The organism is Flavobacterium davisii (assembly GCF_019565505.1).
Taxonomy (GTDB): Bacteria; Bacteroidota; Bacteroidia; order Flavobacteriales; family Flavobacteriaceae; genus Flavobacterium; species Flavobacterium davisii.
In genome coordinates this window covers 3130172-3187842 of record NZ_CP067378.1, presented here as the reverse complement: position 1 = coordinate 3187842, position 57671 = coordinate 3130172, and the positions used below count along the sequence as shown (strand labels likewise).

The 57671-nt window shown below is 29.4% G+C and carries 52 protein-coding genes, 14 pseudogenes and 1 riboswitch (2 of these 67 running past the window's edge); of the genes and pseudogenes, 29 read left to right on the top strand and 37 right to left on the bottom strand.

Going from position 1 to position 57671, the window contains the following annotated elements; translation table 11 throughout:
- From JJC05_RS15135 to JJC05_RS18565, 5 genes and pseudogenes are all read right to left on the bottom strand, one after another.
- Positions 1–115 (bottom strand): annotated as a pseudogene (locus JJC05_RS15135) (histidine kinase); it reaches 1219 nt to the left of the window's first position.
- 21 nt (positions 116–136) lie between these two features.
- Positions 137–538, bottom strand: coding sequence for a hypothetical protein (locus tag JJC05_RS17725; protein WP_258929297.1), 402 nt, complete (start codon positions 536–538; stop codon positions 137–139).
- A 32-nt stretch (positions 539–570) separates the two neighbouring features.
- Entirely contained in the window at positions 571–759 is a 189-nt protein-coding gene (locus tag JJC05_RS17720; RefSeq protein WP_258929296.1) for a hypothetical protein, read from the bottom strand.
- 161 nt (positions 760–920) lie between these two features.
- Positions 921–2018 carry a TonB-dependent receptor plug domain-containing protein gene (locus JJC05_RS18570; RefSeq protein ID WP_309597360.1) on the bottom strand — a complete coding sequence of 366 codons (1098 nt, stop codon included), beginning with the start codon at positions 2016–2018 and terminating at the stop codon, positions 921–923.
- Positions 2019–2026: 8 nt separating this feature from the next.
- A complete protein-coding gene (locus tag JJC05_RS18565; RefSeq protein WP_309597359.1) occupies positions 2027–3073 on the bottom strand; it encodes a carboxypeptidase-like regulatory domain-containing protein in 1047 nt (348 codons plus the stop codon).
- A gap of 340 nt (positions 3074–3413) precedes the next feature.
- On the opposite strand from JJC05_RS18565, the gene JJC05_RS18560 reads away from it, so the two are divergent.
- Positions 3414–3632: a hypothetical protein gene (locus tag JJC05_RS18560; RefSeq protein WP_309597358.1), complete on the top strand. Its 219-nt coding sequence runs from the start codon at positions 3414–3416 to the stop codon at positions 3630–3632.
- Positions 3633–3840: 208 nt separating this feature from the next.
- On the top strand, positions 3841–4131 hold the full coding sequence (locus JJC05_RS18555) for an ion channel (protein ID WP_309597357.1): 291 nt from the start codon (positions 3841–3843) through the stop codon (positions 4129–4131).
- Between the two features lie 114 nt (positions 4132–4245).
- Here JJC05_RS18555 and JJC05_RS19170 read toward each other — a convergent pair whose 3' ends face one another.
- The 4 genes and pseudogenes from JJC05_RS19170 to prfB all read right to left on the bottom strand — a co-directional run bounded on the left by JJC05_RS19170 (position 4246) and on the right by prfB (position 7062).
- Complete coding sequence (locus tag JJC05_RS19170) at positions 4246–4329, bottom strand: hypothetical protein (RefSeq protein WP_258929734.1); 84 nt, start codon at positions 4327–4329, stop codon at positions 4246–4248.
- A gap of 35 nt (positions 4330–4364) precedes the next feature.
- Positions 4365–5045, bottom strand: coding sequence for a pyrroline-5-carboxylate reductase family protein (locus JJC05_RS15115; protein ID WP_258929295.1), 681 nt, complete (start codon positions 5043–5045; stop codon positions 4365–4367).
- Positions 5046–5105: 60 nt separating this feature from the next.
- Positions 5106–5726: an L-threonylcarbamoyladenylate synthase gene (locus JJC05_RS15110; protein WP_235877755.1), complete on the bottom strand. Its 621-nt coding sequence runs from the start codon at positions 5724–5726 to the stop codon at positions 5106–5108.
- A 241-nt stretch (positions 5727–5967) separates the two neighbouring features.
- Positions 5968–7062 (bottom strand): annotated as a pseudogene (gene prfB, locus JJC05_RS15105) (peptide chain release factor 2).
- 123 nt (positions 7063–7185) lie between these two features.
- On the opposite strand from prfB, the pseudogene JJC05_RS15100 reads away from it, so the two are divergent.
- The 6 genes and pseudogenes from JJC05_RS15100 to JJC05_RS15065 all read left to right on the top strand — a co-directional run bounded on the left by JJC05_RS15100 (position 7186) and on the right by JJC05_RS15065 (position 14424).
- Positions 7186–8210: pseudogene (locus tag JJC05_RS15100) on the top strand (threonine aldolase family protein).
- 252 nt (positions 8211–8462) lie between these two features.
- Positions 8463–9500, top strand: a complete 1038-nt coding sequence (cobW, locus tag JJC05_RS15095; RefSeq protein WP_105196694.1) for a cobalamin biosynthesis protein CobW — start codon at positions 8463–8465, stop codon at positions 9498–9500.
- Between the two features lie 154 nt (positions 9501–9654).
- Positions 9655–10044 carry a hypothetical protein gene (locus JJC05_RS15090; RefSeq protein WP_235877754.1) on the top strand — a complete coding sequence of 130 codons (390 nt, stop codon included), beginning with the start codon at positions 9655–9657 and terminating at the stop codon, positions 10042–10044.
- Positions 9996–11974, top strand: a pseudogene (locus JJC05_RS15085) (cobaltochelatase subunit CobN). The gene JJC05_RS15090 and the pseudogene JJC05_RS15085 overlap by 49 nt, the downstream one beginning before the upstream one ends.
- Positions 11926–13283, top strand: a pseudogene (locus JJC05_RS15075) (cobaltochelatase subunit CobN); the annotation flags it as partial. The pseudogenes JJC05_RS15085 and JJC05_RS15075, both read left to right, overlap by 49 nt.
- Positions 13284–13485: 202 nt before the next feature.
- Positions 13486–14424, top strand: coding sequence for a ketopantoate reductase family protein (locus JJC05_RS15065; protein WP_105196696.1), 939 nt, complete (start codon positions 13486–13488; stop codon positions 14422–14424).
- Positions 14425–15392: 968 nt separating this feature from the next.
- On the opposite strand, the gene JJC05_RS15060 is transcribed toward JJC05_RS15065, so the two are convergent.
- The 27 genes and pseudogenes from JJC05_RS15060 to JJC05_RS14940 all read right to left on the bottom strand — a co-directional run bounded on the left by JJC05_RS15060 (position 15393) and on the right by JJC05_RS14940 (position 37210).
- Positions 15393–15977, bottom strand: a complete 585-nt coding sequence (locus JJC05_RS15060; protein WP_088390833.1) for a cob(I)yrinic acid a,c-diamide adenosyltransferase — start codon at positions 15975–15977, stop codon at positions 15393–15395.
- Between the two features lie 85 nt (positions 15978–16062).
- Positions 16063–17748: an AAA family ATPase gene (locus JJC05_RS15055; protein ID WP_235877752.1), complete on the bottom strand. Its 1686-nt coding sequence runs from the start codon at positions 17746–17748 to the stop codon at positions 16063–16065.
- Between the two features lie 2 nt (positions 17749–17750).
- A complete protein-coding gene (locus JJC05_RS15050) occupies positions 17751–18449 on the bottom strand; it encodes a hypothetical protein (RefSeq protein ID WP_088390837.1) in 699 nt (232 codons plus the stop codon).
- Positions 18450–18857: 408 nt separating this feature from the next.
- Positions 18858–19937 (bottom strand): cobalt-precorrin-5B (C(1))-methyltransferase, encoded by a 1080-nt coding sequence (locus JJC05_RS15045; protein ID WP_105196698.1) that lies wholly within the window; start codon positions 19935–19937, stop codon positions 18858–18860.
- Positions 19938–19940: 3 nt separating this feature from the next.
- Positions 19941–20698 (bottom strand): annotated as a pseudogene (cobK, locus tag JJC05_RS15040) (precorrin-6A reductase).
- A gap of 31 nt (positions 20699–20729) precedes the next feature.
- The gene (gene cobM, locus JJC05_RS15035) at positions 20730–22565 is read right to left on the bottom strand and encodes a precorrin-4 C(11)-methyltransferase (protein ID WP_127822976.1); all 1836 of its coding nucleotides are present in this window, start codon (positions 22563–22565) and stop codon (positions 20730–20732) included.
- Positions 22558–23811 carry a precorrin-6y C5,15-methyltransferase (decarboxylating) subunit CbiE gene (gene cbiE, locus JJC05_RS15030; protein WP_127822975.1) on the bottom strand — a complete coding sequence of 418 codons (1254 nt, stop codon included), beginning with the start codon at positions 23809–23811 and terminating at the stop codon, positions 22558–22560. The genes cobM and cbiE overlap by 8 nt, the downstream gene beginning before the upstream one ends.
- 11 nt (positions 23812–23822) lie before the next feature.
- Positions 23823–24467: a 5,6-dimethylbenzimidazole synthase gene (gene bluB, locus JJC05_RS15025; protein WP_105196701.1), complete on the bottom strand. Its 645-nt coding sequence runs from the start codon at positions 24465–24467 to the stop codon at positions 23823–23825.
- A 1-nt stretch (position 24468) separates the two neighbouring features.
- Positions 24469–25457 (bottom strand): annotated as a pseudogene (locus JJC05_RS17710) (precorrin-8X methylmutase).
- Complete coding sequence (locus tag JJC05_RS15010; RefSeq protein ID WP_235877751.1) at positions 25447–25833, bottom strand: SAM-dependent methyltransferase; 387 nt, start codon at positions 25831–25833, stop codon at positions 25447–25449. The pseudogene JJC05_RS17710 and the gene JJC05_RS15010 overlap by 11 nt, the downstream one beginning before the upstream one ends.
- Entirely contained in the window at positions 25830–26537 is a 708-nt protein-coding gene (gene cobI / locus JJC05_RS15005; protein ID WP_235877750.1) for a precorrin-2 C(20)-methyltransferase, read from the bottom strand. The genes JJC05_RS15010 and cobI overlap by 4 nt, the downstream gene beginning before the upstream one ends.
- Positions 26538–26578: 41 nt before the next feature.
- Positions 26579–26803 (bottom strand): hypothetical protein, encoded by a 225-nt coding sequence (locus JJC05_RS15000; protein ID WP_235877749.1) that lies wholly within the window; start codon positions 26801–26803, stop codon positions 26579–26581.
- Complete coding sequence (locus JJC05_RS14995; protein ID WP_508625133.1) at positions 26779–27492, bottom strand: sirohydrochlorin chelatase; 714 nt, start codon at positions 27490–27492, stop codon at positions 26779–26781. The genes JJC05_RS15000 and JJC05_RS14995 overlap by 25 nt, the downstream gene beginning before the upstream one ends.
- Before the next feature lie 12 nt (positions 27493–27504).
- A complete protein-coding gene (gene cobA, locus JJC05_RS14990; protein WP_235877748.1) occupies positions 27505–28293 on the bottom strand; it encodes a uroporphyrinogen-III C-methyltransferase in 789 nt (262 codons plus the stop codon).
- 4 nt (positions 28294–28297) lie between these two features.
- Positions 28298–28591, bottom strand: coding sequence for a Rossmann-fold NAD(P)-binding domain-containing protein (locus JJC05_RS17705; RefSeq protein WP_258929293.1), 294 nt, complete (start codon positions 28589–28591; stop codon positions 28298–28300).
- Positions 28567–28737: a hypothetical protein gene (locus tag JJC05_RS17700; RefSeq protein ID WP_258929292.1), complete on the bottom strand. Its 171-nt coding sequence runs from the start codon at positions 28735–28737 to the stop codon at positions 28567–28569. Before JJC05_RS17700 ends, JJC05_RS17705 begins: the two co-directional genes overlap by 25 nt.
- A gap of 227 nt (positions 28738–28964) precedes the next feature.
- Positions 28965–29126 carry a hypothetical protein gene (locus JJC05_RS17695; protein WP_258929290.1) on the bottom strand — a complete coding sequence of 54 codons (162 nt, stop codon included), beginning with the start codon at positions 29124–29126 and terminating at the stop codon, positions 28965–28967.
- Positions 29123–29929, bottom strand: a complete 807-nt coding sequence (locus JJC05_RS14980; RefSeq protein WP_105196704.1) for a HoxN/HupN/NixA family nickel/cobalt transporter — start codon at positions 29927–29929, stop codon at positions 29123–29125. Before JJC05_RS14980 ends, JJC05_RS17695 begins: the two co-directional genes overlap by 4 nt.
- An 18-nt stretch (positions 29930–29947) precedes the next feature.
- Positions 29948–32194, bottom strand: coding sequence for a TonB-dependent receptor (locus JJC05_RS14975; RefSeq protein ID WP_235877746.1), 2247 nt, complete (start codon positions 32192–32194; stop codon positions 29948–29950).
- The gene (locus JJC05_RS14970) at positions 32163–32558 is read right to left on the bottom strand and encodes a (2Fe-2S) ferredoxin domain-containing protein (protein WP_235877744.1); all 396 of its coding nucleotides are present in this window, start codon (positions 32556–32558) and stop codon (positions 32163–32165) included. The genes JJC05_RS14975 and JJC05_RS14970 overlap by 32 nt, the downstream gene beginning before the upstream one ends.
- A 112-nt stretch (positions 32559–32670) precedes the next feature.
- Positions 32671–32872: riboswitch (cobalamin riboswitch) on the bottom strand.
- A gap of 35 nt (positions 32873–32907) precedes the next feature.
- A complete protein-coding gene (gene cbiB, locus JJC05_RS14965) occupies positions 32908–33873 on the bottom strand; it encodes an adenosylcobinamide-phosphate synthase CbiB (protein ID WP_127822973.1) in 966 nt (321 codons plus the stop codon).
- On the bottom strand, positions 33858–34400 hold the full coding sequence (locus JJC05_RS14960; protein WP_235877742.1) for an aminotransferase class I/II-fold pyridoxal phosphate-dependent enzyme: 543 nt from the start codon (positions 34398–34400) through the stop codon (positions 33858–33860). The genes cbiB and JJC05_RS14960 overlap by 16 nt, the downstream gene beginning before the upstream one ends.
- A 17-nt stretch (positions 34401–34417) precedes the next feature.
- Positions 34418–34879, bottom strand: a complete 462-nt coding sequence (locus JJC05_RS14955) for an aminotransferase class I/II-fold pyridoxal phosphate-dependent enzyme (RefSeq protein WP_235877740.1) — start codon at positions 34877–34879, stop codon at positions 34418–34420.
- Complete coding sequence (locus tag JJC05_RS17690) at positions 34876–35394, bottom strand: cobyric acid synthase (protein WP_258929729.1); 519 nt, start codon at positions 35392–35394, stop codon at positions 34876–34878. The genes JJC05_RS14955 and JJC05_RS17690 overlap by 4 nt, the downstream gene beginning before the upstream one ends.
- Before the next feature lie 28 nt (positions 35395–35422).
- Positions 35423–36358, bottom strand: a complete 936-nt coding sequence (locus JJC05_RS17685; RefSeq protein ID WP_258929288.1) for a cobyric acid synthase — start codon at positions 36356–36358, stop codon at positions 35423–35425.
- A gap of 5 nt (positions 36359–36363) precedes the next feature.
- Positions 36364–36978, bottom strand: a complete 615-nt coding sequence (locus JJC05_RS14945; RefSeq protein WP_374226362.1) for a GHMP family kinase ATP-binding protein — start codon at positions 36976–36978, stop codon at positions 36364–36366.
- Positions 36979–36982: 4 nt separating this feature from the next.
- Entirely contained in the window at positions 36983–37210 is a 228-nt protein-coding gene (locus JJC05_RS14940) for a hypothetical protein (protein ID WP_235877736.1), read from the bottom strand.
- 62 nt (positions 37211–37272) lie between these two features.
- On the opposite strand from JJC05_RS14940, the gene JJC05_RS14935 reads away from it, so the two are divergent.
- Entirely contained in the window at positions 37273–38118 is an 846-nt protein-coding gene (locus tag JJC05_RS14935; protein ID WP_235877734.1) for a cobyrinic acid a,c-diamide synthase CobB, read from the top strand.
- The gene (locus JJC05_RS14930) at positions 38088–38591 is read left to right on the top strand and encodes a type 1 glutamine amidotransferase family protein (RefSeq protein ID WP_235877732.1); all 504 of its coding nucleotides are present in this window, start codon (positions 38088–38090) and stop codon (positions 38589–38591) included. The genes JJC05_RS14935 and JJC05_RS14930 overlap by 31 nt, the downstream gene beginning before the upstream one ends.
- Positions 38592–39176: 585 nt before the next feature.
- On the opposite strand, the pseudogene JJC05_RS14925 reads toward JJC05_RS14930, so the two are convergent.
- Positions 39177–41228, bottom strand: a pseudogene (locus JJC05_RS14925) (LTA synthase family protein).
- Between the two features lie 97 nt (positions 41229–41325).
- Here JJC05_RS14925 and JJC05_RS14920 point away from each other — a divergent pair.
- The 19 genes and pseudogenes from JJC05_RS14920 to gldI form a co-directional block, all read left to right on the top strand.
- On the top strand, positions 41326–41802 hold the full coding sequence (locus JJC05_RS14920; protein ID WP_127822969.1) for a hypothetical protein: 477 nt from the start codon (positions 41326–41328) through the stop codon (positions 41800–41802).
- 634 nt (positions 41803–42436) lie between these two features.
- The gene (locus JJC05_RS14915) at positions 42437–43411 is read left to right on the top strand and encodes a catalase family protein (protein WP_127822968.1); all 975 of its coding nucleotides are present in this window, start codon (positions 42437–42439) and stop codon (positions 43409–43411) included.
- A 17-nt stretch (positions 43412–43428) separates the two neighbouring features.
- Positions 43429–43821, top strand: a complete 393-nt coding sequence (locus JJC05_RS14910; protein WP_235819786.1) for a DoxX family protein — start codon at positions 43429–43431, stop codon at positions 43819–43821.
- Between the two features lie 22 nt (positions 43822–43843).
- Positions 43844–44173, top strand: coding sequence for a DUF2834 domain-containing protein (locus JJC05_RS14905; RefSeq protein WP_105196713.1), 330 nt, complete (start codon positions 43844–43846; stop codon positions 44171–44173).
- Between the two features lie 203 nt (positions 44174–44376).
- Positions 44377–45018, top strand: a complete 642-nt coding sequence (locus JJC05_RS14900; protein WP_127822967.1) for an NAD-dependent epimerase/dehydratase family protein — start codon at positions 44377–44379, stop codon at positions 45016–45018.
- A gap of 86 nt (positions 45019–45104) precedes the next feature.
- Positions 45105–45236, top strand: a pseudogene (locus tag JJC05_RS18975) (IS1595 family transposase); the annotation flags it as partial.
- Positions 45237–45880: 644 nt separating this feature from the next.
- A pseudogene (locus tag JJC05_RS19165) lies at positions 45881–46699 on the top strand (WaaS/CpsH family glycosyltransferase).
- Between the two features lie 20 nt (positions 46700–46719).
- Positions 46720–47010: a hypothetical protein gene (locus tag JJC05_RS14880; protein ID WP_235877726.1), complete on the top strand. Its 291-nt coding sequence runs from the start codon at positions 46720–46722 to the stop codon at positions 47008–47010.
- 74 nt (positions 47011–47084) lie between these two features.
- Positions 47085–47777, top strand: a complete 693-nt coding sequence (locus JJC05_RS14875) for a glycosyltransferase (protein ID WP_235877724.1) — start codon at positions 47085–47087, stop codon at positions 47775–47777.
- Between the two features lie 4 nt (positions 47778–47781).
- Positions 47782–48351 (top strand): L-threonylcarbamoyladenylate synthase, encoded by a 570-nt coding sequence (locus JJC05_RS14870; RefSeq protein ID WP_235878908.1) that lies wholly within the window; start codon positions 47782–47784, stop codon positions 48349–48351.
- Between the two features lie 71 nt (positions 48352–48422).
- Positions 48423–49839, top strand: a pseudogene (locus JJC05_RS14865) (CCA tRNA nucleotidyltransferase).
- A 78-nt stretch (positions 49840–49917) separates the two neighbouring features.
- A pseudogene (locus tag JJC05_RS14860) lies at positions 49918–50936 on the top strand (COX15/CtaA family protein).
- A gap of 216 nt (positions 50937–51152) precedes the next feature.
- Positions 51153–51836, top strand: coding sequence for a cell division ATP-binding protein FtsE (locus tag JJC05_RS14855; protein ID WP_088393112.1), 684 nt, complete (start codon positions 51153–51155; stop codon positions 51834–51836).
- 212 nt (positions 51837–52048) lie between these two features.
- Positions 52049–53695: an SPOR domain-containing protein gene (locus tag JJC05_RS14850; RefSeq protein WP_235877722.1), complete on the top strand. Its 1647-nt coding sequence runs from the start codon at positions 52049–52051 to the stop codon at positions 53693–53695.
- A 68-nt stretch (positions 53696–53763) separates the two neighbouring features.
- Positions 53764–55127: pseudogene (hemN, locus tag JJC05_RS14845) on the top strand (oxygen-independent coproporphyrinogen III oxidase).
- A gap of 103 nt (positions 55128–55230) precedes the next feature.
- The gene (locus JJC05_RS14840; RefSeq protein WP_235877720.1) at positions 55231–55890 is read left to right on the top strand and encodes a hypothetical protein; all 660 of its coding nucleotides are present in this window, start codon (positions 55231–55233) and stop codon (positions 55888–55890) included.
- A 301-nt stretch (positions 55891–56191) separates the two neighbouring features.
- Positions 56192–56305, top strand: a complete 114-nt coding sequence (locus JJC05_RS14835; RefSeq protein WP_123901302.1) for a helix-turn-helix domain-containing protein — start codon at positions 56192–56194, stop codon at positions 56303–56305.
- A 115-nt stretch (positions 56306–56420) separates the two neighbouring features.
- Positions 56421–57430 (top strand): annotated as a pseudogene (locus tag JJC05_RS14830) (DHH family phosphoesterase).
- A protein-coding gene (gene gldI / locus JJC05_RS14825; RefSeq protein WP_235877718.1) for a gliding motility-associated peptidyl-prolyl isomerase GldI crosses the window boundary here: on the top strand, positions 57427–57671 show its start. Its footprint extends 328 nt past the window's final position; 245 of the gene's 573 nt are visible here — the first part of the coding sequence; its start codon is at positions 57427–57429; the stop codon falls past the right edge of the window. The pseudogene JJC05_RS14830 and the gene gldI overlap by 4 nt, the downstream one beginning before the upstream one ends.

Below are 57671 nucleotides of genomic sequence, written 5' to 3'. Positions count from 1 at the left end.
TTATATAAGTCCAAGTTATAATAGCACCATTAATATAATTAATAAATAATAATATTAATCCTATAAGAAAACTAATTAAAATAGCCGTAGGTATTGTCTTAATCCATTTGTTCATTGGTTTCTTTTTATTATATTATTATTTACAGGTAACTGCTATTTGTTTTGCTCTTTCAGCTCCCCATTTTGGATGTAAAGGAGATTCTGGTTTAAAATTAGCAAAAAGTTCTAATGAACGATTTATTTCTATACACAATGGTTTTGTATCAGCCCCTGTCCATTTAGCCCCTCCTAATTCAAAATTTGCTTTTCCAAAAACAGCTCGTGGGTTATTAGGATTAATCGCCAAAGCATTTTGATATTCTGTCATTATTAAAGGCGCATATTTCACAGAGTTATTCATAGGATCTTGTATTAAAGTTACAGTATAAATTAAGGCTTGTAAAACATTAATTTCATCGTTTTTAGAACTTTTAAGCTTAGCACCTTCTAACGCTATTTGTGCTTTATCAATTAGAGCTGCTACTTTTTCTTTATTCATCGGATTAAATGCCTCTGTACAATTAATTAATGCTAGATAATAATCCGGTAGCCATTCTTTTTTTCGGCTAATGCTATTCTTTCAAAAATAGCAGAGGCTTCTATTATTTTTCCTTCTTTCCAAATAGTTAATGCTTTTCCCATGCCTTGCTCAAATTTTCCTTCTTGTCCAAAAATTGCTGAACTTATTACACATACTAAAAAGGTTAAAAAACGTATCATATCTTTTAAAGTTTAATTGTTTATATCTAATTTCATTTTTAATTTCTATTTCAAAAATACTTTATGACTTACTCTTAAAAAATGAATTGTAACTGAACTGTATTTTTTTTTGGATGAATTGTCATTTATTTTATAAACACAATACTATTTGTTATTGTATACTATAAATTTTCTAATTGATTACTTTTTTTATTCTTACTTAATGTCCAGAAAAAGCCTACAAAGAAAAAGCGATCAGCAGGTTGACGAATGGCTTCTCTTTGAAAAATACCGTTTGAATCGGGTTTTGAAGCATATTCATAACCAAAAACATTATCGCGCCCTAAAACATTGGAAATTGAAAAATAAAATATTTTTTGAGTTGTTAATAAGTAGGCCCAACTAAAGCTTAAATTATTATAAGCTTTTGTTTTAGCATTCATAAAATAAGGTTCATTCGGATTATTATAAGGCCTTCCTGTAGTAAAACTATTCGTTATACTTAATTGTGATTTCCATTTTTCAACCCAATACTTACCAATTAATGATACAGTATGACTAGCCACAAAACTAGGAGTTACCGCATACAAATAATTCTTAAAATCACGTTTACTATTAATATAGCTATAACTTATCCAATACTCTAGTTTTTTAAATGTGTTAGTATCTCTCCAAAAAATATCTATTCCCTTAGCATTTCCATAGCCATCATTAGTAAATACTGAATTGTATAAAGGTTGTATAGTATTGTATTTTATAAGATCTTGGTATTTTTTAAAATATAATTCGGCACGAAATGTTCTTTTATTAGCGATATGCCAATAATTTAAAATATAATGTTGTGTTTTTTCAAAATCTAACGAAGTATCGTACTTTAAATAATCTTGTTTAGGCGTTTGATGAAAATCACCATAAGCAAAGGAAAATTGCCCTTCATTTGAAATTTTATAAGCAAAAGAAGCTCTTGGTTCTAATACCGTTTTATTTAGCAAATCATTGTGCATAAAACGGGCTCCTAACTTCAAGGCAAATTTATCTGATAAATATAAATCTGATTCTGCAAATAATGCTTGTATTTGACTTTTATAACCTGATTCATACTGTATTCCGTTTTTAACACGGTATTTTTCATTGAAGTACGTGTAAAAATGATCTCCTCCAAAAGAAAAACTAAATATATTTGATATTTTTTTATCGACTTTAAATTTTAAATGAGTGGCTAATTCTTTTGTTATTACATCATCTTGATTTAATAACATTTCTACGTTATTTCTCCCCATACTTCCTCCTATAGTAAACGTCCATCCATTATTTTTTTTTTCTTGTAAGAAGAATTTAGATATAAATTGTTATTTTGATTTCCAATTCTTTTAGAAATTAATGTCCCTATTTCAATCTGATTTAAATCAAATGATGAATAGTCTAAAGCTGCATAAAGTTTAAAAATTCCATTATCTTCTTTTTTTCGAAAAATGCTTTCTCCTCCAAATGTTTGATAAGGCTTATTCCAATCTATTCTTTGAGTCACTAATCTTTGATAAGGATTCAAATTAACGTAAGAGGTATTAAAACTAAATGAAGTATTTTTCCATTTTTTAGTTTTACCTACTGATGCTCCTATTGACATTATTCCTATGTCTGTTTTTTCTATTTCTGCTTCATTAATCGTATTCATTAATAGGACACTTGATAAAGCGTCTCCAAATTCGGCAGAATATCCTCCTGTGGAAAACGTCATTCCATTAAACAATAAAGGTGAAAATCGACTTCTAGTAGGTAAGTTATTAGGTGTAACCCCATAAGGTTGGGCTACTTTAATTCCATCTATATATGTTTGTGTTTCCTCACTTTCTCCTCCTCTAACTAACAAACGACCGCTTTCGCCATTTATTTGTGCTCCGGGCATTGTTTGAAAAGCCGCTACTACATTTCCTAACGCACCTGCTGTAGTTAATATATCTAACGGTTTTAGCACTGATGATTTGCTATTATCTCCTGCCTTAATAGTACCAGCAGTAATTACAACAGAGTCTAAAGCATTTATTGATGTTTTTAAAGTATATGTCTTTATTTGAACTTTTTCTATTATTATTTGAATTTTTAATTCTTCAAATCCTAATTGGTTTATAATTAAATTCTGCAATCCTTTTTCATTGGTTTCAAAATAAAAAGTTCCATTATCTAAAGTAGTAGTACCATCATAACTCCCTTCTATGAAAACATTAGCACCTGAAATAGCTTGTTGTTTTTTATCAATTACTTTCCCTTCTATCTTTGTTTGAGAAAAAGAAAAAATGGTAAAAAAAATCATAAAATAAATTACTAAATTTCTCATCGTTTTACTTGTTTTACAATTCAAAATTGAAAAACTTTAAACTTTAAAAAAATAAATGAATACTGAATTGTATTTTTTTATGACTGAACTGTTTTTAACCCAAATTCCGCATTAGGCTTCGTTGTAAAACAAAATTTTTTAATAAATTCAAGATATATTGTAAATAAATTAAAACCATACAATCCAACTATTCTAATCAACTTGATTTTTATAAATTATAATATGGTTTGAAAATGTATATTTGTAAATCCCTTACAGAATCATGGTCATTTTCCATTTCTTATAAGGATTAAAAACAAATATTTTAAAAGATAAATATTTTAAAATTATATTTTTTACTATGTCATTTACCCTCTTTTATAAAAAATTATTTTTAGGAAAGCATCATAAAAAAGATAAACCGAAACATGATCCTATTAAGAAACGTATACTGAATATTCTTTCTATATGGGATAATGATCATCAGGATGATAGTGGTATTGAAAAAATCGTTCGTTTATTATTATCTTCTTCTCAGCTTCTTTTTCCTCGGAATTTATATAAAACAGCTTGTTCATAAAATAAATTTTGAATATGAAGATATTAGCATAGATTTTTATGTATTAGCCAAAGTTACTTTTCCTCTTATTATATTAATAAATGGATGGCAAAATAATATATTTATAATCAGCGTAATGATTTATCTTTTGTTGGAAACTTTTTTTTATATACCAACTTTAATATTTGCATCTGATTTATTTTCAAGACCTCGCTCTTATAAGCGATCTATGCTCTTATTATTTTTAAACTATGCTGAAGTTGTTATTGGATTTGGAGCATTATATGCTATAGGTAACCAAATGAATAAACCTTTCAAACATTGGTTCGAGCCTATTTATTTCAGTCTTATAACATCTAATTCTATCGGATATGGTGATTTTCATCCCATTTCTTTATTAGGAAAAATATTAGTTAGTATACAGTCAATGTTTTTCTTATCTTTTGTTGTCCTATTTCTAAATTTCTTTTCTACTAAAGTTAAAGTTAAAGGTTATTTTGATCACGAAGGAGAACCCTAATTGTGGGATTTTTTGTTATTATGTATAGGTTTTACTAAATTTGACTATTTACTGTTTTCTTCTATTAAACTTATTTTTTAATCAAAAAATATTCCTATCAAAACAAAAAACAACTTAATCTCCCAACTCTATTGCCTTTAAATTAGCTTTTTGAATAGCCTTACTAACAATAGTCTTTAAATTATTTTCATCAAAAATTAGGATTGCTTGTTCCGTTGTTCCTCCTTTTGAAGCTACTTTTTTATTAATTCATCATTAGATAATCCAAAAGATGCTTGTAAATTAACGGCTCCTAAAAAAGTTTGATGTACCAATAATTCAGCTTCTGCAGTAGAAAATCCCAATTCTTTTGCAGCTTGTATCATAGCGTTCATAAAATAAAATACATAAGCTGGCCCGCTACCTGATACTGCTGTTGCAGGGTTTAACATTTGTTCATTTTCTACATAAATAGATTTTCCTGTTGTGTTAATTAAATTTTGAATAATAAATAATTCTTTCCTATCAACCGCATCTGATGCAGAAAAAACAGTCATTCCCTGCCCTATCTGCGTTCCTAAATTAGGCATAGAACGTATAATTTTATCTATTTGTAATAACTGCGTTATTTTTTGAATAGAAATACCAGCCATTACAGACAAAACAATTGTTTCTTTATTTAATTTTCCTCTTAAAACACTTGCAACTTTTTCAAATTCTTGAGGTTTTACAGCTAATATAAGAATATCTATCTCTTGATTGGAAGGAAATTTATTTACAAAAAAACGATCTAAAGGAATAGAGAAACAATCTTGAATTTTAGGTAATGTACGTGTATAAACCAATATATCTTCTTTTCGTATAAAATGTGATTTAATAAAACTACTGGCAAAAGTCTTTCCTAAATTACCATATCCTACTATTGCTATTTTCATTTTTTTATTTTTTAAAAACTAGGGAAATTATACGTACTAAATACGATAAGAATATTTATTTTAAAAAATATCCAAACGTCCTTTTCCTTCACGAATCACTTCTGGTTCTGAACCGGATAAATCTATTACAGTAGAAGCATGATTATCTCCATAACCTCCATCAATAACTAAATCAACAATATTTTGCCATTTTTCAAAAATTAATTCAGGATCTGTTGTATATTCTATAATTTCATCCTCATCATGGATTGATGTAGAAACAATAGGATTACCTAATTGTTTTACAATTTCAATGGCTATTGTATTATCTGGTACACGAATACCAACTGTTGTTTTTTTCTTAAACTCTTTTGGTAAACTATTATTTCTCGGTAAAATAAAAGTATAAGGACACGGCAATGCTCTTTTTAGTATTTTAAAAGTAGAAGTATCTATTTGTTTAATATAATCTGATATATGACTTAAATCACTACAAATAAATGAAAAGTTAGCTTTTTCTAGTTTAACTCCTTTTATCTTAGCAATTCGTTCCAGCGCTTTTGTATTCGTAATATCACACCCTAACCCATACACTGTATCTGTTGGATAAATAATAAGCCCTCCTTCTTTTAAAACCTTAACAACTTTTATTATTTCTTTTTCACTAGGGTTTTGGGGATAAATCTTTAGAAATTGAGCCATATTGTCTTAATTAATAATTAGTTAAATAAATATTCTTATACAAAGTAAAAATTACAATTTTTTAGTTTTTTTTTAAAAAAACTAAATTTATTTAAAATTCAAATTCTTATTTTTTCATAAAAAGAAAATATCCAAAAAAGTTGTTATAATTTATTAATAAAGACATGTAACATTAAAAATTATTTTTTACTTTAAGTGCGTATTGACTCCACTTTTTTCTATTGGATATTTTCTTTTATTATTATTCTTCTTTTTGTCCCATCATCATTAAATAGGCTTTCAAAAAGAATCCAAATTACCGTTCATTACACCCTCTACATCACTTGTTTCGTACTGTGTTCGAACATCTTTTATTAATTTATAAGGGTGCATAACATAATTTCTTATTTGCGACCCCCATTCTATTTTCATCTTATTTGCCTCTATATCAGCCCTTTGCTCAAGACGTTTCTTTAACTCAATTTCATATAACTGAGAACGTAACATTTGCATGGCTCTTTCACGATTATCGTGTTGCGAACGAGTTTCAGAACATTGTATTTGAATTCCAGTAGGCTTATGTAATAATTGCACCTTTGTTTCTACCTTATTTACATTTTGACCTCCAGCTCCGCTTGATCGTGCTGTAGTAATTTCAATATCAGCAGGACTAATTTCAATTTCAATAGTATCATCTACTAAAGGGTATACATAAACAGATGCAAATGAAGTATGTCTTTTAGCATTACTATCAAATGGCGAAATACGAACCAAACGATGAACACCGTTTTCTCCCTTCAGATATCCAAAAGCAAAATCTCCTTCAAATTCTAAAGTAACAGTCTTAATACCTGCCACATCGCCTTCTTGAAAGTTTAATTCTTTAACCTTATATCCATTTTTTTCTCCCCACATCAGGTACATACGCATGAGCATACTGGCCCAATCACAACTTTCTGTTCCTCCTGCTCCTGCTGTAATTTGTAATACGGCACTCATTACATCACCTTCATCAGAGAGCATATTACGAAACTCGATATTCTCAATATGTTCAATAGACTGAAAATAGAGATCATCTAATTCTTCCTCTGAAAACGCCCCTTCTTTATAAAAATCAAATGCTATTTGAAGTTCATCAACTAATACAACTGCTTTATTATAATCTTCGACCCATTTCTTTTTAGAACGTAAATTTCTTACAATAATTTCAGCTTCTTTTGCATTATTCCAAAAATCTGGAGCAAATGTTTTTTCTTCCTCATTTGTAATTTCAATCATTTTGGCATCTATGTCAAAGATACCTCCTCAACGCACCTAGGCGTTCTACAATACCTTTAATTTGATCGGCATTTGTCATAATAAATTTCTATTTTTGGAGTTTTTAAAAAAAATTAAAATACTATTTTTGTATTTTCTTGGAACATTATCTGTAAAAATACAGAGTCATTTCCTAAGCAAAAGTACCAATCCTTTTATAATTATGGAAATAAATTTGGTAAGTGATACCGTTACAAAGCCTACACAAGAAATGTTACATGCTATGTACAATGCAAAAGTCGGCGATGATGTATATAAACAAGACCCAACAGTTAATGCTCTAGAAAATAAAGTAGCCCATTTATTTGGAATGGAAGCAGCTCTTTTTTTTCCATCTGGTACAATGGCTAATCAAACAGCCTTAAAACTAAACACACAACCGGAGATGAAATTATTTGCGATCGTTGGTCGCATATTTATCTATACGAAGCAGGAGGTACTGCCTTTAATAGTGGTTGTTCTTTAAGCTTAATTGAAGGACAAAGAGGTATGATAAACGCTAATCAAGTACAAAAAGTTATTAATGATCCTGAATTTTATCATGCTCCAAAAACCAGTCTTGTCAGCATTGAAAACACAACAAATAAAGGAGGAGGTGCTTGTTATGATATTCAAACTTTAAAAGAAATAAAACAAGTCTGCATTCAAAATAATCTCAAATATCACTTAGATGGTGCTCGTATTTGGAATGCTTTAGTTGCTAAAGAACAATCTCCAAGACAATTTGGAGAGCTTTTTGATACAATATCTGTATGCCTTTCAAAAGGATTAGGTGCTCCAGTAGGATCTTTGCTTATTTCAGATGAAAAAACAATTAAACGGGCACTTCGTATTCGTAAAATATTCGGAGGAGGTATGCGCCAATCAGGCTACTTAGCAGCCGCTGGCATTTATGCTCTAGACAATCACGTAGAACGATTAAAAATAGACCATAAAAGAGCGCAAGAACTCGCTTTTATGCTAAGACAATTACCTTGGATAGCTTCTGTAGAACCAGTAGAAACCAATATTGTCATTTTTTCTATTCATCCCTATTTGGATGAAAAAATGATTCTGGAAAAATTAAAAAGTAGAGCTATACATATAAGTTCAATGGGACAAGGAAAATTACGTATGGTAACTCATTTGGATTATCGTCAGGTAATGCACGAATATGTAATGGATATACTTCCAAAAGTTACCATGTAAACCCTTTACTCAAAAAAAAATTCGTTAAATTACAACCTTATAAAATATTTATTTTTCAAAACACTGTTATACTAATTCTATCTCATTCTAAAAAATACACTTTGCTATAAAATGCAACAGTTCCCTTTTCTATTGATACCCTCATGTATTAATATTCTCAATTTTTTCTATTTTAAATAACTCTATTTTTTTTATTTTTTTTCTTACAGATATAGTACTTTTAACACCTAAAAATAAATTTCAAAAACTATTATGACAAATAAAATACCTGTAACCATAATAACAGGTTTTCTTGGATCAGGAAAAACTACAATTATTCGTAACTTATTAGAAAACAACAACGGAAAGCGATTAGCTGTCATTGTAAATGAATTTGGAGAAATGGGAATTGATGGTGAATTGCTAAAATCATGCTGTAGTTTTGAAGAAGATATTTTAGAGCTAAACAATGGCTGTGTTTGTTGCACTGTACAAGATGAATTCTTACCAATTATGCTTGAATTAATGGAACGAAAAGAGTCTATAGACCATATTATAATTGAAACTTCGGGTCTTGCGCTACCAAAACCATTATTACACGCATTTAATTGGCCTGAATTAAAACCTCAAATTACTGTAGACGCTGTAGTTACTATAGTTGATGCTGTAGGACAAGCAACAGGCGAAATTTGTGATCGTGCTAGAGTTGAAGCACAACGCCTAGCAGATGATTCACTAGATCATGAAACGCCTATTGAAGAATTATTTGAAGATCAATTATCCTGTGCAGATTTAATTGTGATGACTAAAAAGGACTTACTTAATCAAGACCAATTTGAAGAAACACAAGCTATTATTGCTAATAAAATTAGACCTCATGTAAAAATAGTTAGCGCTAATAAAGGATCACTAAGTTCTGATATTCTACTTGGCATAGGAGCTCAAGCCGAAAATGATTTAGAAAGTCGTCATTCACACCATGAAGAAGATCACGCTAATGGACATGAACATGACCACGATGATCATATTGACTCAGTTGTAGTAGATATAACGGCTCCTCATACACAAGAAACTTTAATAGCAACGCTAAAGCAAATTATTGAAGAACATGAAATATACAGAATAAAAGGTTTTATTAATATTCCTGAAAAACCAATGCGCATGGTTTTACAAGGTGTATCTAAACGTTTTGATAGCTATTTTGATCGTAAATGGAAAGAAAATGAAACCCGAAAAACAAGTTTAGTTCTCATCGGAGATGAATTAAAACATAAAAATTTACAAGAAATTATCAACGAAAGATTAAATTAAAAATATATTCAAAATAAAGAGGACTTAAAAATAAATAAAATTATCGTTTGTATTCCTTCTGTTACTTCTCATAAATCAACAAGAAAAAACTTAAGAAAAAAACAATATTCTTTCTTTTTAGTCCCCTTTTATTTTTTAATTTTAAATCATATAAATGCATTTAATACCTACCATTCCCGGAGGCTGGAATCCTAATGAGGACGGCGTTTTTTACATAGAACAATCTAAAGGTGATATTGTTTTTTTATCTGCTGCGGATACTGAAATAAATTCTTTAAACAATGCTTATAAAGAACTGATTAAGAGTTTAAATAAAACAAAAACACCTACTCTAAGAATGAGTAACCTTACTTATCTAAAACAAGAATTAACCATAGATAAATATGTTGAAGAAGTAATTGGCCAATCAAAACTTGTTATATGCAGATTACTTGGTGGTATTAGTTATTATCCTTATTTAATAGAATCTATCCAAACAGAATGTAAAAAAAGAACATACCAGTACTTTTTTTATCAGGCTATGATACGCCAGATCTTGAATTAATAAATCTATCCAATGTTAATCTCTCTATTTCCGATTTAGTTTGGAAATATTTTTGTGCTGGAGGAAAAGATAATTTAATAGAACTATTACGTTTTCTTCTACATCATTTTTTTCAAGGAAAAGAATTAACTTATAAAAGCCCTCAACGCACACCGGATTTATTTTTATATAATTTAGAAACGGGCATCTTAACCAAAGAACAAGCCTTTAGTACCGCATTTAATACCATCATTTTAGTATATAAATCACATTATTTATCCGATAATTTAGAACCTGTACAGGCTATTTACAAAGAGTTAAAGAAAAAGAACCTTTTTCCTATCATAGCCTTTATCAATAATCTCCGAGATAAAAACACTTGCGATGAATTATATGAATTACTAACTCAAGCTCAAAATCATCCTTTAAGTTCGATCATTAACACCACTAGCTTCTCAATAAAAGCACTAACAGAAAACGATCATGATTTCATCTTTCAAAAACTAAATATTCCCGTCATTCAAGCTATTTTTGCGTCTTGTACTAAAACTATATGGGAAGATAATTTGTTTGGATTAACACCTACTGATGTGGCAATAAATGTAGCCTTACCTGAATTAGATGGACGAATTATAACTACAGCCGTTTCTTTTAAAGTAGCTTTAGGTAAAGATGCAACAACTGATTCCGATATCTTAAAATACGAAACACACTCTGAAGGAGTAGATTTTGTTGTAGATTTTGCAATCCGTTGGCATGAATTACAATCTAAGATAAATTCAGAAAAACGCATTGCTTTAATCATGCCCAATTATCCAAACAAAGATAGTCGTTTGGCTAATGGAGTTGGACTCGATACTCCTGAAAGTATCATAAGCATTATCCGAGCTCTTAAAGAAAACGGATATGATTTGGGCAATTTTATTCCCAATTCCAGTGCGGAATTAATTCAACTAATAACACATTATATAACGAATGATATAGACACTACACAAATTCGTCCTTTTCAAGTTTCATTATCAATAAAAGACTTTTATACACACTATAACGTCCTTTCACCTAAACTAAAAGTACAACTTGAAAAACAATGGGGAAAACCAGAAAATTCTCCCTTTTGTAAAGATGAAAAATTTGTTATTGCAGGTTTTCTATTAGGTAATATCTTTATAAGCATTCAACCTGCAAGAGGCTATAATCAAGATGAAAAAGCTATTTATCATTCACCTGATTTACCTCCAAGTTATCATTATTTAGCCTATTATTTTTGGGTAAACCATATTTTTAAAGCAAATGCTATTATACATGTTGGCAAACATGGAAATTTAGAATGGTTACCGGTAAAAGTGTTGCTCTAAGTAAAGAAAGCTGTTATCCCAGATTACTACTAGAAGCCATTCCGCATTTTTATCCCTTCATCGTAAATGATCCAGGAGAAGGAACCCAAGCCAAACGGCGTAATCAAGCAATCATTTTAGATCATCTTATTCCTCCTATGACTCGTGCAGAAAATTATGGTGTTTTAACAAAATTAGAACACCTAATAGATGAATACTACGAGGCCTTTACATTGGATAATAAACGAGCTACTTCTTTAAAAAAACAAATCAAAACATTAGTTCAAGAAACACATTTAGATACCGATTTAAAAACTTCTGTAAACGATATAGACGTATTATTAGTAAAACTAGATAGTTATTTATGTGATTTAAAAGAAGCTCAAATTAGAGATGGTTTACATATTTTTGGAAAAGTTCCTGAAAACAATCAATTATTAGATTTACTCATTGCCTTACACCGTTTACCTTCAGGAAAAACAAAAGGAATAACACAAGCTTTAGCAATTGATTTAAAATTAGATTTTGATCCCTTACAATGTAATTATGCTGATCTTTTCCAAAAGAAATCCAACAAGTTTATTGTCGGACTATTGGAGATGTCGTTGAACAACTAGAATATATATCGCGAACTTGTTTATCTTCTTTTTTGTTAAATAAAAACAAAACAGGTTATTTTTATTTTAATGAGGTTCTACAATTTATAATGGATACTACTTATCCTAAAATACAACAAACTACTAATGAAATTACTAATTTAATAAATGGATTAAACGGAAAATATATTCCTTCAGGAAGTTCAGGAGCTCCTACAAGAGGACGTTTAGATGTATTACCAACCGGCAGAAACTTTTATTCCGTAGATGTACGTACTATTCCTTCTCCAACAGCTTATACATTAGGAGTTAAAAGTGCTAATTTAATTATTGAACGTTATTTACAAGAAAACGGTGAATATCCTGAAACTATTGGATTATCTGTTTGGGGAACATCGACTATGCGAACAGGAGGAGATGACATTGCACAAGCTTTTTCTTTAATGGGGGTTAAACCTATTTGGGAAGGAGCAAATCGAAGAGTTATTGATTTTGAAATCATTTCACCTCTAAACCTCAAACGACCAAGAATAGATGTCATGCTACGCATTTCAGGTTTTTTTAGAGATGCTTTTCCTGATGTTATTTCTTTATTCAATAGAATTGTTGAACGATTGGCTGAATTAGACGAAGATCCCGAGATAAATCCAATTAGAAAACGTTTTCTAAAAGAAAAATCAGAATGGATAAACAAAGGTATTACAGATGAAAAAGCTCATAAAAGGGCTTTATTTCGTGTTTTTGGATCTAAACCCGGCGCATACGGAGCAGGATTACAAGCTGTTATTGATGAAAAAAATTGGCAAACCAAAGAAGATTTAGCAAAAGTATATATGCAATGGAGTGGTTATGCTTATGGTAGTAACAGAATAGGAGAATCTGCACATGAAGTCTTTGAACAACGTTTATCAGACCTTCAAATTGTAATGCACAATCAGGATAATAGAGAACATGACCTCTTAGACTCTGATGATTATTATCAATTTCAAGGCGGTTTGAGTAATGCTGTACAAGTAATTAGCGGCAAACAACCCAAAATCTATTTTGGTGATCATTCGCGCCCTGATAATCCAAAAGTAAAAACACTTAAAGAAGAATTACTAAAAGTATATCGCTCACGCGTAGTAAATCCAAAATGGATTGAAGGTATAAAACGACATGGTTATAAAGGTGCTTTTGAAATGGCAGCCACTATGGACTATCTATTTGCCTATGATGCAACTACCGATATGATTGATGATTTCATGTACGAAGGAATTACGCAGGAATATTTATTTAATCCCGAAAACAAAAATTCATTGAACAAGTAAATCCATGGGCTTTAAAAGATATGACAGAACGTATGTTGGAAGCTATCCAACGCGGTATGTGGAAAGATCCTCAACCAGAAACAATCGAAAAATTACAACAACTTTTTATAGATGTGGAATAAAGACTGTTTTTTTATAAGATGTATTTTGACTAAATTTGAAGATGTTTGTGCGTTTTTCACAGACTGACGTTGTATGACTCTTTAAGACAACATAACAACTATGACAAAAACAAAAATACTAATTGCAGGAATTGGAGGAGTAGGCGGCTACTTTGGTGGACTTTTGGCAAATCATTTTTATAATAATGAAAATATTGAAATCAACTTTTTTGCTCGAGGACAACACTTAAAAGAGATTCAAGACAAGGGTTTGAAAGTAATAAAAGGAAATAATGTATTGATTGCCAAACCAACCTTAGCTACAGACAATCCAACCGAAATTGGCATTTCAGACTTTATCATTGTAGCCACAAAAAGCTACGACCTTGAATTAGCTATGCAGCAATTAAAGCCTTGCATAAATCAAGACACCATCATTTTACCATTGCTTAATGGTGTAGATAGTAAAGAACGAATTAAAACCATTTTTCCCAACAACCTTGTTTTAGATGGTTGTGCTTATATAGTTTCCCGTTTAAAACAAGTTGGCGTAATTGAAAATAGCGGTAACATTCAAACACTTTATTTCGGGCTTGACAACCTTATTAATGACCGATTACTGTTGCTCGAAAATTTATTAAAAGAAGCAAACATAGAAGCATTTCTATCAAAAAATATTTCAACAATTATTTGGGAAAAATTTATATTTATTTCACCGACAGCAACGGTTACTTCTTATTTTGATAAGTCTATAGGGGAACTTATTATTGACAATGAAAAACTTAAAACGACTACGACACTAATAAAAGAAGTAATACAAATAGCAAAAGCAAAACAGATTTTTATTTCGGACAACATCACAGAAAAAACTGTAAACAAATTAAAAGCATTACCTTTTGAAACAACATCATCAATGCACACTGACTTTAAAAACAACAAGCCTAAAAACGAATTAAAATCATTAACTGAATATGTTATTAACGAAGGACAAAAATATAATTTAGAAACACCCGTTTATAAACAGATACATACAGAACTCAAAAAGAAAAGTAATATATAATCTAGTAAATCAGTTGAGTTGTATTTTAAACTCTTTTCATTCCTTAAAGTCTTTATGAGATCCCTCCTTGCGTCGGGATGAAGAGCGCCGAATCATTTTTTATAGTGAATAAATCCCTTTTCTGTTTGTCACTCCGACGCAAGGAGGAGTCACATAATCTAATTCATTTTTTGAGCGTACTGTGTTGTTTACTTTATGTGATCCCTCCTTGCGTCGGGATGACAAGAGCGCCGAATCATTTTTTATAGTGAATAAATCCCTTTTCTGTTTGTCACTCCGACGCAAGGAGGAGTCACATAATCTAATTCATTTTTTGAGCGTGCTGTGTTGTTTACTTTATGTGATCCCTCCTTGCGTCGGGATGACAAGAGCGCCGAATCATTTTTTATAGTGAATAAATCCCTTTTCTGTTTGTCACTCCGACGCAAGGAGGAGTCACATAATCTAATTCATTTTTTGAGCGTGCTGTGTTGTTTACTTTATGTGATCCCTCCTTGCGTCGGGATGACAAGAGCGCCGAATCATTTTTATAGTGAATAAATGGCTCACATATTTTTTTTGGGATTAGTTTGATTTAACGCAGATTCCGCATTAGACTTCATGCGCGAGATGAATAGGCAAAAAGGAACAAAAAATTCTTGTAGATAAGGAGCAAAAGCCGTAATCCAGTCATAGTTTATCACTTTGACCTCAAGGGAGAAATTACATTTATTTAGCGTGAGTTCGACTTAAGAAAACTTTTAACTTGCTAATAAACAGTTCTTTCATATTTCTTTGAGGAACTTTTTGTGACTTTATGTAATAGCTATACAACGAAAAACACAAAGAAAGCACTAACGGAAGCGCAAAGATCTTATGTAATACACTAATAACCAATGCTTTTCATATCGAACTCACGTTAATTTATATTTTTAAAGTACCATTTTACATACTACTTTTTTTTAAATCTCCTTATATAAGGATTTTTATTATTTTACTTCGGGTTGTTTCTTTCTTTTATACAAAAATAATTGCCATTTTTCTTCGGCTACTCCTGCTTTGTCCATTTCAGCACGACCTAAAATGAAAAATAAATCGGAAAGTCTGTTAATATACGCTGGAATATAATCATCTACTTCATCTTCTTTCATTAAACTTACTAATAAACGTTCTCCACGACGTATTTGTGTACGTACTACATGACATAGAGCTGAAATTTCATTCCCTCCCGGAAGCAAAAAATAATCTGATTTAGTTGTCATGGCTGATTCTAACTCATCAATCCAATTTTCACAAAAAAAAGGACCATCCTCTGGTTTTGGATTAGGATTTATTTTTTTACAGTCTGATGGCCGTGCTAAATGGGACATCATATCCATCATATCTTTCTGAATTTTGTGTAGGTTCGACTGCCATTCATGTGTAACTCCTAACTTGGCACGTAATAAACCTATAGTAGAATTTACCTCATCTAATGTTCCGTAACAATCTACACGAACATCATCTTTATATACACGACTTCCACCAAATAAGCCGGTTTTACCTGTATCTCCTTTCTTAGTATATATTTTCATATCTTAAATTTATTTCTGAATAGTTTATTCTTTCTTGTTTTTCAATAATTTATCTTTTGCTTTTGCTTTTGCTTTTGCTTTTATTTTAATAAACTATAGATTCATAATTTACTTTCATTTGATTTGCCAATTTTTTAGCTAAAGCCAATTTTACAAAACCTTTTTCGGTATCAATAACTGTAGTGTGTTTATTTATTTTTAGATATGTCTTAAAATAAGAAACGGCTTCTTCAAATGGGTTTTGAGTTTTTCCTTCATTTACTTTACCATCAGTCATGATATATAAAAGTGTTTCTTTTTCTAAGTTTTTTGATTTTAAAAGTTGTTTTACTAAATAGAATCCTGCCCTCAAGTTTGTTTTTCCTCCTGAACGTAATTGTTCTATTTGCGCAATAAAATAGTCTATATTTTGTGTAAATTTTAAAATAATTGTAGCTGTTCCATTTTGTAGTGCCACAGCAGAAAGCCATATTTTTTTATTTTTAAATTTTAAGAGTGTTTCTGAAATCATTCCTTTAATAAACGAAATTTGTTGATCTTTAATCATTGAACTACTAGAATCTATCAAAAATACTAAATGAATTTTGGCTTTTGAAATTGTTTTTTTATAGTGGATTTTAATTTTTTTAGTGATTAGATACTCTTTTACTGTATTTAGTATATTAATAGTTGTTGAAGTTTTACCAAAAATTTGGGTTTTATTTTTTTGAATAATTGGACGCTCAAAAACGAATCTTTTTGTGGATTGAGTTTCTGGGGTATTAATTTTTAAAAACTGATTTGTGGCTGTAGCTTGTAGCAAATAATCTTTTAATTCTGTACTTCTATTTTCTGCTCCATTATCTTTATTTTCTGCTTCATTCTCTTTATTCTCTTCTTTGTTTCCTTTTGCTTGATTATTTTCGGGAAAATATTTTGCTCTATGATTCAAAACTAAAGGTGCTATTTTTTCTAAGTGTACGGTGGTTACTTCTTTGTAATTTTGAAAAGCGGCATAAGCTCGACTCGCTTTCATTAATAAAATATCTGCTCGCAACCCTTCCACTTGATGAGCAATACATATTTCGGCTATATTCTCTCTTATTTCATTAGAAAGATAAATATTTGAAAGTTCTCTTCTGGCACTTGTTATTTGATCAGCTAATTTTTTTTCTTGATCTTCAAATTGGATACAAAATAGATTTGAATCTAAATCAAAATTCAAACGGCGGTTTACAATTTCTATTCTAGTTTGTTTATCAGTTGGTGTTTTTATAGTTACGGCTAATCCAAAACGATCTAATAATTGCGGTCGTAAATCACCTTCTTCAGGATTCATAGTTCCTACTAAACAAAATCTACTATCCAACCATTTAGAAATGGAATCACGTTCTAAAAAATAACCTCCACTAGAGGAAGCGTCTAATAAAATATCTATTAAATAATCATTCAATAAATTTACTTCGTCAATATATAAAATACCTTGATGTGCTTTAGATAATAAGCCTTTTTGTACTTCTATCTTTTTATCGTTGATCAAAGTTTCTAATTGAATAGAACCCAAAACACGATCTTCTGTAGCACCTATGGGCAAATTAATAAATGGGAAATGGGTTGTTATATTTTTCATTAGATTTTGTAAGGCTCGAACAGTAGTTGTTTTACCTGTTCCTTTATCACCTTGAACTAAAACGCCCCCTAATGATGGATCAATCATACATAAGAGCAAAGCCAATTTAAAATCATCTTGTCCGTAGATAGCTGTAAAAGGAAAACTTTTTTGTTCCATCATATTTAACTATTTATAGCATTATAAATCCAAAGAAGTCCGATAAATATAGAAAAAATCCCGACAATAGCATTCATTATTTTAAAGGCTATTTGATTTCGTTCAATAAAGCGAGAAACTGAAAAAGTTAAAACACAACTGTAAGTAGTCATGGCAATAATAATTCCTATACTTTGCAAAATAATAATTCCTATGGCTGTATAAGAGTCTTTAGATGCCATAACTAATGCAATAGAACAAGCACCTCCAGTACCTGCTAATCCGTGTAACATTCCTACCCAAAAGGTACGACTCAATAGATTCATAGAAATTTCTTCGCCTTGTTTACCGTGTATGTGCAAAACGTTTGTAGTATGTTCATGATCTGGAATAGCTCTATGATCTGCCATTATTTTTTTAAGCTGATGATTCCGACGAATTGCTGATATTCCTAACCAAATCATTACGGGTCCTACTAATATTTCGGCATAAGTGGAAAGATTAAGTGGCAATGTAGATTTTAACAATAATGCAAAAGCACTAAAAATTAATAGAGATACTGAATGTCCCATAGCCCATTGAGAAGAACGCCATAAAAGTTTGCCTAAGCTAATTTTGTTACTTTTTCGTTCTGATGCTAATACTGAAACCGCCACCATGTGATCGGGTTCAAAAGAATGTTGTATCCCTAATAGAAGTGAATCTGTAAATAAATAGCCTATCATTTTGTATTCTTTTTTATAAATTTATATTTTATTAATAACTGATTAATTCAAACGGTTCGAATATTCTCGAAGAAATAGTTTTGTATACTGGAATTTGTTCATCACATTAATTTTGCTTTTTGACTTACTTTTTACATCTAATTGTTATATTTTTTTTATAAGGTTTATTTTTAGTTTTTGTTGTAATATTTTTTTGTATCCTTTTATGATAGTATTCTTTTTCTTTGTTACTTACTGTGTTTGATTAAACCCAAATTACGTTTTGGAAACTTATTCCATATAAAATGACTTGAATCAAAAAAATAGTTTTTTGTCTTCCCTATAGTACAACTCTTATTTTGGTCTATTTTCATTTTCTTTTTTATACTCATCACAAACTATATCGCGTAATCTGGTTTAAAATATCTGCTAACTAATTACCTCATCATTTGCGTTAATCAAAAAAACCTTTAATTCTATATTTGGAATATGTTTTTTACAAACGTCATAACAATGTTGTTGTAATGATTGAAAAAAGGGTTCTTCCATTGTAAAATCAAAAATTTCAGTAAGTCTTCTTGCCATATTTAGATTTAAAATAGGGGTACATTTTTTGTCTGTATAACCACATTTTCTAGCCATTTGATAAATAAATTCTTTATCCCAAGTCGATTTTCCACTGTGAGTATCTAATTCACCTTGCGCCAATTTAGCTGCTTTACCTATCATGATTCCTATATTTACTTTTTTTAACGAAACTGAATTAATTTTTGTCAAAGTATCACCAATCCAATTCCCGTATTGTATGAAAGCGATGTCGGGTAAATAAGAAAATTGCTGTTTTAATAAGTTTTCGGATCGCCCTCCTGAATTAATGACAATTTCAGTACAACCATTTGCTATAGCCACATCTATTCCTTGCGTAATACTGGCAATATAGGCGGAAGAACTAAATGCTTTAACAATTCCTGTTGTTCCTAAAATTGAAATTCCGTTTAAAATTCCGATTCGGGAATTGAGTGTTTTTTGGGCTATTTCTTCCCCATTTTCTACAAAAATTTCAACATTTATTCCTTTATCGCATTGTAATTTATGTTTTATAAAATTGAGCGTATCTGTAATCATTTTTCTTGGAACAGGATTAATTGCGGGTTCTCCTACTGCAATGGCTAATCCCGGTAAAGTAACTATTCCTACTCCTTTTCCTTGTAAAAAACGAATTTCTTTTGTTTCATTTAATGAAATAGTACAACCAATAGTGGCTCCGTGTGTAACATCAGGATCATCTCCTGCATCCTTAATGGTTGTACAGGTTACGGATTCTGAATCTAAAAAACAAGAGGTTATAACAAAGGTTGCTTTTTGCCCTAAAGGTAAGGTAATGGTTACTTCTTTAATTTCTCTTTGTTCTAAAAGACTTATAAGAGCGGCTTTAGCACAGGCTGTAGCACAGGCTCCTGTGGTATAACCATTGCGTAAAGGTCCTTCAGGTACTGGAAGTAGAGCCATTTTTTATTTTTTTAAAAGTATAGAGTTAAACAAATCCATTTCATTTGAAACAAGTATAAAACTACTCGGTATAGGTTTTCTTTTGATAATGATAATGGGGATATTACAAATTTTAGCGGCCTTTATCTTTATTGATAAATACCCAGATTCACCGCTTTCTTTAGTCAGGATAACATCACAATTATATTTTTTTATAATATTAATTTCATCATTCAGATCATTATTTGGAAATTCTAAAATCATTTTTTTTATTGGAAAACCCGATTTTTTTGCTATTTCTAATGACGTTTTTTTGGGTAAAATTCTAAAATAAGTAGTTTTTTTTCCCAATAAGATTTTAATTTTTCTATAGTTTGTACTCCTGTTAAAGCCAGTAAGGTAGAAAAGGCATTGTTATTTAGATAATCTATTACTTCTTGATAATTTTTTTTATAAATGATCTTGTCTGAAATTATTCTTTCGGGGTATTTTCTTTCAAAACGAATAACGGGAATTGACAAGATACGATGTGCTTCTTCTATACATTCATGTAATAATTCAGCAAAGGGATGAGAGGCATCAATAATCGTTTGAATGTTATTTTTTTGGCAAAATTGAATGAGTTCATTGGGTGTAAATACACCAAAACGGTAAATTCCAAATTGATTATTTTTATCAAATTCAATCTCTGTTTTGGTAGAATAATAGTAAACTAAAGCTTCTTTTTCTAGAAGCTTTGTTACTTTTTTTCCTTCTGTAGTACCTCCAAAAACTAATAGCATTTTTATTAAATTCCGAAATTGTTTAGTTGAATTATTGATTGATTTTTACTTCTTTTCCTGTTCTAAAAATATGTTTCCATTCAGGATTGTATAAAAAGGAACGATTTTTTCTGGCTCCAATGGCTGCTCCAACAATGACTAAGGTTGTTAAGGTAAGTTTGTTATCACGAATTATTTGTGCTAATTCAGTAAGTTTTCCTATAAATACTTTTTCATCTTGCCACGTAACTCTATACAAAACAGCTACTGGTGTATCCTCTGGATAATGTTCTAATAATTGTTCTTGAACTGATTTGGCAATGGTAGCACTCAAAAAGATACACATAGTGGCTTGGTGTTTTGCCATTTCATTTAACTTTTCATTTTTAGGAAGAGGCGTTTTTCCTTCTCCTCTAGTTAAAATAATACTTTGTACTACTTCGGGAATGGTAAATTCTGATTTTAAATAAGCGGCAGCGGCTTGAAATGATGAAATGCCCGGAACAATGGAATAATCCATTTGTTTTTCATCAAAAATGGTCATTTGTTCTTGAATTGCTCCGTATATAGATGGATCACCCGATTGCAAACGAACAATTAAATTACCTTTAGCATAGTGCGTACTCATAATTTCTATTTGTTCTTCTAAAGTCATACTCGCTGAATTACGTACAATAGCATTTGGTTTTGCATAATGTGTTAATTCTATTGGTATAAGGCTTCCTGCATATAAAATTAAATCGGCTGCTTCTAATAATTCTTTTCCTTTTACAGAAATTAAATCGGCTGCTCCGGGCCCTGCTCCTACAATTATTATTTCAGCCTTTCGTTGTGCCTTTTTATCTAATGATAGAGCTATTGTATGTTTTTTACCTGAAACTAAGTGTATTTTTTTCTTTTCTAAAATTACTTCGTCATTTTGTGCTAATAGCATTGCAGATGACTCTGCAACACTATAAACGCCCAATTTGCTCATAACTATTTCTGATGGATTTAGAACCTTTTTTGAATTTAACTCGTTTGCCGTAAAAGTGATAAATGGTATTTGTAAGGTATTGGCTAAATTTAAAAAGGCTTCTTCATCATGTTTTACATCCAAAGAACCTAATGATTTTATAGATTCTACTGCTATGTTTTGTTGTTTTAATTCATTTTTAAATGATGTTTCTAACAAATCGGATTCAATTCCTCTAGAACAGCCCATACCCATAGTAATAACGGGGGCATAATAATATAAAGCGGGAATTGGAGCTTCATAAGTAGTATAAGTTACGGCTATAAAAAGTTCATATTTAGAAAAATTAATAGCATCATAATGATAATAAATAGTTACAAAATCGGGTTTATTTCTTTCTAAAAAAGTACAACCTCTATCTTTTATATCTAATAATACTGCCGTGGGTTTATTATTAACAAATAAGGAAATGATGGCATTCATTTCTAAGGTGCTTTTACTTTTCCAATTATATTCTTTTGATAATGTATCTAGGGCCCAAATATTTTGTGTATCACTAGAAGTTGTAATAACTGCTTGTGCTCCTAGTACTTTGGAAAGATTTTGGGTTATTGCATTAGCTCCTCCTAAATGTCCCGAAAGTACTGATTGCACAAATTTCCCTGCATCATCTATATTAATAATAGCGGGGTCTTTTATTTTATTTTGAATATAAGGAGCAATACTTCTTACACAAATACCTAGTGCTCCAATAAAAATAAAGGAATCAAATTTTTGAAAATTATTTTCTAAAAAAGAACTAATAGATTCTATTTCTGTTACATTATTATTTTTTCTAGTCGATACTAATATGGATTTTTGAAATTCTTTTTGAATAATTACTCCTAATTCAATTCCTTTATCAGTACTTGCTATAATTGCTGTTTTATTCATTTTTCTTTTTTTCTGCTGTTAATATAGTAATTGGATTATGGCTATCTAAATTAATTTCTATAGGGTCTAATAAATGGTAGTTAAACTTTTTGATCGTTTTAATAAAGGTTTCTTTGCTTTCTTTTTTTACAGCATTTATTACAATTTTCCCTCCTGATATGAGGTATTTGTCTATCAAGGAAATGAGTGCTTCTAACTTGTTACCGTGTCCTCCAATAAAAACACTATCAGGAGTAGGAATTGTTTTTAAATCTACTTTAAAAAAATCATGGATTATCTTCGTTATTCCGGGCGTAGAATGTTTTTTAGTGTTAATATCAAAAATTATACTACATTCTTCTCGTTTTTCAAAAGCTATGATATTTAAATGAGGAAATTGCGTTTTTGCTTCAATAGATACGGATCCTGTACAAAATCCTATATCCCAAAGGGTTTTTCTATTATATAAATCTAACTGGGATAGGCTAATTAAACGTATAGGCATTTTGGTAATCATATTAGGGCGATTTTCTAAACCTATAAATTCAACATCGCTAATTCCCATTTTTTTTTGTTTTTCTTCTTCTTTTATCAGTAGTATACAATTTAGTGGATCAAATGTTTTTTTAGCCGCTTCTATTAAACTTAAAGAGGTTATTTTTTCTTGTTCAGCGTCTAATGCTTCACCGACTATCATTTTATAATGATCAAAATTGTAGTCTAACATTCGTTGAGCTATTGTATTCGGATTTTTAGTAGTGTCTGTTAAAATTCCGATTAAGCTTGATTGTTTAATGAGTGCTATATCTAGTTCTTGCCATGAGCGTCCATGGACTGATGTATTGACTATATTTTGATATGATATAGTATTTTTGTGGCATAATAGCTGTAAACTGTTAAAGGTAGGATATACTTTTATATTAGCGTTAGGGTGATATTTTTTAATGGTATTGGCAAAACCATAAAATAACGGATCTCCTGAAGCAAAAACAATGATAGGTTTAGTTGCTTTTTTGTATTCATTAAAAAGAGTTGTTATGTTTTTGTTTATTTCAATCCAATGATGGATAATGGGTAATTTATTCTGAACCAATTCATAATGTCTTTTTCCTCCTGAAAAAAAGTGGTTTTCTTTTAATATTTTTTTTACCTCATCACTTAAAATAAAATGAGGATTATTAGAAATTCCAATCACATAATAATCTATAATTGACAATTGACTATTATCAACATTAAGTGTTGATGCAAAGGATAAATTATTACTCATACTATTACTCATTAATCAATTATTCTAACAACAGTATCTTTTTCTTTTCTTTTTTCCCAACGAAGTAGTTCTAATTCAGGTTGTGTATAAAACGTATCAACATATCCCACACATAAATAAGCAATTAACTTGTTTTCTTTTGGAGCATTTAAAATATTTTTAACTTTTTCTTCATTTAAAATACTTACCCAACCTATTCCTATATTTAAAGAGCGTGCTGTTAGCCACATATTTTGAACCGCACATACGACACTATATAATCCCATTTCAGGCATACTCGTTTGACCTAATACAGGGTTATTAGAGGGTTTATAAAATACCGCTATGTTTACAGGAGATTCTATAATTCCTTCTAATTTTAGTTTTATATATTCTTTTTGTTTCTCATCTTGAAAACAAGCAATGGCTTTATGATTTTCTTCGTCAAAACTTTGTTTTATCTGTTCTTTAACGGTCTTATTTTTTATAATTAAAAACTCCCATGGTTGCGAAAAACCGACAGATGGAGCATGTAAGGCAGAAAACAATAATTTATCTAGTAAATCATTATCAATGGTCTTATCTAAAAATCTATTGCCTCTTACATCTCTCCTATTTAGAATAATTTCTTCCAATAAGTTGGCTTCTTCTTTACTGAAGAGTTTTCCTTTTTTCATTTTATTTACTATTTATTGTATGAACTGTAAAGGCAGCATTTACGATACTTGCTGCTACATTACTACCTCCTTTACGTTCTCTAATAATCACATAAGGAATAGTTGTTAAAGCTTGTAATTTTAGTTTTGATTCTATTACGTTAACAAATCCTACTGGAACACCAATTACGCCCACAGGGTTTCCTTTTCCTTCTAATATCTGTTCGCATAATTCAAATAGTGCTGTAGGTGCATTTCCTATTACATATAAAGCATTGGGGTGTTTTTTTAGTGCTAATCGGATTCCTGCTTGACTACGGGTTATATTTTCTTGTTCGGCTACTATTGTTGCTTCTGGATCATTAAGATAGCAGAGCACTTGGTTTTTGTATTTATTTGAAAATTCTTTTGTTATACCTGATTGTACCATCGTTACATCGGTAATAATGGTTCCTCCGTTTTGGAGATAATCATTCCATTTTTGATAGAATCATTATTAGATAAATATAAATTTTCATATTCAAAATCGGCTGTAGTATGTATACAACGCATGACAGCCCATCTGTCTTCTTTAGAAAGATCGGTTCTTTTCAAATTTTGTTCAATTTGTCGAAAACTTTCATCTTGTATTTCTTGACCTGTATGGGGTTTTCGAGCTAAATATCCTCTTGGTGTTACTAAGAAATTTTGGAATTGATAGGTTTGTGAATTACCTATCATTACAAGTGAAAACATATCTACTATTTGAGTATCAAATTCCCCTAAAGTAGTTAGGATAATATGTTCATCAGGACGTGTAACTTGACGAATTACAGCAACTGGAGTTGAAGGACTACGATGCTCTAAAAAAATTTCTTTAAAACGATTAAGCTGCCAAAAACGTTTTTTGCTTCTTGGATTATATAATGATGTCACAAAATCACCTTTGGCAGCTGCTTGAATTCTATTTTCTATTGTAGTCCAAGGAGTCATTAAGTCAGATAATGAAATACAACAAAAATCATGTCCCAGAGGAGCTCCTAATTTTCCAGCCGAGGCTATAAATGCGCTGATTCCTCGGAATAGTTTGTAGGTCTATTTCTTTATCTGTTTGTGTACTGGCGTATTGGTAAACTAAAGATGCCATGGCATAAATACCTGCATCTCCTGAACTGATTACTACCACCTGTTTCCCTTTTTCACAAATATTAACCGCTAATTCTGCTCGAGCTTCTTCTTCTGTTAGTTCTTTTCCTATACATTCACAATTTTCTTTTAGTAAATGTTCTATAAATTGAAAGTAATAATGATAGCCTATCACCACATCAGCATTAGCCAAAACACTTTGTGCTAAAGGCAAAATATATTCTTGGCTTCCGGGTCCAATACCTACTACGCTTAATTTCATTTTCTTTTTTTTATAATTAACAATGAGAAATAAGGTATTTCTCTGTTTTTAATATCTTCTATATCGGTTGTAATGTATTGTTTGGTAGTACCTAATCGTTCACCATACAAAACTGTTAAATTATTGGATTCTAGAATATTCATTAAATTATGAATTATACTCCGTACTTTAATAAGTACTACTGTTTCATAATCTTTTAGTATCTTTTCTAGCTCATTATCGTTTTTAATTCGGGGGATAATGGCTATTTTTTCGTTTAATATAGCTAAAGGAACTTTATGTTCTGCTGCTCCTAATATAAATGAAGGTAGTCCTGCTATAATTTCAACATTTAGTTCTTTTTTTTGAATGTGTTCTAGTAGATAGGCAAATGTGCTATAAAATAAACTATCTCCTTCGCTTACAAAAGCAATAGTTAATCCTTCATTATAATCTTTTAGTATAGATTGAAAAGTGGCTAAATAAGTTGCTTCTGCTTGACTTCTATCATCTGACATTTGAAGAAACATTCCTACTAACTTTTTTTCATCTAACTGATGGTATTGCAGAATAGGTAAAGAAAAGCTTGTTGTTTTTCCATTAGCCAATAAAGAGCACGGATAATAAATTTTATCTGCATTTTGAAGTACTTTTAACCCTTTTAGGGTTATTAATTCGGGATCTCCCGGTCCTAATGAAACGGCATATATTTTTCCTTTCTTCATTGATTATTTCTTTACCAACTTTCTGTCGTTATTTGTTTTATTTAAATTCCTAATATTTTTTTTAAGGTTGTCAAACGGGATTTTTTAGTGACGATTTTATCTTCTTCTTCAAATAGGATTCCTTTTACGGCCAAATGATGGCCTATTTGCTCCTTACCTACTTCGGTTTCAAAACCTATAATTTGCGTTCGATATTTGCATAATTGACAGTTCATATTAGGATTTCCTTCTTCGGCTTCTTTTATACGTTCATCAATTGTTTGCAATAATAATTCATCGCATTCAAAGGAAGCGGTATAAAAATATTCTGTTTTTGAGTCTTTAGCAAATTCTTCAACTTGGGTATATATTTTTTTAGCAATACTCCTGTGAACAGGAATACTGGTAATACGATAACTCGTTTAAAAGGAAGTGTATCTACTAAAGTTAAACTTTCTTTTAATAATGGTTGAGTTACTCCTATATAAGTAGTAGTTGCAAAACCAAACCCCATGCCTTCCCATAGCATTCGAGTCATTTTTGCTATATCTGAATTAGCATCAGGATCAGCGGTTCCGCGTCCTACGACTAATAAACAGGTATCTTTTCGATCTATAGTTGTTAATTTGGTTTCAACTTTTTCTATTAATTTTTTGGAGAGTTGTAGTATTGAGGGGGTTATTCCAAAATGTTTTCCTAATATAATTTTCAAATCAGGATATTGACTTTGTATGGTATTCATTTCGTAAGGAATGTCATTTTTAGCATGACTTCCAGCAAAAAGAATAGCAGGAATGGCAATTATTTTTCTAACTCCTTTAGTATAAAGACGTTCTACTGCTGCTGCATAAATGGGATGTGAAAATTCTAAAAAACCATAATCTACCTCATAATTAGGATAACGCAGCTTTAAAAGACGTACTAGCTCTTTAAATCCAGTAACGCCTTCTGGATCTCTGCTTCCATGTCCACAAATTAAAATTCCTTTTTAGTATTCATTTTCTTGTACTATTTTAATTGGATTATGATCTATAGGAAAAGCATATTTTCCTAGTATAAAAACGACAGGCATTGGCACTGTTTTGATTTCTAATTTTTCCTCCATTTCATCTAAAGTTCCACTAAAAATGGTTTCGTCTTCTTGAGATACTTTCGAAATTGCGGATATATATAAGGTTTCATCAGGTGTAATTTTTTTAAAAGTGGTAATTACTTCTTTCAAATTTTTATACCCCATATACATGATAAGTGTAGTTCCTGTTTTTAGCATATTAGCTAATGCCTCTAACTGTTCTAAATCGTATGTAGCGGTATGGCCTGTACAAAACAGAACTGAATTCGTTTTGTTTCGTTCTGTAAGTGGAATATGTTGTGAGTTAGCAGCGGCAATTCCTGCTGTGATTCCGGGAATAACTTCAAAGGGAATATTTTTTTGGGTTAGAAATCGAATTTCTTCTGCTACTCTTCCATAAATAAAGGAATCACCGGACTTTAAACGGACAATTTTTTTTCCTTCTTGAGCATATTTAAAAAATAGCTCATGAATCGTATCTTGACGTTTCATGGCATCTTCTACATCTCCGTATTTTCGACCTACATATATTTTTTTGGCATTAGAGGATGTTAGATCTAGAATTTCTGATGATATTAAATTATCATATAAAATAATATCTGCCTTTTGAATTCTTTTAACGGCTTTTACTGTAAGTAACTCAGGATCTCTCGGACCAGCGCCTACAATACTTATAGTAATTGGTATTTGATATTCTAAATCCATATTTTTATTGTTCATTTAATAAGTCTAACGGATTGGGATACTTAAATGAATAGTTTAATTTTGTTTTGAGTTTATCTGAATTTATAATTTTATAGGATTCATTCGGACTAATAACAAATGTAGGTTTTTCTAAACCTATTTTTTCAGCTGCAAGTTCATAATATTCTTTCCGCTTAGGATGGATGTCGGTACTAGCATTAAATATTTCACCCCAAATTTCTTTAGCTATAATGGTTTGGATAATATTAATACAATCATCTTGATGAATTACGTTTATAGGCGCCTCTCCATTTTCCACTCCTTTTTGCCTGCTAAAAAACGCCACGGCATTCGATCATAACCGATTAATCCAGAAAAACGAATTATGGTGGTTTTAAACTGGATTTGATTTAAAAGCATTTTTTCTACTATTAATAAAGCTTTTCCACTATCTTTTTGAGGCATTCGTATTTCTTCTTCTGTTACGATTTCATTTGTATCAGGATAAACAGATGTAGAACTTATAAAAAGTATTTTTTGTATTTTACTTTTTAGTATTTCTGGTATTAATTGTTCAAATTGTTTGGTATGAAATAGAATAATATCAGCTCTTCTCTTAGGTGGAAAATTAATTATCAGAATATCCGAATCTAAAAATTCTGTTATTTCTTGTCCTTCAATATCGGTATCTGTTACTGAAATGAAGTAAGGTAAAATTCCTTTTGTTTTAATAAAGGAATTTTATCAAGATTTGTAGTAGAGCCTTTTATTTCATAGCCTTTTTTTATTAGACTTTCTGCTAGAGGTAATCCTAACCAACCGCAACCTAATAGACTTATTTTTTGTCTTTTCATTCGCTTTCTGTTATTCTTATTCTTGAACGAAGATACAAATCAAAATAAAGGAAAAGGATAATTCCTAGGAATCCTATACCTATTAAATTATTTTGTAAATCGTTTAATTCTAAATTAGAATTAAAAAGAGTTATTATTTTATAAATGGGAATAATAAAACACATTATGGTTATTAATATGTTTAATTTAAAACGATGTTTTTGAATCTTAGTCCGGTCAAATGTTTTTAATAATTTACTTAATAAGTAGGAATCTATTGTTCCTGTAAACATTAATCCTATGGAAAAGACAACGCCTCCTACTACTGAAAATAACCAATGATGAGTTCCTGAAACGGCTAATCCAAAGGCAGCAATTTGTGATGATGTGTCAAATATAAAACCAAAGATAACTCCTGTTATAAATACTGTAATGGGATGGATACTTTTATCTAAGAATTTAGGTATTAAGTATTTTTTTATATTCAAAGAATAGGTTGTTTCTGACTGTAATAATGTTATTATATTCCTAATTCCCATAGTAAATAGTAAAAACATAGGCAACCAATTAAGTAAGGAATCAACCCAAATAGGGACTTCAAAATTATTTTTCAGATAACTCAATACCAATGCTATTAGTGTAACCATTACACCATGTCCTAAAGTAAATAGGGTTCCAACCCATTTAGACCAAGTATCATTTTTTTCATGTAGTCGATACGTATAATTATCTATTACGGTAATATGGTCTGGATCTAGACCATGTCGTAAACCTAAAATAAATAAAATAAGTAAGGCTGATAAGTTGTTGCTTAATAGTTCCATGAGTTGATAACTTAATTTTTAGAAGAAATAGGAAATGCTTCCTTTTATAAAAAAGGGGGTTCCGGGTGTATTATGAAAATCTGTCACTGCTTCTGTTTCATTTTTCAATCGTGATTTATCATAAAATTGTGCTTCATCCCATTTTACATTAAATATATTTTCAGTAGAAAGGCTCATTTCATATCGTGGTCTAGTATATCTAATAACTAAATCTGTTATGGTATAAGGCTTAGAAAATATAGATCCGTCTTCAACAGCAGGACGTTCTCCCATAAAACGATAGCGTAAACTGGCGTTAATACCATTCTCTAACTTTAAAGTTAAGCCTCCTGTTGAGTTCCATCTAGTATATAAAGGAATCAGATTTTCTTCTTTGGGAGCTTCTTTTAAAAAACTATATGCGTAATTTAAGTTCGTATCTGCCCATAAAAAATCTGTGAATTGGATTTTTAAAGAGGCATCTATCCCGTATTTTCTACTGGAACCTAAGTTTTCAAAGCTTCCATCATCTGAAATAAATTTAAATTCGGAACCACTATCAGTCCACCAAGCTGTAAAATTGAAAATAGATTTTTTGTATAGCTTCATTATAAGGCCTAAATCAAGACTTTGAGACTGCGGAACAGGATTACTGGCAGTGGGATCTTTACTGACTGCTGTATGTGCATAATTGGAATGAAAACCTATACCCCATTTTGTAAATATTGTCAAATTAGAGGTAGGATTAAAATATAATTGTGCCTTTGGGTTAAAACGGTAGACCGCTTTTTTGCCTGAATTATTATCATTTATTTTGTCTTTTAAATAAAAATCGAAAAGCTCATTTCTAAAGCCTAATTTGAGTGACCATTTAGGAGCAAACTGCCAATCTTCGTCTACATATAAACTATAATTAGTAATTGCTACATGATCATTTGCTGCTTTGCTCAAAAACGCTCTTTTTAAGACATAATCTCTCCCTAATCCTAATATATCGGTTCGAGTAACAAACCCGACTTCTGAATATAATTTTGTTGTTCCTACATTATCTAATCTATTATAAACACTTTTTAATCCAAACAAATCTCTTTTTTCCCACTGTAATATTTCATCTCCGTTAATAGGATCGTTCATAAAAAAAGTGAAATTTGAAAACAAGTCGAATATGTTTTTGGAATAATAGAATTGATTTTTCCAAGATTGAGTTTCATTTAACTTTGTATCTAATATTAGATTTGTATTAAGTCTTGAAGCTATTCCTCCTTCAGAATCATCTATAGAACCATATCTAGATAAAGTCCCCTTTTCTATGGCTCTTAAAGGTAATTGTCCAGAAGCATTCCAGCTACTTGAAAAATAGGATCCTGACAATACAAGGGCTGTTTTATTGGTAAGTTGAGCATTGTATCTTCCAAAAAAATTAAATCTTTTAAATTTTAATTTGCTTTCAAAAAAACCATCTGTATAATTGTATTCTGAAGCAAAATAAGCATTATCATTCCACTTAGAAACTAAATGTTTTTGATCTAGCACTTGAAGCATTGCTAAAACTCTTTGGGTATTAAATAAACCTGATTCTAGTTTAATATTATTTTTTTCTAAACGATATTTAGAATTAAATTGAGCTGCTCCTGCTACTGAAAAATCACCAAGACTTGCTTCATAAGGTCCTTTAAAAAAATGAACGTTTCCTATGGTTTCAGGAATCATAAAGTGCATATCTGCATACCCTTGTCCATGTGCATGAGAAGGCAAATTAGCTGGTATTCCATCCATTTGAATAGAAAAATCTGTTCCGTGATCATTATCTGTTCCTCTAACAAAAATTTGTTCTGCTTTTCCTCCACCTGCATGTTGTGCAATAAATAATCCAGGAACTGCTCTCAGTAAATCTTGTCCTGATTTTATTGGTTGTAATTGTAAACTAATTTGATCTATTTTATTTTCTTGCTTTTTGGCAAACGCTGTTGTAATTACTAGTTCTTCTAGATTCATTACATTATGTAATAAGGAAACATTTAGTAATTTTTGTTCGTTCTTTTTAAAATTTATTTTTAAACTAATTGAATCATATCCTATATGAGTAATAATAATCGTTTTTAATCCCTCTGAACTAAATTGTAATGTATATGATCCATTTTCTTCTGATACGGTACTTTCTCCTGATTCTTTTACTTTAATGGTTGCTCCTACAATTTTTGTTTGATTTGTGGCATCTAAAATAAAACCATGAATCGTACTTTGTGCTTTTATGTTAGAAAAAAGAATAAGAATGAAAAAATACAAAACCAATTAAATAGTTTTGTGAAAAAATTATTTTTCTTTTTTTAGGTTCGATTATACTATTTGAAGAAAATAATAGGTCTTTTTTTAATAATGTATTTTTTAGAATATGAGTTGTAACTATTCCTCTTGAAGTTTCAATATCTACTTCCTTATACCAAGTATTTTCGGGTTGGATATTTACAATAGGTCCTTTTTTACAAAAACCTTGACATTTAGTTCGAATGGTATGAACTTCATCGTTTAATTCTTGTTCTGTCAGAGTTTTTCGAAGTACTTGAATGTTTTCTTCTGCTCCATTATCTGTACAACAAGTACCATTACATAAATAAATAATTTTTTTAATCTTTGATAGATCCTTTGACATCTTAATTTTTTTTTCGTTAATAATCCCGTTAACTGATTATAAACGACCATAGAAAAAGGACGTGTGAAATAAAGGAAGCATTATATTCACTCATTAGCCTTTACTCCGAAAGCCGCGAATCAATGCAAAGGCAGGTCTTCTGACTTGTTCCAATTATAACGCCTTCCCGTTTTATTTTGAAATGAAAATAGTGGCTAATTGTTATAATCTTTTTTTAGAACTTACAGCAGCGGGTACTGTTCCAGATTTACACTGGATTCCCTTTTAATTTGTTTTCATTTCTTGAAAACAAAACCATTGCGGTTACGAAAGTACAAAAAACTAATAGAGTTTGTTTAAAAAAACTAAATCATCGTGATACATTATTAAAAAAATAAAAAATACTACATTTTATTAATAATATAGTTACAATTGAAATTAATGCAACGGCATGATTTATAAAGGATACTTTTTTAAATTCGGAATGCTTAATTATTCGAGTATTTATTCCTATAAATGGTTTTTCAACTAGTTTTCCATAATATATATTAGGTCCTCCAAAACGACAATTCATGATAGCTGCTAAAGCTGATTCTGGATAACCTGAATTAGGGCTTGCGTGTTGGTTTCCAAATTTTAATACAAAAGAAAACAAGTTAGGTTTTCCGCTGATTATAATCATCAAAAAAGCCGTAATTCGAGCTGGCACATAGTTTACTACATCATCTAATCGAGCCGCAAATTTTCCAAAATAAAAATACCTATCGCTTTTATAACCAATCATAGAGTCCAAAGTATTGATCATTTTATAGGTCATCATGAATGGTAATCCTCCGATAGCGTAATAAAAAAGTGGTGCAATTACGCCATCACTCAAGTTTTCAGATAAAGTTTCAAAAACGGCTATTCTTATTTGATTTTCTGAAAGTGTCGTAGTATCTCTTCCTACAATCCAAGATAGTCGTTTTCTTCCTGCTTCTATTCCTTTTTCTTCTAATGTATTAAATACTTCTTTTCCTTCTTGGATTAAACTTTTGTTAGCCAAGCCATAAAAAATGAAAAGACAGGCAAATAGACTATAAAGAATGGGATTAAATTCTAATAAAATATTTGATAAAAAATAAAAAAATAAAAAGACAAAACTACATAATACAAATGTTAGAAAAATTCCTTTTATAAATCGAAATTTTCCTTTATTTAAAAGTTTTTCTCCTAAATAAATTGTCGTACCAAAAAGTCTGATAGGATGTGGTAACCATCTAGGATCTCCTAATAATAAATCTAATAAATAACCTATAACCAAAGGTCCTAAAAAAATAATTAAAGAATGATCCATTGATTAATAGCGTTTATTAAAAGTTGATTTTCTGGTGGTTTTTGAGTAGCTAATCTAAAATATTGTGATGAAAGTCCTTTAAAATTACTGGCATCTCGAATAAGTAATTGATGATTCTTTAGAAGATATTCCTTTAGTTCTGAAGCTGTTTTTATATTTGTTTTACACAAGAAAAAATTAGTTTTTGTTGGATAAACTTCTATATCTTTAATTTGCTGTAAGGTGTTTGCAAATTGAGTAGTATCTGCTATTATTTTTTCTATAGGTAATACAATATTAGAAGCATTTTTAACTATATATTTTCCCGCTTCAATTGCCATAGTGTTTACAGACCAAGGCATTTTAAAGGTTTCTATTGCTTGAATATTTTGTTTTTGACTCATCATATAGCCTAATCGCAAACCGGGTATAGAATATGTTTTAGTTAATGACTTTACTATCAATAAGTTTGAAAAATTAGAAATTTCATCAATCATAGAAATTTTACTTTTTGTAAAGTCTACATAAGCTTCATCTATTACAAACAAGACTTTGGGATTATTTTCTAAAAGAGAATGAAGTATTTTTTTTCAAAAATAAATCCTGTTGGGTTATTTGGATTACCTAAAAAAACAGCTTGTGTAGAAAAATGATATTTTTCGTGTACATCTGACCATTTTATATAATCTAATGTTATGTCATAGCTAGAACAAGCGTCATTATATTCTGCAAATGATGGTATAATGATGGTGGCTGATTTTTTTTGTAAAAAGTGTGCAATCAAATAAAATGCTTCGGTAGCACCATTCGTTACTAATAGTTGATTTGGTTTTAATTGGTGCCAACTCGCTAATTCCTTTTGTAATGATTCTGCATTGGCTTCAGGATAACTCATAATTTTATCCCAATGTTGAAAAAGATGTTCTTTTAATCCTTTAGGAGGATCTTCATAAAAAACATTGGAGCTAAAATTTACTTTAATCTTTCCTTTATATAAATAACCATCGTCTCCGTGTCCTAAAATCATGCTTCTTTTTCTTTAAGAACTTTATAAATATAATGAATGTCTATATGATCTCTCAAATGTTGTGCTAACAAATCATATTGTTCTTCTTTAAAAGATTTATAATCAAATATAGTAGTTGTTAAATCTTTTTTTGTTTGTAAAAGTAAATCATTAATTACAATATCATTATCCAATATGCCATGAATATAGGTTCCCCAACATTTATCTGATAGGTAATAGCCATCATTTGTTTTATTATCAAAAGTATTTAAAGGTGATTTTGTATTTTCTACTGTGGAAACCCCCATGTGTATTTCATAACCTTTGCATATTTCTCGGTATTCTTTAAACTGAAATTGCACTTGCCGAGTTGTTTTTTCTTGTGTAAGAATTGTTTCTATAGGAAGTATTCCTAAACCTGCCATACATTCTATTGTACCTTCAATATGATTAGGATCTTCTATTGTTTGTCCCATCATTTGATAACCACCGCAAATCCCTATCACAATTTTATTATTTTTATAGCTATTTATAATGGCTTTTGCAACGCCATTATTTTTTATATCAATTAAATCTGAAATAGTATTTTTGCTCCCTCGGAATAATTATAATATCTGCTTTTTCTATTTCTGAAGGTATTTTACTATAAAATAAATTTACATTTTCATGATGTTCTAGGACATTAAAATCAGTATAATTAGACAGTTTATTCAGTAAAATAACAGCAATATTTATTTTATTTTCTTTAACTAAAGAAGGTTTATTTTGAAGACTAACAGAATCTTCTTCTTCTATGTAAATATCTTTTCTATAAGGTACTATTCCTACGACAGGAATACCACAAAGATCTTCTATTATTTTTTTACCTTCTTCAAAAAGACGTGAATCGCCTCTAAATTTATTAATAATAATTCCTTTTAGTAAAGCTTTTTCCTCAGCTGTTAATAAGGCAACACTTCCATAAACGCTGGCAAATACTCCTCCTCTATCAATATCTGCAATTAAAAAAGTAGACGCATTTGCGTATTTTGCCATCCGCATATTCGTTATATCTCGATGTTTTAGGTTTAGCTCTGAAATACTTCCAGCCCCCTCAAGTACTATAGGATTGTATTTTTCTGATAATCGTTCATAAGCCGCTTGTGCTTCTTTTAATAATTCTTGTTTATCATTTCCCATGAAGTAATCAAAAGCGGATTGATTTCCTAGTGGTTTTCCATTTAAAACAACTTGTGAGCTTTTATCATTAGTAGGTTTTAATAAAATAGGATTCATGTCTGTATTACAATCAATGCCACATGCCTCTGCTTGAACTGCCTGAGCACGACCTATTTCAAGTCCTTCTGGTGTAGCAAAACTGTTGAGTGACATGTTTTGTGATTTAAAAGGAGCTGGAGTGTAGCCATCTTGTTTAAAAATACGGCAAAATCCTGTATTAATAATACTTTTACCTACATCAGAGGCTGTACCAACAAACATTATAGGTTTTAATTTCTGCATAAAATTCATTCAATATAGAGGGTTGTTTTCCAATATTTTGCAACTAAATCTTTAACTTTTAATTCAATTGATTTTAAACGATAGGGATCTATAATTAACCCCATAAATGTTCCACTATGAGCAACAAATAAACCACAATTATTTTCTATAGCAAAATCATGTAACAAACTAAATTTTTTTTTGGGTATTACAGACTGGTTAATAATAGCACTTTTTGTAATACATTTAAAAAAGGTTGAGTAATCTTTGTTTTTAGCACTCTTTTTTAAAGTCAAATAAATATTTTGAAATTCTTCTATTTGATTTTTAGAATATTTTCGGTCTTGGGATGTTTTAATTGTATCAATATTTCGATCTGGATCTGAATCAAAATATAACATAGCATAAGGAATAGAGGCTAAAGTATCTAATATTTCTCCTGTTTTTTGATTAAATAATAAAGAATTTAAATCTAAACAAGGATCTGTAGGATCTATTTTAGAAGCTATTTTATAAAGAAAATGATTTGAATATTGCGTTTTATATAATTCATTTAAAGCTAATAAAATTCCCAATATATCTGTAGAACTAGAAGACAAACCTTTTCCTATTTTAAAATTTCTTTCTTGCTTAAAATAAATTGTATCAACAGGTGTATTTCCTTTTTTTTTTTATGAGTGAATGAAATAATTCTAATGCTTTTGCAGATTTAGCGCCTAATTTTGTTTCTTCTTCAATCGGTTCTGTACTTACAATAGTCGTTGTTTTGAATAGTTTAGAAGACTTATTGCTTACTAAAAATGGTTGATTTTTATCAAAATTCCCTTGAAGGAGTTCTCCCACTTTAGCGTAAGTAGTAATCTTAATTGTCATTTTATTTTTCTTTATAGATTTACAAAGATAAAAATTGGGAATTGATTTTTATCTTTGAAATTATGAAACCTCAATTTCTCATAGCAGCCCCATCTAGTAACTCTGGAAAGACAACCATTACTCTAGGGTTATTACGATTATTAAAAAATAAAGGATATAATGTACAAGCGTTTAAATGCGGTCCTGATTATATTGATACTAAACATCATACGAAAGCCTCAGGTCAGCCAAGCATTAATTTAGATACTTATATGATGAATGAACATCATGTCAAAACATTGTATCACAAATATAGTCAGGAAGCGGATATTTCTATTATAGAGGGTGTAATGGGGCTTTTTGATGGAGCAAACCGCATGCAAGGAAGTAGTGCTGAAATTGCTATTTTATTAGATATACCCGTCATTTTAGTTGTTAATGCTAAATCTATGGCTTACAGCATAGCACCATTATTATTTGGACTTAAAAATTTTAACCCAAATATAAAAATTGCAGGTGTTATCTTTAATTTTGTTAATACTGAAAGTCATTATTCGTTCCTAAAGGATGCTTGCAATGATGTAGGAATTGATGCGTTAGGCTATCTCCCTTCTAATCCTGAAATAAACATTCCTTCACGTCATCTGGGACTGTTCATATCTCCTGAAAATGATTATGAATTAATAATTGAAAATGCGGCAAAGCACTTAGCTCAATTTATTGATATAAGTCGAATTTTATCAATCGGCGAAACGTCTCAATCTAATTACGAAAAAACTATTTATACGGATGAAAATACCAATAAAAGCAACCCTTTTTTAAAGAACTATAAAATAGCAGTAGCTCATGATGATGCTTTTAATTTTACCTATTTTGAAAACATAAAAGCTTTAAAAAAATGGGAGAAATCATCTATTTTAGCCCTCTAAAAGATGTTGAAATGCCAGAAGCGGATGTACTGTATTTAGCTGGAGGTTATCCCGAATTATATTTAGATCAATTAGCTACCAATACAGCCATGCGTGAATCTATTTTTGATTTTTGTTCTAATGGAGGAAAAGTAATAGCCGAATGTGGTGGCATGATGTATTTAGGTGATCAAATAATTGATTCAAAAGGAGTTGGTTATTCTATGGTAGGTTTTTTACCCATACAAACTTCAATGGAAAAAGCCCAACTTTCTTTGGGATATCGAGAAGTACAACTTAATAACCAAACAATTAAAGGACATGAGTTTCATTATTCTAAAGTAATCCAAAAGGGAAACATAGCAACTATTGGGAACGTTTTTAATGCTAAAGGAATAGCAGTGCCTACACCTATTTATATGCTAAAAAATGTGATGGCATCTTATATTCATTTTTATTGGGGAGATTCTGATATTATTAGTTACTTTTTTTAATTTTTCTCAAAACAGATCTTAATTTTAAAAACAATCAAAAAAAACGGTATATTAATTACATAGAATAAAATATATCTTAATTTATCCTATCTCACTAATAAATAACTTATCTGTTCTTCATTCTCTATAAACCTTGAAAAAGAAATTTTGAGCGTACCTAATTTCACCTTAAAATAAATACTCAACTTTTTTAGATTCAAAGTCCCTTTTATTTGCAATAAATTTCTAATATGGATTTTAGTTTAACCCAGATTCAGCATTAGACCCGAGCGTAGCGAATAGACGAAGTAAATCTATTCCACCTTATTTTTCTTCAAATTCAAGCACGTACTCAAATTTTAATCATCAAAATAGTTCACTATTTCTTCTTCTAAAATTTTCCGTGAGCACTTGAATTTATTGAAAAATTTTGTTTCACAACGAAGTCTAATGCGGAATCTGGATTTAAAAAACACAAACCCCATTTCAAAACAAAGTATTAAAATGGGGTTTAGATTGAAAAGTAAGGAGGTATTGAACCTTAATTTATTGATAACATTTTATTTCTGAGTGTACTTATTAAATTAATTCTTAACGTCAATCTACTCATTTCTTTTCATATTGTTTTGACTTAAGCATTTTCGAAACGGTTTGATAATGAGCGATTGTTTCTTTTACCAACTGATTATCTAAATTATTTTTGGGTTTTTCATCATACATTATTTGAAACTCTTTTGGTAAATTAGATGGTTGTAAAACTAAGTCAAATTGTTTCACTTTTTGTTTTGGTGAAATAATCGTAAGTATATCATTTTTAATGTAACCTAAATCTTGGTAAGTTGCAATAAAAGCTCTTGGTTTATAATCAATTGAGTAAACATCTTGACCATAAAATTTACTTGTATAATGAAACCCTAATCGTCCGAATAAAGTAGGCATAATATCAATTTGTGACATCAATATGGGATTTATAACTCCTTTTTTAGTCGGTTCAAATATCATAGCGGGTATTCTATATTTATCCATAGGTAATTCTGTCTTACCTGCACTTGATGCACAATGATCCGCAATAATTACAAAAATGGTATTCTGATACCACGCTTGTTTTTTTGCCATATTAAAAAATTGACGTAACGCATAATCCGTATATTTTACTCCTCCTTCTCGCGATTTTGCATCATTAGGAATATCTATTTTACCTGCTGGGTAGGTAAAAGGTCTATGATTACTTACTGTCATCCAATGATTAAAAAGGGGGGTTCCCGTTTTAGCTTCTGTATTCATTACTTCAATAGCTTTTTTAGCCATATCTTCATCACAAACTCCCCAAACATTAGAAAAAGTTATTTCATTAGATTTAAAAGTCTTTTTATCAACTATTTCGTATCCATTTCCTCCAAAAAAGTCCTCCATATTGTCAAAATAAGCATCTCCTCCATAAAGATATTTTACGATATATCCTTTTTCTTTAAAAATACTACCTGTCGAAAACTTATTTTTATTATCCTTCCTTTTTACAATACTTTCGCCTCGGTGATGGTGGAAGGCATAGAGTAACAGCCTCTAACCCTCTTATTGTTCTATTTCCAACGGCATATAAATTAGTAAATTGTGTACTTTGAGTAGCTAAACTATCTAAAAACGGTGTTACATTTAACTCATTTCCATAACATTTCATAAAGTCGGCACTTAAACTTTCTATTGTTATTAAAACTACATTTTTCTTTGTTTCTGGTAACTTAGAAATAATCTGTCTTTCAGAAGTCTTATTTTTCAAATCTCCCAATTGTCCTTTTAATAACGTAAATGCCTCTTCTTCTGAAATAGTTTTATAAAATTTTTGATAATCTAACTCACTATTTCTAAATGCTAAATAGAAACGATAAAGCCCATTTGCTTGTAATTCATTAGCAAAAACATTAGAAGAAGTTTCTTGTTTTGCTAAAATAGGAATTAAAAAAGTACTTAGTATTGCTAAAAAAATATAACCACTGGTTGATTTTATTTTATCATTAAAAGAAGGTAAATTATTTAAAAAATCAGATGATTTTTTAATAATTTGATAAGTAAAAAAGGCTGTAATGAATCCAACTCCCGTAAATAAAGGAATAATGGGATAAGATTCCATAATATTTTTAATTACTTCATTCGTATACACTAAATAATCAACAGCTATAAAGTTATAACGTACACCAAATTCATTCCAAAAGAAAAATTCACTAATAGTATTTTGCACAATGATTAGTACTACTATAAATATTGTCATTGAAAACAAAACGATACGTATCCTCTTCCTATAGTTAGGAAGGAAAAGCATCAATCAAAAAATAACGTTTTAAGAGCTATAAAACTTATACCAATTTCAGGTAAAACACCTCCGTATTCGTTTAAAATGGTATTACCAAAACTTACATATAACAAAAGAGCACAAAAGAAACCAAAAATTATATATCCCCAAGGTTTTTCATATTTAGCATTTGACAAAAACAATAAATAAATCCATAATAAACCCGAGGCTATAACGAAAACAAAAAAATCAGAAATTAATCCTGTCAAAAAAATTTTAGCTAATTCTTTCCGAGTAAAACTGGCAGACGTAATAGGATGAAATAAGAGTATAATTCTTAAAACTAAGTTGCTAAGTAAAAATAGATTCAGTAACTGTTTGTAGGGCGATTTTTTTCAAAAAAATTCATTTCATTTTAAATTTTAGCAAAATTAACTATTAAATTTGTCATAGTATAAATTTTATATAATGAATTCTGCACATTTACATTTATTAATAAATCACTTCCCTCTAATTGGATTATTCTTTGGTATTACTATTTTAATTTATGGAATTTTCAAAAGAAATCCTTTGATCTTAAATATAGCCTATACGATCTTTATTTTTTCAATGATAATGGGGAAATTATCAATGATAACGGGAGATAAAGCAGAACACTTTTTAGAAAACACAAATGGTTTCCCTCATGATTTAATAGAAGTTCATGAAGAAAAAGCAGAAATTTTTATGAAAATAATATATTCTTTGGGTTTGATTGCCTTTATAGGAGTAATTGCGAATTATAAAAAACATCCTAAAAAATATTGGATTGCTTTTATAATATTAGCTATTGCAAGCGTAAATATATTTTTTTCACAACTAGTAGGATCTTCTGGAGGAAAAATTTATCATGATGAAATTTATCAAAATCTTACCAATATGAACATTAAAAATAACGAACCTTAAATCGGCGGAGTTTTATTTTTTTAAACCTTTTCTACTTCTATAAAAGTCTCCTAATTATAAATAAAATCAATTAAGATATAATCAATAAGAAGCGAAAATAATATCTTTTATTTCAAATATATCTAAAATTAAACGCAAATTATCGTTTTAAATTTATCATAGATAAAGATAACTTTGAATCTAAAAAAACATACTTTGATGCAATAAAACTACCTCAACGGTAAAAATTTATGTATTTTATCTTCTTTTCCCCTTTTCTTCTTCATCACAAAATCTATCCCATAATCTACAATCTACTTTAAATTTATACCATTTAAAATCCAAATTTAGTATAATAATTATCGTGTAATATCTCTTGATTCGTGTATTCTGTAGTGAGTTTTGGTTTAGGTAATTTCAAAACTAAAATAATATTGTACCTCTATAAAAGTTAGATTTTTCAAAAAAAAGAATGAACGTTCATTTATTTTTGTATTTTTGTCTCATCAAATAAATTAAATATAATAGAAAAATAATTGAGGGAATTTTCTTTAAATCACAGTTAATTCTTTTCCTATTAGAAAAACCTCATCATAACGAAACTTGTTTTTTTATTAGAGGAGAAACAAATAATTTTAATAAACTAAATGCAAGCATGACAGAACAGGAATTAATATTAGATATGCAATCTATGCTTCAGGAAAAAATGGAGAAAGATTATGCGAAAGGGAAGACAAAAAGAGATGCACATCCTAAATGTTTAGCTTTATTAAAGGGGCATTTTAAAATAATAGAAAATTTACCTAATAACTTACAAATAGGTCTATTTCAACCAGGTAAAAGTTATAAATCATTTATCAGAATATCCAATGCAAGCGGACGAGTACAATCTGACAAAATAAAAGATTTTAGAGGATTTGCAATTAAACTAATTGAGGTCGATGGAAAGCGATTTGACACAACAGAAAAACAGACACAGGATTTTCTTATGATATCACTCCCTATAATGCCTCTTGGTACTATTAAACTTTTCAGAGATGCTGTTTATTATGCTATAAAATGGAATCCTTTGGTTTTAGCCCTAAAGATGATCTTTTCGGGTAATGGTAAAATATTAAAAGCTCTCAATAACGCTAAGAAAAACGAAGCCAATCCTTTGGATTTGACCTACTGGAGTACAACACCTTATATGTATGGAAATAAACAGATAAAATTTAAAATAGTCCCTACTTCCACTAGTAAAAGTGAATTACCCAAAATACTTAGTGATAACTATCTCACTAAAAATATGGAAAGTCATTTACAAAAAAACATTGTCAAATTTGACTTTTTTATACAGCCTTTTGTAAACGAGAAAAACACTCCCATAGAAAATGCTGGAATTGAATGGAACAGTCCTTTTATAAAAGTAGCAGAAATTGAAATACCTATTCAAGATTTAAACACGGAAGAACGTTTTGAACTAGCTGAACAATTATCATTTTCTCCTTCTAATTCTTTAGAAGCACACAAGCCAATCGGAGGAATAAACCGTGCAAGAATAGAAATTTATAAAGCTTTATCAAAATTTCGTCATCAACGCGATAACAAAACAATAATAGAACCGACATTAAACAATTTTAATATTTAATAATAATTATTTAAACAATGAATAAATTTAAATCAATTAGTTTTATAGTATTACGCTATTTACTGGCAATTTTCATGATAAATGCTGGTATTCAACATTTTATTAAACCTGATTTTTACCTCCCTTTTGTACCTAATTTCTTCCCTTTTAAAGAATTTATCATATTAGGATCAGGCGTTATAGAATTAGCTCTAGGCATACTACTTGTATTTAAAAACAATCTCGCAAAATACGGCGGATTAGGCATTTTTTTATTAATGTTAACTTTTTTACCTATACATATTAAAGATGTATTAGTAGAAAATCCTTCTATAGGATCTCACAAATTAGCCATCATACGTTTACCGTTTCAATTTATATTTTTAGCATGGTCGTGGGCTATTTGGAAATATCTAAAACAAGAAAATTAAAATTTTAATAAATATATATATCATGAAAAGAAAACACATTTATCTTCTATTAAGTATTTTAGGCCTTTGTTATACTTGGTTTTTTAATATCCAATATTTTCAAACAGCAATAGATCCTTCTTTATTAAACTTTTTTGAAGATGCAAAATGCAGCCTTCCAGCCCAATCATTAGACGCTGATTTAAAAGTTGTTGTTTTAACATTTTTTGCCTTTTATATACCTGATGCTATTCGTTTAAAAATTAAATACTGGTGGACTTTAATACCACTTACTTTCTTAATTGCTATAGCATTTACATTTCCTCTTTATTTATTTTTAAGAGAAATAGCGCTTGAAAAAGAAAATAATTAGTTTATAAATATTTTTACTTACAACACTTTATTTTAGAATAAAGTAAGTACAAACCTTTATGAATCTATTTTAGCTATAGTGTACAAAAAAATTATATACATTGTAATTCTATATAAAATTGTGGCACTATAGCTATTAATAGTTTCTCATATAAATCTTTTAAGTTATTGAATTATTTTTTCCAATAAAAAAATAAGTATTAAATGAAAAAAACAGCTATTATACTTGGAGCAACAGGACTTACTGGAAGCTATTTATTAGATTTATTATTAAAGAGTGAAGATTACGAAAAAGTAAAAACATTCACCCGAAAAAGCACTGGTAAAAAACATCCAAAATTGGAAGAATTCATAGGTGATATACTTTCTTTGGAAAAATTTTCTAAAGATTTCAAAGCAGATGAGGTTTTCTGTTGTATTGGTACCACAAAAGCTCAAACACCTAATAAAGATCAATATTACGCTATTGATTATGGAATTCCTGTTAGCGCAGCTAAATTATCTGAACAAAATCAAATTTCTACTTTTAGTGTCATTTCTGCTATTGGCTCAAACCCAAAATCTTCTGTTTTTTATAGCCAGACTAAAGGTAAAATGGAAGAAAGTGTTTTAAAACACAATATTTCTAACATACTTATTTACAGACCTTCTTTAATTTATGGGAAAAGAAAAGACAAACGTCTTGCTGAAAAAATAGCCACTATATTAATCAACGGATTACAATTTCTTTTTATAGGTAAAATGAAAAAATACCGTGCTATCACAGGTCAAGAATTAGCTAATGTTTTATTTTTAGGCGTAAAAAGAACAGGGCATCAAATTATTGAAAGAGATGATTTTCTTTAATTTAAAAGTAATTTTACTAATCATAAGAAATAAATTTAACTACAAGTAATCATTCATAATTGATTATTTCCATTTAAATTCTAGTTATGAACTTATTCTTTTTCACAGCAAATTTTGGAAGCGAGAAAATTTGTAGACTACATTTTAAAGAACAACAAGGCAAAATAGGAGTTGAGTGTAAATGTAGTTCAAAAGATCGTTTTTGGATACAAAATAAATAAATATACCCATATACATTAAAAAGGAATGATTGAGTTTGATGAGAGTTTTTTTACATTTGAATCTTCTGGAATAGAACAAGAAAGGCATTCGTGATCGTGGCGCAGTTGATAAAAAAACATTGCAATTACTCAAGATCTACAGTTTTAAAATGATGAAAATAAAATTCAACCAATCTGCAATAATCATATTCTCTATTTCATTATAAATCAAAATTTAAAATAAAAAATATCCTTTTTAACATTTAGATTTACGAAAAAATGATTAGTAAAATTGCCTTTATTATACATTACATAGAACAATTTAATAATCGTAATTTCAAATTAAAATGGTATTACAAATTCACTCAAACTAGTGCTTCTTTTAAAACTAAAATTTAAGAGGCAGTAAAAATAATATAAAGTTTAACTTTTTAAAAATGATAAAATTTTTTTCATTAGAAAATTTATTAAGCTACATTTGTGTATTGCAAATACATTTATAATAAGTTTAACATACTAATGAAAAAAATGCTATTTATATTTCCTGACTATTATCATTTTGATAAAGTAGTATTAAAAGGATTTAAAAAATATTCAGATTTTGAAATAATAAAAATAACTCCAAATAAAAATTATCACTACAGAAATTTCTCTCAAAAAGTATTAAATTTTTTTCAAAAATGTTATTTGGTGTAAATCTAAAAAAAAAATATTTTATACATAATAGGATTACAAGACAGATCAATCAGCATAAAAATTATGATCTTATTTTTGTAAACAGACCTGATATTTTAGATGAAAAACACATTTCACTTTTACATAAAAAATCTAATAATGTGATAGCTCTATATTGGGATAGCATCGACAAAATACCTGCATCAAAAAAAACAATTCCGCTATTTAAAAAACACATGAGTTTTGACAAGGAAGATTGTTTAAAATACAATTTAAAATTTATTACAAATTTTTATTTTGATACCGAAAAAAAGAACAAAATGAAAAGCTACATGACATTGTATTTTTAGGAACTTATGATAAACGTATCGATGATTTTATTGATGTTTATAAAAAAATAAAATCATCACAAATTGATATATATGCTAGAATATTTTGTAGAAAAAAATGAATTTAATCCGAAACATCAAATAGAAGGCATAGAATTTACTGATACTATAATTCCTTTTATAAATTCTTCAAAATTTTATAAAAATTGTCACGCAATTTTAGATCTAGCACATAAAAACCAAAAAGGATTGTCATTTAGACCTTATGAAGCATTAGGATTAAAAATTAAGCTTATTACAAACAACTCTGACATTGTTAATTATGACTTTTATCATCCTAATAATATCTTTATTTTTGAAGAAATTAATACTGATAAATTAATCGAATTCTTAAAGTCCCCATATCACGAGCTACCCAAAGAAATATATTTTAAATATAGTCAAAAAAATTGGATCGATAATATTATAAATTATTAAAATCATTAAAACAGTAAAAAATGGAAAATCCAAGAATTTTATTCTTATGTACTGACGACAAAAAACCAGTTGGAGGAATAAAACAAATCTATAAAATGGTCGAATTACTAAATCGAAACAATTTTAATTCATATGTTTTACATAGAAAAAAAGGATATAAAGTTACTTGGTTTGAAAATAACGCCAAAATACTATACAATAAAGAAATTTTCTCTCTACTAAAATATAGTTCCAAAAAAGAAAAATTTAAAACCAAATCAAAACTTTATTTTGACAAAATTTCAGATACATTTAAAAAAATTATACTATAACAGATAAAGACATTCTCGTCTTTCCTGAAATATATGGTAATTGGATTAATCATGTTTTCCCAGAAAATTTTAAAGTGATCTTTAATCAAAATTGTTTTTATACATTTCACAATACCGAAATAGAAAATGACTCACATTATTTAAATAAAAAAAATTTAGCCACTATTACCGTTTCAGATAATTCTAAACAATATTTAGAAACAACCTTTAAAAATATATTAATTGAAAGAATTAGACTCAGCATAAATGAGAACTGTTTCAATTTTAATAAAGAAAAAAAGAAACAAATTTGTTTTATGCCTAGAAAATTAAACGAGGATATTATACAAATTTTAAACATTTTAAATTTAAGAGGTAAATTAAAAAATTGGGAATTTATCCCAATTGACAACAAATCAGAAGAAGAAGTCAGTAAAATAATGAAAGATAGTTTTATTTTTCTTAGCTTAAATTATAAAGAAGGCTTTGGACTACCCCCTGTCGAAGCAATGGCATGTGGTTGCATAGTAATTGGATACACAGGACAAGCGGGTAAAGAATACTTAAAACCAGATTTTAGTTTTCCTATAGAAGAAAGAAATATAATTGATTTTGTCAATACAATTGAAAAAGTTGCTCTAGATATAGAAAAAAATGAAGATTTTTATTTAAATATGAGTAAAAAAGCATCAAAATATGTTTCAGAAAACTATAATTATTCCAATGAACAAAATGATACTTTAACTATTTGGAACAAAATTGTCAACTTATACAAAAATAAAATTTAAAAAATTGGAAAACATCAACACCGAAATACACAACGCCTTTGAGGTTATTAAAAATGGAGGCATCATCCTCTACCCTACCGATACTGTTTGGGGAATAGGTTGCGACGCTACCAATCCTGATGCTATCAAAAAAATTTATGCTTTAAAACAACGAGAAGAAAGCAAAAGTATGATTGTCTTAGTTAATGGAGATCGTATGATTTACAACATTTTCAACAACTTACCCGAAGTGGCTTGGCAAATTTTAGATGTTTCTGAAAAACCTACTACTTTGGTATTAGACAACCCAAGGAATGTGGCTCCTAACATCATTGCTGAGGACAAAACATTAGGTATGCGTATCGTTACCGAACCTTTTTGTTTTAAACTTATGGAACGTATGAAAAAACCATTAGTTTCTACCTCCGCCAATATTTCAGGACAACCCACTCCTATTTCTTTTAAAGAAATTAGCCCCGAAATTATTAAAGGTGTAGACTATATAGTAAATTTGCATCAAGAAAAGATTTGTAATAAACCTTCTACTATCATAAAAATAACAAATGATAGTCAGGTAAAAATTATTCGCAAGTAATTTTTAACTCCAAATCTAAAAGTTTAAAGAAATAAAAACTTCTTTAAACTACATACCTTAAATTAGTGTTAATGAATTACAAAGAACATTTAGATCACAAAATATTTGAAATTGTATCACAAGCCTCTCAATTACTAAACTTAGAATGCTATGTAATTGGCGGTTTTGTACGTGATATTATCCTACAACGTAATCATAAAAAGATATTGATATAGTGGCTGTCGGGAGCGGAATTGAACTTGCCTTAAAAGTTTCAGAACTCATCCCTAACAATCCTAAAGTTCAAGTTTTTAAAAATTATGGTACTGCCATGCTTCGATATGAAGAAATGGATATTGAATTTGTGGGGGCTAGAAAAGAAAGCTATAATTTTGATAGTCGTAAGCCCGTTGTAGAAAATGGAAGTCTAAGAGATGATCAAGAACGAAGAGATTTTACAATCAACGCATTAGCTTTTTCACTAAATACGCCTAATTTTGGAGATTTAGTCGACCCATTTGATGGTGTACTTGATTTAGAAAAAAAATCATCCGTACACCTCTAGATCCCGATATAACATATAGTGATGATCCATTACGTATGATGCGAGCTATTCGTTTTGCCTCTCAATTAAATTTCAACATTGAAACAAAATCATTAGAATCAATAAAAAGAAACAAAGAACGCATTCATATCATTTCTGGAGAAAGAATTGTAGATGAATTAAATAAAATCTTACTTTCTTCAAAACCTTCTATCGGATTTTTATTATTACATCAAACAGGATTATTAGACATTATTTTACCTGAATTAACCGCTCTAAATAATGTAGAAGAAGTAGAAGGTCATACACACAAAAACAACTTTTATCATTCATTAGAAGTAGTAGATAATATTTGCCCTAACACGGATGATTTATGGCTAAGATGGTCTGCTTTATTACATGATATTGGAAAAGCTCCTACTAAAAAATTTCATAAACGACAAGGTTGGACTTTTCATGGACATGAATTTTTAGGAGGAAAAATGGTAAAAAATATTTTTATCCGATTACACATGCCCCTGAATCATAAAATGAAGTTCGTACAAAAAATGGTTCAAATGAGTTCACGTCCAATAGTCTTAGCGCAAGATGTCGTAACTGACAGTGCTGTTAGAAGACTCGTTTTTGATGCAGGTGAAGACGTTGAAAGTCTAATGATCTTATGCGAAGCAGATATTACCACAAAAAATCCAAAAAAATTTCAAAAATATCATAACAATTTTAAAATTGTCCGTGAAAAAATTGTTGAAGTTGAAGAACGTGATCGTATAAGAATTTTTCAACCTCCCATCACAGGGGAAGAAATCATGGAAATTTTTGATCTAAAACCTTCTAAGGAAATCGGTATCCTAAAAGAAGCCGTAAAGGAAGCTATTTTAGAAGGAGAAATCCCCAATGAATATCAACCCGCATTAGATTTTGTTTTAGAAAAAGCTAAAAAAATGGGACTAAAAAGGATTCAATAACCATATACAAAATCATACATGACTTAAATCATACGTTTTAATATTTTTTTTTTATGATTTTGTATTTAAAAAAATAAAATGAAATTTATAAAAATAGCAAAAACAGCACTTATTTTAGTATACCTAGTCGTTATAGCCGGCGCATTGGTTAGAATGACAGGTTCTGGTATGGGATGTCCAGATTGGCCAAAATGTTTTGGTTACTATATCCCTCCAACTAACATCAAAGAATTAACTTGGACAAAGAACAGAGTATTCAAAAAGGACAAGTTATCATAAAAAATGAACAATTATTAATAGCAAAAGAAGACTGTATAACAGGAAATCAATTTGACCCTACACAATGGAATAAATATACAAAACATGACTATGCAGAATTCAACCCAACTCATACTTGGGTTGAATACATCAATAGACTCTTCGGAGCCTTATCTGGTTTTGCCTGTTTAGTTATGGCTTTTTATTCATTTAACTATTGGAAAAAAAATAAATTAATTCCTCTTTTATCATGGCTTGTTGTTTTTATGATGGGTTTTCAAGCATGGCTTGGAGCCACCGTTGTCTATTCTGTACTCAATCCCGTAAAAATAACACTTCACATGGTAATGGCTCTAATAATTATAGCCATCATAATTTATATAATATCTTTAGCTCATACAAAACCTAATCAAAAGCAACTAGATCCTATTTTTCGAAATCTAATATGGGTAACAATTACCATGACATTAATACAGGTTATATTAGGAACACAAGTTAGACAATTTATAGATGAACAAATAAAATCCGGAATAGAAAATCCAACATTATGGTTATCCAATCCTCAAATAACATTTTATATCCACAGAAGTTTTTCTATTTTAGTGCTAATGACCAATCTATTTTTATTCTTACGAAACAAAAAACTAAATCTTGGATTTAAAGAAATGAATTGGGTACTATCCCTATTAATTTTTGAAATTATTTCTGGTATTTTTATATACTACCTAAATTTCCCTTTTGGTTCGCAGACTATACATCTCGTTTTAGCCTCCATACTTTTCGGAGTTCAGTTTCATATATTACTCCAATTCAAACAAAAAAACAACATCCCTTTTTAAATACAATTTATAAGGACTAAAATAAAAATTAGTCCTTATTTCCTCATATATAATAGAAAGTATAAATATACTTCTTCACTAAAAAGTAATGAAGTACTTTCCTATTCAAAATTGTTTTTACTATCTTAAAAATAAAAGTATAAAGCAACATATTCTAAAAATTATTTTGAATACGCCACTTAACTTATTATTTTTACCAAACTAAACATATATCGCATGTCACACACCATATTGTCACTCCAAAATGTCACTATTTATCAAGAAGGTAATAAAATTTTATCAGATATAAATCTAAATATTAGTCCAGGAGAATTTATTTACATTATTGGTAAAACGGGTTCTGGAAAAAGTAGTTTAATGAAAACACTTTATGCTGATTTACCCCTCACACAAGGTGAAGGAACTATAGTAGATTACGATTTACATGGTCTTATAGACAATGATATTCCTTTCTTAAGGAGAAAAATAGGTATTGTTTTTCAAGACTTTAAACTACTTCCTGACAGAAGTATAAATGCTAATCTACACTTTGTCCTAAAAGCTACTGGTTGGACAAATGAATTCGATATGAAAACTAAAATTGATGAAGTTCTAGAAAAAGTTGGTCTTTTAAATCTAGCTAATAAAATGCCCCACCAATTATCAGGAGGAGAACAACAACGTGTAGCGATTGCCCGTGCTCTACTGAATGACCCTGATTTAATTCTAGCAGATGAGCCAACGGGTAATCTAGATCCACAAACCAGTATGGAAGTCATGGAAGTCCTTCGCAAAATCAATCAAAACGGAAAAACCATTGTAATGGCTACACACGATTATGCTCTATTAATGAAATACCCTTCCAAAACATTAAAGTGTGAAGAAGGAGCTATTTTTGAAGTGATACAAAAAACAAACTAAAATGTTTAAAAAATCTTTCCTGTTATTATCCTTTTTCTTCTCTTTTTATCAAACGCACAAGAAGAAAAGAATTTCAGTATTCGATATCAAAACTATCTAAAGGCGATATTGATTTTATCGCCAATAGTATTATCGGAAAAAAATCAGGAAAAAATGCAAATGATCCCTATAATAAGATAGATTCAAATGCAAAACTCAATGATCAAGTCAACATGGCTTATATAGATGTAGATCAAGATCCCGAAACTTTTTCATCTAGTTCCGCTCTATTAGAACCCAATCATCCTAATGATAAAGTTGTTTTTGCTGGATTGTACTGGTGTGCTACACTGCCTGATAGAACCAATTCTATACAACCTATCAATAAAATAGCCATCAAAACACCACAATCTGAAAACTATTTTACAGTAAATGGAAGTATCATATATGATGCTAAAGAACATAACAAACACAATGCTAATGCACCATACTTATGCTTTTCAGATATAACAAATGAAATTAAAAAAAAACCTTGGGGTAGTTACACTGTAGCTAATATTCAGGCTAGTCAAGAGCAAATTGAAGGAGGTAGTGCCGCTGGTTGGGTTCTTTATATAGTTTATGAATCCGATATAATCCCCTATCACCAAATTAGCTTATATGATGGTTTTTCCTATATTTATAACAAGCCTGTTCAAATCAATTTCAAGGATTTTGTTACACCTAAAATAGAAAAAATCACCCCAAAACTTACTATTGCAGCTTTAGAAGGCGATTTAAACCTTGAAGGTGACAACATAAGAATCAACACCTCAAATAGTAATAAATGGTTTTATATTAGTAATTCTCTACGAAGTGGACAAAACATTTTTAATAGTAAAATAACTCATTATAATACCGATTTCAACAAAAGAACTCCCGCTTCTTTAAATACTTTAGGATATGATGTTTTTTTAGACAAAATACAATCAAAAGAACTTTCTTTTAGTAATATTGATCAAGTTAATTTAAAAATTAGTTCTTTAGGAGATAAATTTTATATAACTAATATAGGCTTCAGTATAGAAATAGACGAAGACTTTGCCCGAAAAAAAATTGAATCAATTACCTCTATAGCCAATCCTATTGAGCAAAAGAAAACGGAAATAATAGAGCAAAAAGAAAACAGCAAAATCCTAACTAAAACCATTACAACTACTTCAAAAGAAAATAGCTCCTCTGTAAAAAAAATCACTAATAATCCATTAACCTCCATAGAAGTTATTAGAAAGCCTAAAGAAATAAAAACTTATATATTTCATTCTAATATAGCACCCGAAGGCTATTATATAGTGGCTAATGCTTATCAAAATATCCACTATGCACATGATTTTGCAAATAAAATAAGTACTAAAAAAATAAAACCTTTCATTTTCAAAAATCCCGACAATCAATTATACTATCTAACTTTAGGTCACTATAACTCGCAAACAACAGCTGAAAAAGCCTATTATAATAATATAAACAATAGCTATTTTCAAGAGTATTGGATTGCTAAAATTCAACACACAAACAAATTCCTACAAAATTCTTATGAAAAGAAACCTAGAGTTGAAAAAGAAATTGCAACCATAAAAGTTAATCATACTAATTCTATCCTAAAAAAAGGCTATTATTTAGTTTCCAATGTATTTGAAATTCCCTCAAATGCCACAAAATATTTAGACTTACTTAAAAAACAAGGATTTACTCCGTCTTATTTTATTAATCCAATAAATAATTATCATTATACTTATCTTGATTATTATACTGATTTAGAAAAAATAAAAAACGATTATTTCTCTAATTACAACAATCGTTTTTTTGATGAATATTGGATAATGGAAATTATATTAGAATAAGAAAACTGACAAATATCATTTTACTTCCCTTTACTGTAGACTACCTTTGATTATGTAAACTATTAGGTATGTCAACATCATTAATACAAAAATACAATGTGCCCGGACCTCGATACACAAGTTATCCAACTGTTCCTTATTGGGAAAATGAGCAATTTAGTGTTAACGAATGGACAAAAACAGTATTAAAATCATTTCAAGAAAGCAATCAAAAAGAAGGTATTAGTCTATATATCCACCTTCCTTTTTGTGAAAGCCTTTGTACCTTTTGTGGTTGTCATAAACGCATTACAAAACGTCATGAAGTAGAAAAACCCTATATAGAAGCTTTATTAAAGGAATGGAATTTATATTGTAATCTTTTTCAAGAAACTCCCATTATAAAGGAAATCCACTTAGGAGGGGGTACGCCTACTTTCTTTTCAAAGGAAAATCTTTCCTTACTGATTAATGGCATTTTATCAAAAGCTAAAATAGCTCCTAATCATGAATTTAGTTTTGAAGGACATCCTAATAACACAACCCGCTCCCATTTACAAACTCTTTATGATTTAGGTTTTCGTAGAGTAAGTTTTGGTGTACAAGATTATAGTCAACAAGTACAAAAAGCCATTAATAGGATTCAACCTTTTCAAAATGTAGCCAAAGTAACTTTATGGGCACGAGAAATAGGATACACTTCTATATCACATGATTTAGTTTTTGGCCTCCCTTTTCAAGGAGTAGAAAATATTATTGACACTATTGAAAAAACAAAATCCCTTTTACCTGAACGATTAGCCTTTTATAGTTATGCTCATGTTCCTTGGATAAAAGGAAGTGGACAAAGAGGATTTAATGACGAAGATGTTCCTAAAGACGAGGAAAAAAGAAAATTATATGAAATAGGAAAACAACTTTTATATAAAAAGGATATCATGAAATAGGAATGGACCATTTTGCTCGAAAAAAAGATTCTCTATATATAGCTTCACAAGAAGGAAAACTACACCGTAATTTTATGGGCTATACAGCCTCAAAAACACAATTAATGATCGGTTTAGGAGCTTCTTCTATTAGTGATAGTTGGTATAGTTTTTCTCAAAACGAAAAAACAGTTGAAGAATATTATACTTCTTTAGCAAATGATGAACTCCCTGTATCTAAGGGGCATATATTATCAAAAGAAGATTTAGTTATTCGTAAACACATACTTAATTTAATGTGTCAATTTACCACATCATGGAATACTAAGCACTTATATTTGGACGATATTTCAACCATTTTGGAACAATTAAAGGAAATGGAATTAGACGGATTAGTTATTCTTCAACCTAACGCCATAACTGTTACTGAAAAAGGAAAACCTTTTGTTCGTAATATTTGTATGGCATTTGATCTAAGATTAAAAAGAAAAACACCTCAAACACAATTATTTTCTATGACTATTTAATTTTTTAAATAAAAAAACTTTCATTCTATTAAATCTTTCTACATTTAATTATTTATTTTAAAAACTGTAATAATTAAATTTGTCATAATTCTAAATAAAAACAATGAAAAAAATAACTTTAAGTTTAGGTCTTTTAATATGCCTTATAAGCTGCAAAAAAAATGATACGCTTCAAGATAATAATAGCACTAAAAATGATACGCTTGCAAAAGTAGATACAACAGCTAATAAGGAGGCTAATATTGATGATGAATTAATTGAAAAGGCTAGTAACACATCTATTTACAAAGCTTTTGATGGTAAAAACTATTCTATCTACCATACTGAAAAAGAAGGTAAAAGAGTTGCTATTATCACACTAGATGAAAAAGAACTCGTTATTTTACCCCAAAAAGAAGCTTGGGCCAAAGGAGCTATTTATGAAGATAGTAAATATATAGTAGAAAGTAATGGAGACAAAACCGTTTTTAAAATAGATAATAAAGATCAAAAACTTGTCCTATTAAGTCCTATAAACACAATCGCTATTAATGGAGAAAATAAAAATGATCAAATAGAATTATCTTACATCAATACTGAAAAATTAAACCTATTACGTATTACCAAATCGGGAAAAACAACCATATACAAACAAACCGAAGCTTGGTCTAAAGGTGCTGATTATGTAAATGGAACCGATACTGTACATTGTCAAGGAAATAAAAAACCAACACTTATTAAAATCAAATCAAACGGAAAAGAAACCAATTATTTTGAAAAATAAATCAAAACAAAAGGTTCTTTTATATTAAACAGAAAAAGATTGCTCTTATTTTATAAGCAATCTTTTTTTCTAACCCTTTTCAACCCAAACTTCAAGAAAGCGTTGTTCTTTGACAAATGAGAGCTAACTTGTACTTACGAGCGAAGCTTATGTATAAAGTTGTCTTGTATAGAATAATTTTAGCTAAGATATTACATTTACTCCCACTTTAATAAAAAGAAAGTTTATCAAAGTTTCGAAAAAATGCAACAACAAGATGTAGCAAAATATTTGTATTATTTTTTTGCTACATAATTGAAAAATGAAACCAAAAAATAATATAAAATCATTAGGAGGGCTAACTCCAGAAGAAGTTGCGCTTTTATTAGGTATTAGTCATGCACAATGGGCACTATATGAATTGGGGTTTAAGTAATACTAATATAAAAACATTATTTTTCATCACCCTTTAAAATAAAAATGATAAAATCTCTATAATCTTTATAAATCTACAGCATGTATTTGAATAAAAAAATATTATTTTTGGCATTATGATGAATGCAAATGAAATTATAGCTGTAAAAGATTTATTAGCTACACCAAAAAATATTACAATTATACCTCATCGCAATCCAGATGGTGATGCTATGGGGTCAACATTAGGCTTATATCACTTTCTAAAAAAATTAGGACATAAGGCTACAGTAATAGCTCCCAATGATTTTCCTAGTTTTTTAGCTTGGCTACCTAGTTCCGAGCAGGTATTAATTTATGAAAAAGATAGTCTACGTTCTCAAAAAGAGCTAAATTCTTCCGATTTAATTTTTACACTCGATTTCAATGCCTTACACAGAACAGGTGATTTAATGGAAAGTTTTTTATCCACACTTGATAAAACTTTTATCATGATTGATCATCATCAATTACCTGACTCTTATGCCCTTTATCAATATTCTGATACCTCTATGAGTTCTACTTGTGAAATGATCTATCATTTTATTCATTTTATAGGATATGAAAAACTAATAGATACCACTATTGCTACTTGTATTTATACTGGATTAGTAACAGATACGGGTTCTTTTCGATTTTCTTCTACCACAAGTACTACGCATAAAGTAGCTGCCGATTTGATAAAAAAGGAATTAAAAATGCCGAAATACACAATAATCTATTTGATACTAGTTCCTATGATAGATTACAATTATTAGGAAAAGCCTTGCAGAATATGCAACTAATGGAAAATCACAAAACTTCTTATATTACATTAAGCCAAGAAGAATTAAATCATTTTTCACATCAAAAAGGAGATACAGAAGGCTTTGTAAATTATGGTCTTAGTATAAAAGGGATAGACTTTACCGCCATTTTTATAGAAAACAAAGAAGAAGGAATCATTAAAATTTCATTCCGTTCTCAAGGAAGCTTTGATGTTAACCAATTTGCACGAAATTATTTTAATGGAGGTGGACATTTGAATGCTGCTGGCGGAAAATCAACTTTAAGTTTAGAAGAAACTGTAAATAAATTTATCAGCATTGTTAAAGACACAAGAAAATGAAAAGATTAAAAATCATTACATTAATAATCCTTAGCATGAATTTAGTAACTTGTTGTACACAAAAACAAGAAGCTAGAAAACCTATATCTCATAAAACAGGTGAGTTCATGAAACAATCTATTGATCGTAATAAAAAACTAAACAAAAATGAAGAAGAAATAATCATTAACATTATAAAAAAAGACACTACCCATCAATATACAAGTTCTACAAAAGGATATTGGTATTTTTATAATATTAA

What these genes read in the sequence shown, in the direction of transcription:
- JJC05_RS17725 (WP_258929297.1), bottom strand. Translation starts at nt 538, where the DNA reads ATGAATAAAGAAAAAGTAGCAGCTCTAATTGATAAAGCACAAATAGCG.
- JJC05_RS17720 (WP_258929296.1), bottom strand. Translation starts at nt 759, where the DNA reads ATGATACGTTTTTTAACCTTTTTAGTATGTGTAATAAGTTCAGCAATT.
- JJC05_RS18570 (WP_309597360.1), bottom strand. Translation starts at nt 2,018, where the DNA reads ATGGGGAGAAATAACGTAGAAATGTTATTAAATCAAGATGATGTAATA.
- JJC05_RS18565 (WP_309597359.1), bottom strand. Translation starts at nt 3,073, where the DNA reads ATGAGAAATTTAGTAATTTATTTTATGATTTTTTTTACCATTTTTTCT.
- JJC05_RS18560 (WP_309597358.1), top strand. Translation starts at nt 3,414, where the DNA reads ATGTCATTTACCCTCTTTTATAAAAAATTATTTTTAGGAAAGCATCAT.
- JJC05_RS18555 (WP_309597357.1), top strand. Translation starts at nt 3,841, where the DNA reads ATGCTCTTATTATTTTTAAACTATGCTGAAGTTGTTATTGGATTTGGA.
- JJC05_RS15115 (WP_258929295.1), bottom strand. Translation starts at nt 5,045, where the DNA reads ATGAAAATAGCAATAGTAGGATATGGTAATTTAGGAAAGACTTTTGCC.
- JJC05_RS15110 (WP_235877755.1), bottom strand. Translation starts at nt 5,726, where the DNA reads ATGGCTCAATTTCTAAAGATTTATCCCCAAAACCCTAGTGAAAAAGAA.
- cobW (WP_105196694.1), top strand. Translation starts at nt 8,463, where the DNA reads ATGACAAATAAAATACCTGTAACCATAATAACAGGTTTTCTTGGATCA.
- JJC05_RS15090 (WP_235877754.1), top strand. Translation starts at nt 9,655, where the DNA reads ATGCATTTAATACCTACCATTCCCGGAGGCTGGAATCCTAATGAGGAC.
- JJC05_RS15065 (WP_105196696.1), top strand. Translation starts at nt 13,486, where the DNA reads ATGACAAAAACAAAAATACTAATTGCAGGAATTGGAGGAGTAGGCGGC.
- JJC05_RS15060 (WP_088390833.1), bottom strand. Translation starts at nt 15,977, where the DNA reads ATGAAAATATATACTAAGAAAGGAGATACAGGTAAAACCGGCTTATTT.
- JJC05_RS15055 (WP_235877752.1), bottom strand. Translation starts at nt 17,748, where the DNA reads ATGATGGAACAAAAAAGTTTTCCTTTTACAGCTATCTACGGACAAGAT.
- JJC05_RS15050 (WP_088390837.1), bottom strand. Translation starts at nt 18,449, where the DNA reads ATGATAGGCTATTTATTTACAGATTCACTTCTATTAGGGATACAACAT.
- JJC05_RS15045 (WP_105196698.1), bottom strand. Translation starts at nt 19,937, where the DNA reads ATGGCTCTACTTCCAGTACCTGAAGGACCTTTACGCAATGGTTATACC.
- cobM (WP_127822976.1), bottom strand. Translation starts at nt 22,565, where the DNA reads ATGAATAAAACAGCAATTATAGCAAGTACTGATAAAGGAATTGAATTA.
- cbiE (WP_127822975.1), bottom strand. Translation starts at nt 23,811, where the DNA reads ATGAGTAATAATTTATCCTTTGCATCAACACTTAATGTTGATAATAGT.
- bluB (WP_105196701.1), bottom strand. Translation starts at nt 24,467, where the DNA reads ATGAAAAAAGGAAAACTCTTCAGTAAAGAAGAAGCCAACTTATTGGAA.
- JJC05_RS15010 (WP_235877751.1), bottom strand. Translation starts at nt 25,833, where the DNA reads ATGAAATTAAGCGTAGTAGGTATTGGACCCGGAAGCCAAGAATATATT.
- cobI (WP_235877750.1), bottom strand. Translation starts at nt 26,537, where the DNA reads ATGAAGAAAGGAAAAATATATGCCGTTTCATTAGGACCGGGAGATCCC.
- cobA (WP_235877748.1), bottom strand. Translation starts at nt 28,293, where the DNA reads ATGGATTTAGAATATCAAATACCAATTACTATAAGTATTGTAGGCGCT.
- JJC05_RS17700 (WP_258929292.1), bottom strand. Translation starts at nt 28,737, where the DNA reads ATGCCTCAAAAAGATAGTGGAAAAGCTTTATTAATAGTAGAAAAAATG.
- JJC05_RS17695 (WP_258929290.1), bottom strand. Translation starts at nt 29,126, where the DNA reads ATGAAAAGACAAAAAATAAGTCTATTAGGTTGCGGTTGGTTAGGATTA.
- JJC05_RS14980 (WP_105196704.1), bottom strand. Translation starts at nt 29,929, where the DNA reads ATGGAACTATTAAGCAACAACTTATCAGCCTTACTTATTTTATTTATT.
- JJC05_RS14970 (WP_235877744.1), bottom strand. Translation starts at nt 32,558, where the DNA reads ATGTCAAAGGATCTATCAAAGATTAAAAAAATTATTTATTTATGTAAT.
- cbiB (WP_127822973.1), bottom strand. Translation starts at nt 33,873, where the DNA reads ATGGATCATTCTTTAATTATTTTTTTAGGACCTTTGGTTATAGGTTAT.
- JJC05_RS14955 (WP_235877740.1), bottom strand. Translation starts at nt 34,879, where the DNA reads ATGATTTTAGGACACGGAGACGATGGTTATTTATATAAAGGAAAGATT.
- JJC05_RS17685 (WP_258929288.1), bottom strand. Translation starts at nt 36,358, where the DNA reads ATGCAGAAATTAAAACCTATAATGTTTGTTGGTACAGCCTCTGATGTA.
- JJC05_RS14940 (WP_235877736.1), bottom strand. Translation starts at nt 37,210, where the DNA reads ATGACAATTAAGATTACTACTTACGCTAAAGTGGGAGAACTCCTTCAA.
- JJC05_RS14935 (WP_235877734.1), top strand. Translation starts at nt 37,273, where the DNA reads ATGAAACCTCAATTTCTCATAGCAGCCCCATCTAGTAACTCTGGAAAG.
- JJC05_RS14930 (WP_235877732.1), top strand. Translation starts at nt 38,088, where the DNA reads ATGGGAGAAATCATCTATTTTAGCCCTCTAAAAGATGTTGAAATGCCA.
- JJC05_RS14920 (WP_127822969.1), top strand. Translation starts at nt 41,326, where the DNA reads ATGAATTCTGCACATTTACATTTATTAATAAATCACTTCCCTCTAATT.
- JJC05_RS14915 (WP_127822968.1), top strand. Translation starts at nt 42,437, where the DNA reads ATGACAGAACAGGAATTAATATTAGATATGCAATCTATGCTTCAGGAA.
- JJC05_RS14910 (WP_235819786.1), top strand. Translation starts at nt 43,429, where the DNA reads ATGAATAAATTTAAATCAATTAGTTTTATAGTATTACGCTATTTACTG.
- JJC05_RS14905 (WP_105196713.1), top strand. Translation starts at nt 43,844, where the DNA reads ATGAAAAGAAAACACATTTATCTTCTATTAAGTATTTTAGGCCTTTGT.
- JJC05_RS14900 (WP_127822967.1), top strand. Translation starts at nt 44,377, where the DNA reads ATGAAAAAAACAGCTATTATACTTGGAGCAACAGGACTTACTGGAAGC.
- JJC05_RS14880 (WP_235877726.1), top strand. Translation starts at nt 46,720, where the DNA reads ATGGAAAATCCAAGAATTTTATTCTTATGTACTGACGACAAAAAACCA.
- JJC05_RS14855 (WP_088393112.1), top strand. Translation starts at nt 51,153, where the DNA reads ATGTCACACACCATATTGTCACTCCAAAATGTCACTATTTATCAAGAA.
- JJC05_RS14850 (WP_235877722.1), top strand. Translation starts at nt 52,049, where the DNA reads ATGGCTTATATAGATGTAGATCAAGATCCCGAAACTTTTTCATCTAGT.
- JJC05_RS14840 (WP_235877720.1), top strand. Translation starts at nt 55,231, where the DNA reads ATGAAAAAAATAACTTTAAGTTTAGGTCTTTTAATATGCCTTATAAGC.
- JJC05_RS14835 (WP_123901302.1), top strand. Translation starts at nt 56,192, where the DNA reads ATGAAACCAAAAAATAATATAAAATCATTAGGAGGGCTAACTCCAGAA.